Annotated in this window: 50 protein-coding genes and 1 tRNA gene (1 of these 51 only partly in view); 19 read left to right on the plus strand and 32 right to left on the minus strand. The window is 66.2% G+C overall.

From position 1 onward, the window contains the following. Nucleotides 1-148: 148 nt before the first annotated feature. Nucleotides 149-286: a hypothetical protein gene (locus QZY03_RS09605; RefSeq protein WP_295580405.1), complete on the minus strand. Its 138-nt coding sequence runs from the start codon at nucleotides 284-286 to the stop codon at nucleotides 149-151. A gap of 712 nt (nucleotides 287-998) precedes the next feature. Between QZY03_RS09605 and QZY03_RS09610 the strand changes: the two genes are divergently transcribed. From QZY03_RS09610 to QZY03_RS09640, 7 genes are all read left to right on the plus strand, one after another. Then, the gene (locus QZY03_RS09610) at nucleotides 999-1538 is read left to right on the plus strand and encodes a GspH/FimT family pseudopilin (RefSeq protein WP_295580407.1); all 540 of its coding nucleotides are present in this window, start codon (nucleotides 999-1001) and stop codon (nucleotides 1536-1538) included. After that, nucleotides 1529-2074, plus strand: a complete 546-nt coding sequence (gene pilV, locus QZY03_RS09615; protein WP_295580409.1) for a type IV pilus modification protein PilV — start codon at nucleotides 1529-1531, stop codon at nucleotides 2072-2074. Before QZY03_RS09610 ends, pilV begins: the two co-directional genes overlap by 10 nt. Next, nucleotides 2071-2883 carry a PilW family protein gene (locus QZY03_RS09620; protein ID WP_295580411.1) on the plus strand — a complete coding sequence of 271 codons (813 nt, stop codon included), beginning with the start codon at nucleotides 2071-2073 and terminating at the stop codon, nucleotides 2881-2883. Before pilV ends, QZY03_RS09620 begins: the two co-directional genes overlap by 4 nt. A gap of 56 nt (nucleotides 2884-2939) precedes the next feature. Beyond that, nucleotides 2940-3455 carry a PilX N-terminal domain-containing pilus assembly protein gene (locus QZY03_RS09625; protein ID WP_295580413.1) on the plus strand — a complete coding sequence of 172 codons (516 nt, stop codon included), beginning with the start codon at nucleotides 2940-2942 and terminating at the stop codon, nucleotides 3453-3455. A gap of 190 nt (nucleotides 3456-3645) precedes the next feature. Next, complete coding sequence (locus tag QZY03_RS09630) at nucleotides 3646-8445, plus strand: PilC/PilY family type IV pilus protein (protein ID WP_295580415.1); 4800 nt, start codon at nucleotides 3646-3648, stop codon at nucleotides 8443-8445. Between the two features lie 20 nt (nucleotides 8446-8465). Continuing rightward, nucleotides 8466-8981: a type IV pilin protein gene (locus tag QZY03_RS09635; protein WP_295580497.1), complete on the plus strand. Its 516-nt coding sequence runs from the start codon at nucleotides 8466-8468 to the stop codon at nucleotides 8979-8981. A gap of 58 nt (nucleotides 8982-9039) precedes the next feature. Next, nucleotides 9040-9228, plus strand: coding sequence for a hypothetical protein (locus tag QZY03_RS09640; protein WP_295580417.1), 189 nt, complete (start codon nucleotides 9040-9042; stop codon nucleotides 9226-9228). Nucleotides 9229-9446: 218 nt separating this feature from the next. Here QZY03_RS09640 and QZY03_RS09645 read toward each other — a convergent pair whose 3' ends face one another. The 6 genes from QZY03_RS09645 to zwf (QZY03_RS09670) all read right to left on the minus strand — a co-directional run bounded on the left by QZY03_RS09645 (nucleotide 9447) and on the right by zwf (QZY03_RS09670) (nucleotide 18475). Then, entirely contained in the window at nucleotides 9447-10244 is a 798-nt protein-coding gene (locus QZY03_RS09645; protein ID WP_295580418.1) for a Cof-type HAD-IIB family hydrolase, read from the minus strand. A gap of 60 nt (nucleotides 10245-10304) precedes the next feature. Further along, the gene (zwf, locus tag QZY03_RS09650) at nucleotides 10305-11858 is read right to left on the minus strand and encodes a glucose-6-phosphate dehydrogenase (protein ID WP_295580420.1); all 1554 of its coding nucleotides are present in this window, start codon (nucleotides 11856-11858) and stop codon (nucleotides 10305-10307) included. Nucleotides 11859-11888: 30 nt separating this feature from the next. Beyond that, on the minus strand, nucleotides 11889-12908 hold the full coding sequence (gene gnd / locus QZY03_RS09655; RefSeq protein ID WP_295580422.1) for a phosphogluconate dehydrogenase (NAD(+)-dependent, decarboxylating): 1020 nt from the start codon (nucleotides 12906-12908) through the stop codon (nucleotides 11889-11891). Between the two features lie 170 nt (nucleotides 12909-13078). Beyond that, complete coding sequence (gene glgX, locus QZY03_RS09660; protein WP_295580424.1) at nucleotides 13079-15202, minus strand: glycogen debranching protein GlgX; 2124 nt, start codon at nucleotides 15200-15202, stop codon at nucleotides 13079-13081. A gap of 10 nt (nucleotides 15203-15212) precedes the next feature. Beyond that, nucleotides 15213-16859 carry a glucose-6-phosphate isomerase gene (gene pgi, locus QZY03_RS09665; protein ID WP_295580426.1) on the minus strand — a complete coding sequence of 549 codons (1647 nt, stop codon included), beginning with the start codon at nucleotides 16857-16859 and terminating at the stop codon, nucleotides 15213-15215. A 134-nt stretch (nucleotides 16860-16993) separates the two neighbouring features. Next, complete coding sequence (gene zwf, locus QZY03_RS09670; RefSeq protein WP_295580427.1) at nucleotides 16994-18475, minus strand: glucose-6-phosphate dehydrogenase; 1482 nt, start codon at nucleotides 18473-18475, stop codon at nucleotides 16994-16996. Between the two features lie 127 nt (nucleotides 18476-18602). On the opposite strand from zwf (QZY03_RS09670), the gene glgA reads away from it, so the two are divergent. Then, nucleotides 18603-20138, plus strand: coding sequence for a glycogen synthase GlgA (gene glgA / locus QZY03_RS09675; protein WP_295580429.1), 1536 nt, complete (start codon nucleotides 18603-18605; stop codon nucleotides 20136-20138). 146 nt (nucleotides 20139-20284) lie between these two features. Here glgA and panD read toward each other — a convergent pair whose 3' ends face one another. The 5 genes from panD to pcnB all read right to left on the minus strand — a co-directional run bounded on the left by panD (nucleotide 20285) and on the right by pcnB (nucleotide 24798). Continuing rightward, a complete protein-coding gene (gene panD, locus QZY03_RS09680) occupies nucleotides 20285-20665 on the minus strand; it encodes an aspartate 1-decarboxylase (RefSeq protein ID WP_295580431.1) in 381 nt (126 codons plus the stop codon). Nucleotides 20666-20819: 154 nt separating this feature from the next. Beyond that, nucleotides 20820-21671 carry a pantoate--beta-alanine ligase gene (gene panC / locus QZY03_RS09685; RefSeq protein WP_295580433.1) on the minus strand — a complete coding sequence of 284 codons (852 nt, stop codon included), beginning with the start codon at nucleotides 21669-21671 and terminating at the stop codon, nucleotides 20820-20822. A 160-nt stretch (nucleotides 21672-21831) separates the two neighbouring features. Then, the gene (gene panB / locus QZY03_RS09690) at nucleotides 21832-22632 is read right to left on the minus strand and encodes a 3-methyl-2-oxobutanoate hydroxymethyltransferase (RefSeq protein ID WP_295580435.1); all 801 of its coding nucleotides are present in this window, start codon (nucleotides 22630-22632) and stop codon (nucleotides 21832-21834) included. 304 nt (nucleotides 22633-22936) lie between these two features. After that, a complete protein-coding gene (gene folK / locus QZY03_RS09695) occupies nucleotides 22937-23470 on the minus strand; it encodes a 2-amino-4-hydroxy-6-hydroxymethyldihydropteridine diphosphokinase (protein ID WP_363169260.1) in 534 nt (177 codons plus the stop codon). Further along, entirely contained in the window at nucleotides 23470-24798 is a 1329-nt protein-coding gene (gene pcnB / locus QZY03_RS09700; RefSeq protein WP_295580436.1) for a polynucleotide adenylyltransferase PcnB, read from the minus strand. Before pcnB ends, folK begins: the two co-directional genes overlap by 1 nt. Nucleotides 24799-24919: 121 nt before the next feature. Here pcnB and QZY03_RS09705 point away from each other — a divergent pair. The 4 genes from QZY03_RS09705 (at nucleotide 24920) to QZY03_RS09720 (ending at nucleotide 27613) form a co-directional block, all read left to right on the plus strand. Beyond that, nucleotides 24920-24995 (plus strand) — tRNA-Glu (locus QZY03_RS09705). 117 nt (nucleotides 24996-25112) lie between these two features. Beyond that, complete coding sequence (locus QZY03_RS09710; RefSeq protein ID WP_295580439.1) at nucleotides 25113-25487, plus strand: hypothetical protein; 375 nt, start codon at nucleotides 25113-25115, stop codon at nucleotides 25485-25487. A gap of 63 nt (nucleotides 25488-25550) precedes the next feature. Further along, a complete protein-coding gene (locus QZY03_RS09715; RefSeq protein WP_295580441.1) occupies nucleotides 25551-26270 on the plus strand; it encodes a Crp/Fnr family transcriptional regulator in 720 nt (239 codons plus the stop codon). Between the two features lie 23 nt (nucleotides 26271-26293). Further along, nucleotides 26294-27613, plus strand: a complete 1320-nt coding sequence (locus QZY03_RS09720; protein WP_295580443.1) for a hypothetical protein — start codon at nucleotides 26294-26296, stop codon at nucleotides 27611-27613. A 53-nt stretch (nucleotides 27614-27666) separates the two neighbouring features. Here the strand turns inward: QZY03_RS09720 and QZY03_RS09725 are convergent, their stop codons facing one another. The 3 genes from QZY03_RS09725 to QZY03_RS09735 all read right to left on the minus strand — a co-directional run bounded on the left by QZY03_RS09725 (nucleotide 27667) and on the right by QZY03_RS09735 (nucleotide 32964). Next, nucleotides 27667-28335, minus strand: a complete 669-nt coding sequence (locus QZY03_RS09725) for a response regulator transcription factor (RefSeq protein WP_295580445.1) — start codon at nucleotides 28333-28335, stop codon at nucleotides 27667-27669. A 572-nt stretch (nucleotides 28336-28907) separates the two neighbouring features. After that, on the minus strand, nucleotides 28908-30149 hold the full coding sequence (locus QZY03_RS09730) for a PAS domain S-box protein (protein WP_295580447.1): 1242 nt from the start codon (nucleotides 30147-30149) through the stop codon (nucleotides 28908-28910). Further along, on the minus strand, nucleotides 30139-32964 hold the full coding sequence (locus tag QZY03_RS09735) for a glycosyltransferase (protein ID WP_295580449.1): 2826 nt from the start codon (nucleotides 32962-32964) through the stop codon (nucleotides 30139-30141). The genes QZY03_RS09730 and QZY03_RS09735 overlap by 11 nt, the downstream gene beginning before the upstream one ends. 32 nt (nucleotides 32965-32996) lie before the next feature. Between QZY03_RS09735 and QZY03_RS09740 the strand changes: the two genes are divergently transcribed. After that, entirely contained in the window at nucleotides 32997-34685 is a 1689-nt protein-coding gene (locus QZY03_RS09740; protein WP_295580451.1) for a hypothetical protein, read from the plus strand. Here QZY03_RS09740 and QZY03_RS09745 read toward each other — a convergent pair. The 5 genes from QZY03_RS09745 to senB all read right to left on the minus strand — a co-directional run bounded on the left by QZY03_RS09745 (nucleotide 34604) and on the right by senB (nucleotide 40134). Then, the gene (locus tag QZY03_RS09745; RefSeq protein WP_295580453.1) at nucleotides 34604-34888 is read right to left on the minus strand and encodes a hypothetical protein; all 285 of its coding nucleotides are present in this window, start codon (nucleotides 34886-34888) and stop codon (nucleotides 34604-34606) included. The two genes, QZY03_RS09740 and QZY03_RS09745, sit on opposite strands and share 82 nt — an antisense overlap. Nucleotides 34889-34974: 86 nt before the next feature. Further along, nucleotides 34975-36678 carry a sulfatase-like hydrolase/transferase gene (locus QZY03_RS09750; RefSeq protein ID WP_295580455.1) on the minus strand — a complete coding sequence of 568 codons (1704 nt, stop codon included), beginning with the start codon at nucleotides 36676-36678 and terminating at the stop codon, nucleotides 34975-34977. Next, the gene (locus QZY03_RS09755) at nucleotides 36675-37400 is read right to left on the minus strand and encodes a methyltransferase domain-containing protein (protein ID WP_295580457.1); all 726 of its coding nucleotides are present in this window, start codon (nucleotides 37398-37400) and stop codon (nucleotides 36675-36677) included. Before QZY03_RS09755 ends, QZY03_RS09750 begins: the two co-directional genes overlap by 4 nt. Nucleotides 37401-37493: 93 nt before the next feature. Next, nucleotides 37494-38648, minus strand: coding sequence for a response regulator (locus QZY03_RS09760; RefSeq protein ID WP_295580459.1), 1155 nt, complete (start codon nucleotides 38646-38648; stop codon nucleotides 37494-37496). A 538-nt stretch (nucleotides 38649-39186) separates the two neighbouring features. Beyond that, nucleotides 39187-40134: a selenoneine biosynthesis selenosugar synthase SenB gene (gene senB / locus QZY03_RS09765; protein ID WP_295580461.1), complete on the minus strand. Its 948-nt coding sequence runs from the start codon at nucleotides 40132-40134 to the stop codon at nucleotides 39187-39189. Between the two features lie 105 nt (nucleotides 40135-40239). Between senB and senA the strand changes: the two genes are divergently transcribed. The 3 genes from senA to selD all read left to right on the plus strand — a co-directional run bounded on the left by senA (nucleotide 40240) and on the right by selD (nucleotide 45373). Then, nucleotides 40240-41550 carry a selenoneine synthase SenA gene (gene senA, locus QZY03_RS09770; protein ID WP_295580463.1) on the plus strand — a complete coding sequence of 437 codons (1311 nt, stop codon included), beginning with the start codon at nucleotides 40240-40242 and terminating at the stop codon, nucleotides 41548-41550. Continuing rightward, on the plus strand, nucleotides 41547-42539 hold the full coding sequence (gene egtD, locus QZY03_RS09775) for an L-histidine N(alpha)-methyltransferase (RefSeq protein WP_295580465.1): 993 nt from the start codon (nucleotides 41547-41549) through the stop codon (nucleotides 42537-42539). Before senA ends, egtD begins: the two co-directional genes overlap by 4 nt. A gap of 566 nt (nucleotides 42540-43105) precedes the next feature. Beyond that, nucleotides 43106-45373, plus strand: a complete 2268-nt coding sequence (gene selD, locus QZY03_RS09780) for a selenide, water dikinase SelD (RefSeq protein WP_295580467.1) — start codon at nucleotides 43106-43108, stop codon at nucleotides 45371-45373. An 80-nt stretch (nucleotides 45374-45453) separates the two neighbouring features. Here the strand turns inward: selD and bioD are convergent, their stop codons facing one another. Genes bioD through bioB form a run of 5 tightly spaced genes read right to left on the minus strand, consistent with a single transcriptional unit; the run spans nucleotide 45454 to nucleotide 50177 of the window. After that, entirely contained in the window at nucleotides 45454-46146 is a 693-nt protein-coding gene (bioD, locus tag QZY03_RS09785; protein WP_295580469.1) for a dethiobiotin synthase, read from the minus strand. Then, a complete protein-coding gene (bioC, locus tag QZY03_RS09790) occupies nucleotides 46146-47030 on the minus strand; it encodes a malonyl-ACP O-methyltransferase BioC (RefSeq protein WP_295580471.1) in 885 nt (294 codons plus the stop codon). The genes bioD and bioC overlap by 1 nt, the downstream gene beginning before the upstream one ends. A gap of 34 nt (nucleotides 47031-47064) precedes the next feature. Further along, nucleotides 47065-47877, minus strand: coding sequence for a pimeloyl-ACP methyl ester esterase BioH (bioH, locus tag QZY03_RS09795; RefSeq protein ID WP_295580473.1), 813 nt, complete (start codon nucleotides 47875-47877; stop codon nucleotides 47065-47067). Next, a complete protein-coding gene (gene bioF, locus QZY03_RS09800) occupies nucleotides 47874-49118 on the minus strand; it encodes an 8-amino-7-oxononanoate synthase (RefSeq protein ID WP_295580475.1) in 1245 nt (414 codons plus the stop codon). The genes bioH and bioF overlap by 4 nt, the downstream gene beginning before the upstream one ends. A 33-nt stretch (nucleotides 49119-49151) precedes the next feature. Next, complete coding sequence (bioB, locus tag QZY03_RS09805; RefSeq protein WP_295580477.1) at nucleotides 49152-50177, minus strand: biotin synthase BioB; 1026 nt, start codon at nucleotides 50175-50177, stop codon at nucleotides 49152-49154. Nucleotides 50178-50541: 364 nt separating this feature from the next. Here bioB and QZY03_RS09810 point away from each other — a divergent pair, with 364 nt between their 5' ends. After that, nucleotides 50542-51000, plus strand: a complete 459-nt coding sequence (locus tag QZY03_RS09810) for a PAS domain-containing protein (RefSeq protein WP_295580479.1) — start codon at nucleotides 50542-50544, stop codon at nucleotides 50998-51000. 295 nt (nucleotides 51001-51295) lie between these two features. Here QZY03_RS09810 and QZY03_RS09815 read toward each other — a convergent pair whose 3' ends face one another. The 3 genes from QZY03_RS09815 to QZY03_RS09825 all read right to left on the minus strand — a co-directional run bounded on the left by QZY03_RS09815 (nucleotide 51296) and on the right by QZY03_RS09825 (nucleotide 52640). Further along, nucleotides 51296-51736, minus strand: a complete 441-nt coding sequence (locus QZY03_RS09815) for a DUF29 domain-containing protein (protein ID WP_295580481.1) — start codon at nucleotides 51734-51736, stop codon at nucleotides 51296-51298. A gap of 100 nt (nucleotides 51737-51836) precedes the next feature. Next, the gene (locus QZY03_RS09820; RefSeq protein WP_363170034.1) at nucleotides 51837-52187 is read right to left on the minus strand and encodes a cation transporter; all 351 of its coding nucleotides are present in this window, start codon (nucleotides 52185-52187) and stop codon (nucleotides 51837-51839) included. A 30-nt stretch (nucleotides 52188-52217) separates the two neighbouring features. Continuing rightward, nucleotides 52218-52640 (minus strand): hypothetical protein, encoded by a 423-nt coding sequence (locus tag QZY03_RS09825; RefSeq protein ID WP_295580484.1) that lies wholly within the window; start codon nucleotides 52638-52640, stop codon nucleotides 52218-52220. Nucleotides 52641-52721: 81 nt separating this feature from the next. Here QZY03_RS09825 and QZY03_RS09830 point away from each other — a divergent pair, with 81 nt between their 5' ends. Next, nucleotides 52722-53903 carry a glycosyltransferase gene (locus tag QZY03_RS09830; protein ID WP_295580485.1) on the plus strand — a complete coding sequence of 394 codons (1182 nt, stop codon included), beginning with the start codon at nucleotides 52722-52724 and terminating at the stop codon, nucleotides 53901-53903. 218 nt (nucleotides 53904-54121) lie between these two features. Further along, entirely contained in the window at nucleotides 54122-54913 is a 792-nt protein-coding gene (locus tag QZY03_RS09835) for a metallophosphoesterase (RefSeq protein WP_295580487.1), read from the plus strand. 96 nt (nucleotides 54914-55009) lie between these two features. Here the strand turns inward: QZY03_RS09835 and QZY03_RS09840 are convergent, their stop codons facing one another. The 4 genes from QZY03_RS09840 to QZY03_RS09855 all read right to left on the minus strand — a co-directional run. Beyond that, a complete protein-coding gene (locus QZY03_RS09840) occupies nucleotides 55010-55774 on the minus strand; it encodes a queuosine precursor transporter (protein WP_295580489.1) in 765 nt (254 codons plus the stop codon). Nucleotides 55775-55919: 145 nt separating this feature from the next. Beyond that, on the minus strand, nucleotides 55920-56486 hold the full coding sequence (gene dcd / locus QZY03_RS09845) for a dCTP deaminase (RefSeq protein WP_295580491.1): 567 nt from the start codon (nucleotides 56484-56486) through the stop codon (nucleotides 55920-55922). After that, entirely contained in the window at nucleotides 56483-56614 is a 132-nt protein-coding gene (locus QZY03_RS09850; protein ID WP_295580493.1) for a hypothetical protein, read from the minus strand. Before QZY03_RS09850 ends, dcd begins: the two co-directional genes overlap by 4 nt. A 183-nt stretch (nucleotides 56615-56797) precedes the next feature. Next, nucleotides 56798-57060, minus strand: the end of a protein-coding gene (locus QZY03_RS09855) for a Uma2 family endonuclease (protein ID WP_295580495.1). It continues 589 nt past the right edge of the window; only the last 263 of its 852 coding nucleotides appear in the window; its start codon lies off the right edge, out of view; its stop codon occupies nucleotides 56798-56800.

Here is a 57060-nt window from a genome sequence, read left to right on the forward strand (position 1 = left end):
ATCCCAACTCTTCGACGGTTGCCCCAAGGCGCCTCACCGCCCCATCGCGACCGCCATGGGCCGACTGCAACAGGCGTTCACGGACCTCTTCGATCAGGCCAAACTCGCGCCGCTCCAAATTTGACGCATGCGCGCAGAAAATTGTTCGTCAAGGAACCCTAGACAGGCTCTTAACCGACTGGGTGACGGTCAGCGGGGTTGGGGAGATCTCGCTGACGGCCGCGGCGGTCGCCAGGCCGGCGGCGACGAGCAGGCCGATGAGGGAGCTGAGTAATGGGTGCTTCATGTCTGGTCCTCGCTGGAAGAACGTTCCTGACTCCACTGCAATGCCTGTACGTCAAACCCGCCAGCTGGCGGCAATTCCAAATTTTGGCGACATCGCGCGACACTGGGTGCCAAGACGTCGCTGTTCTGCGCTGGAACGTTGCAGCAACCCGCGGGTCGGCCCCGCCGCACCCGGCCCGCGACGCGTCGGCGCCCGCGACATGCCCCAGACCAAGACCAGATCGAGACACCAAGCCTTCATGGAATCCTCCGCAAGAAACAACGGCACAGGCCCGCCGCGACGATCGGTCTTTGGGCTATGCTTATGGGTGACAGCGGAGGCGCCCGCCCAGCGGGTCGTGCGCAAGCTTGCCGCTGACAAACTGCGATCTGGCACCCCGTGGAAGAAACGCAACTCTCATGCCGGCAACGCTGGTGTCTCGGGGCCGCTTTGTGCTTCGACGGACCGTTAAACCTGCACTCTTGGTCGCGCGCTTCGGCCAAGCCGCCAGTGTGCGCCCAAGAGGCTGTCCGCTGCGGACGAGAGCCGTGTCGCGTTCTCCCCGGGTGTCTCCTGCTAGACTTCTGGGTGTTGGCGCCGCTTGCCGGTCGGGGGGATTGGGCGCGGTGCGGCGATCTGGTCCTGGCCGCGAGTGGGGGGAGTTCGCAGGATGGCGATTGAACCGGCCGTGTTTGAGTTAACGGAGCGGGCGTCGGTGCATAGGATTGGAAAAATGAACATGCGAAGGGCCTCGGGTTTTACCCTGGTCGAGATAATGGTCGTCCTGACCATCGCCGTCATCCTGCTGGCGGTGGCCGTACCGAGCTTCCAGAGCCTTGTCCGCAATGGTCGTCGGGCCGCGCTCACCAACGAGTTCGTCCTGGCCCTGACCTTTGCCAAGAGTGAGGCCGTGAAGCGGGGTGTCCCGGTCACCGTCTGCAGCCGGGCGACCAATACCACCTGTACCACCGGTGACGGCGCCACGTGGGACAACGGCTGGCTGATCTTTGTCGATAACGATCACGACGGCATCGTGGACGACGCCGATACGCCTCCGGACTTGGTATTGCGGGCCTTCCCCGCCCTGCCCGACGGGAGTACCTTGCGGGGCGGAGCGAGAAAGCGGGTGACTTTTCACGGCACCGGCTTCAGTAAGGGCTTCACCGATACCTTTCGCCTCTGCGATCCCCGCGGTACGACTGAGGGCAAAGCTATCGTCCTTTCGAATCAGGGGCGCGTGAGAACTACCTCCGGGACCACTTTATGTCCATGATCGTATGCGACCGGTCGGATCGTCCCGCACCGGGTGGCGGACTCGGGCTGCGGCAGGCGAGCGAGCGCGGCTTCAACCTGATTGAAGTGCTGGTCGCCATCGTCGTGCTCGCCATTGGCCTGTTGGGGCTGGCGGGGTTGCAGGCACGCAGCCTGCAAAGCGGCCACGGCAGCTTCTACCGGACCGTCGCCTCGCAACAGGCCTATGACATCGCCGACCGGATCGCGGCCAATCTGGCCGGGGTCGCTGGGGGCCATTATGACAATCTGACGGCGACCATCCCCACCGATCCCAACTGCATGACCGCTGGCTGCACGGCGGCCACCATGGCGTTGACCGATCAATATCAATGGCTGCGGGCCAACGCTGTCGTGCTGCCGGGAGGTTCCGGCACGGTCCGATGCGTCATCGGCCCCACCGCCGCCTGCGTGACCTACACGGCCGGCTCCAATCGCATCTTCGAAGTCACCGTCTTCTGGACTGAACGCTTCTGGACTAAACCAACCCAACACTTCGTCACTCGATTTGCACCATGAATGCCCTCTGTCCACCCCTGACCGCCCCTGTCCGGCACGCCCGGTTTCAGATGTGTCCTCAGCGCGGTCTGACGCTGGTCGAGATCATGATCGCGCTCGGTCTCGGCCTGTTGCTGATCTCCGCGGTCGGTGCGGTCTATCTCGGCAGCAACCAGACCTACCGCGCGGCGCAAGACGGCGCGCGCATTCAGGAGGCCGGCCGCTACGCTCTGGACGTGATCGGTCGCAGCCTGCGTCAGGCCGGCTATGCCTTCGTGACGTCCAACCAATCCGCCGCGATGCCGACATTCGCTGGGATACCGCTTACCGGCACCGATGGTTCTGACGGCGCCCCAGATGTCGTCACCACGCAACGCGACATGACGTCCGGCGATCAGTCCTGTGTCGATTCCAGTGGCTCTGGATTCATTCAAGAGAGTTTCAATCTTGATACGACCAATTTTGAACTGCAGTGCGACGGAACGATCGCCGCCGCTCCCGCCGCGCCAGGGGGCGGGCAGCCACTGCTGGAAGGCGTGGAGGATTTGCAGTTCCTCTACGGCATCGATACGAATACCGACCAGTCCGCCGACCGCTATGTCGCAGCGCCAGGCAACTGGAACCAAGTCGTCAGCGCGCGCGTTTGCGTACTGGTCCGCTCAGAAGACCAAGGCAGCGCGCCGTCCCACCAGACCTATTACAATTGCGCCGGGGCCTTGGGCACTGCCGCCACCGATGCTGAGCGCTTTTCGACGGCGACGGACACGCGTCTGCGGCGTGCCTTTGTGGCCACCTTTACCCTGCGTAACCGCATCACGGTTATCCCCTGATCGCCATGTCAAAATGCAGCCCCTCACCAGTCTCCCCTGGCGCGCGCCAGCGCGGCATGGCCCTGATTACCACCTTGATCTTGCTGGTCATGTTGACGATCATCGCCGTGACCGCCGCGCGCATGGCATCTTTCGAAGAGCGGATGGCCGGCAACATGCGCGACCGGGATGTCGCCCTGCGCGCGGCGGAAATGGGTTTGCGCGATGCGGAGCGGGACATCATGAATGCGGGGCCCCCATCTTCTGCCCGCCACATTTCCGGTTGCACCGGATTCACGGCCGATTGTGGGGCTAGCACCATCACATTGAACGACGACGGACTCTGCTACGGCGGCTTCGGCGGCTATGCCACCCCCATCTGGCAGACGGCTGGCATCTTGACCGCAGCGCCAAGCGCTCCTTATGGCGCGTTCACGGGTGCGGCGGCGATCGCCGGGGTGCCGGCACCGCGCTACCTGATCGAATGTATGCCAAAATCGGATGGTTACTATTATCGCATTACAGTGCTCGCGCAGGGCGCCAAACCCGGTACCGCCCTGATGTTAGAGGAAATGTTCACGCCCGGTGAGTAGCCGCGTGGCGCAATGCATGCCGCAGTCGCGGCGTGCCGCCCGCGCGGGGCCGGTGCGTGGATTCAGCGCGGGGTCGTCCGGCAGCGCAGGGCAGCGCGCCGAGCCGGGCCGGGCCGGGCCGGGCCGGCGAAGGGTTGGCGTGGATCGCCAAGCGTCGATAACTGCTCTGTCGAATACAGAAGGGGCAACCATGAACGTCAAACGCATCCTGCTGGTCTTGCTGTTGGGGCCCTGGTCGATCCCGACCTTCGCGGACCTGGCCCTGTCGCAAACTCCGTTGTTCATCTCATCCGTAGACCCGCGCATTCTGCTCCTGATCTCGCGCGATCATCAGCTCTCGATCAAGGCTTTTACGGACTACACCGACCTCACGGGTGATGCGGTGGTGGACAGCACTTACAACGACCGGGTTGCCTACGACGGCTATTTTGATTTCGGCCGATGCTATAGCTATGTGAACAATCGGTTCGAGCCGGCTGGCGCTGTCACCACGGGCACGCACCAATGCGATGGCAGCACCTGGAGCGGCAATTTTCTTAATTGGTCCAGCATGACACGCATGGACCTGCTGCGGAAGAATCTTTATGGCGGTTTTCGCTCGACCGATACGGTGGGCATCGGTTACGAGACGGTGCTGGAGCGCCATTTTCTGCCCATGGATGTGCATGCCTTCGTCAAGGTGTATGCCCCGCCCAGCACCGCGACCGCCACGCTGCCGTCCATCCAGTCGCTCACCGGTCGGAGCGGGCAGACCGCCATCTCCTTGTGCAACGTGACCGACACCACGAGCACTACCCTGACCGGCCAGATGGCCTTTCCCCTGCCGAGTCCGCTGATCAAGGTGGCGTCAGGCGCTTGGCCGCAATGGGATGCATCGGAGGTGAACGAGTGCGCGGTGAACACCGGCTCCAGCACACAACCCACCGCGCTATTGGACACCTATAATGCTCGGGTCCAGGTCTGCGTTGCCGGTAAGTTGGAACGCAACTGCAAGCCTTATACCCACCCGACCACGGCGATACAGACGCTCAAGCCCACCGGGTTGCTGCAGAAATACGGGGATGTGGATGCCGACCGGCGCTCTCTTTTTGGCCTCATGACCGGCAGTTACGCGGCCAACAAATCTGGCGGAGTGTTACGCAAGAATGTGCTGCATATCACCAACAACGCTAATACCAACGTCGCCACCAACGGTGTCTGCGGCAACAACAATACGAACGACGAAGTCGATGTCTGTACCGGCCGGTTCATCAACCAAGCCGCCACGGATGCAGGGATCATCAATACATTGAATCGGCTGCACATCGCGGGATTTCAGTACAGCGGTTCCGGCACTAACAACAAGCACAAGTATAGTTGCGACAGCCCAGGGCTCTTGAGTTTTACCAATGGTCAGTGCGTAGACTGGGGAAACCCCTTGGGCGAAATGTATCTCGAGGCCCTGCGCTACTTTGCCAACGCTGGCGCTACGTCAGCCTTCGATGCTTGGGCCACGTCGCCCAATACCGACGCCACCATCCTAAACTCGCTACCCAAAGTGACCTGGTCCGATCCGCTGCCCGAGACGGAGTGGTGCGGTCTGTCCAGCATCGTCGTGCTGTCCACGGGGCTCAATTCATTCGATACCGACCAGCTCGCCAGCTTCACACCCAGCGGTGGGACGGCGATTGACGCGGCGGCCCTCACCGTGACCGTGGGCGATGCCAGCCATGAGAACGTCAATGGCGGCAGCTATATGATTGGCAACCTGATCGGTGGATCTGGTACCGATATAAATCACCAGTGTACCGCCAAGACGGTCAGCGACCTGGCCCATGCGCAGGGCATCTGTCCGGAGGTCCCGAGCCTCGAAGGGGGCTATGCCATCGCCGGTCTGGCCTACGCACCCAAGACGATCGATCTGCGTCCTGGTTATGCTACGCAGCGCGCCGCCCGCTGGGGCGGTGCCACGCCGATCAATGCAGACTGGGCGCTGCGCCAGCCGTTCAACACCTATGCGCTGCAACTGGCGGAGACGCTGCCGAGTTTCAGTCCGACCGTCGGCACTCGCCGGGTGACCCTGCTGCCGGCCTGCCAAGCGAACAGCACCGCGAGCCCCGGCGTCTGGACGGCCAGCGCGACCGGCTGGCGCAACTGTTCGATGACCAACCTGGTCGTCGATATCAACGTGGCGCTACCTGACGACGTGGGCACCGACACCTCAGCAAAGACGAAGACCTGCAGCGGCAATGGCACCAGCGCTCAATGCTATACGATTTCTTGGGAAGACTCCACTTGGGGCAACGACTACGATATGGACGGCATCCAGCGACTCGGCTACTGTGTCGGGACGGCTTGCAGCACCTTCAAGATGCTGTGTCCGATCCATCTCGCGGATAACGTCACGAACGAGGCGTACGCCACGATAGGTCCCTGGACCACCGTTGCAGCGAATGAGATCATGATTGCAACCTGCGCGACCCAGGCGCAAGCGGGCCATGCACTCACCTTCGGCTATACAGTCTCGGGGAGCACCAACGACGGCCCCTTTTATCCGATTCTGAGACCGGGCAATGCGAACTTCAACGTCGGGTCTGTATTACCAGTCAACGTGACGAACCCGGTCTATACCATATTCACCCAGGGGATCTCCGTCGCGGGGCTCCTGAAGAATCCACTCTGGTACGCTTCCAAATACGGCGGATTCACCGAGTCCACGCCGGCCGCCGGCACCCCGGCACCCAATGTGACATCGGAATGGGATGCGGACGCCAATGGCACCCCTGACAACTATTACGAAATACGTGACCCGGCGCAGCTTGCTGCGGCGCTGTCGAACATCTTCGATGCGGCATCCCAACCAGACGCCTCGGCGGCCTCGGTCGCGACGAACTCGTCGGACCTGCAGATCGAGAGCCGGGTCTTTCAGGCGAAGTTTTCCAGCGCGGACTGGAGCGGCCAACTGTTGTCTTACCGGATCATCACTGGGGGGGTCCTGGCGACGCTTCCTGAATGGGATGCGGCCGTCAAGATCAACACCCAGGATCCGACCACCGGTCGAACGATCATCACCCGGGGCACGGCGGACGGCATCCCCTTCGTTTATTCAAGCCTGACGGCCGCCCAGCAGGTGTTACTCGACCAGGATGCGGCGGCGGTGACGGACCAGTGCGGCGCAGATCGGGTGGACTTCGTGCGCGGCAGCGCCGCGCGGGAAGGCGCCAACGGGACCTTTACCAACGGATCCTGCACCACGAGCAGGTTTCGCCAGCGCACCGCCACTCAAGCGGGATCACGGGTCCATTTCCGATTGGGCGACATCGTCGACTCCAATCCGTGGTACGTGGGTGCACCGCGCGCGGGATTCTCAGACGTTGACTATCCCGGCTACAACGCATTTCGCATGGCCAAGCTCGACCGCAAACCGGTGGTCTATGTGGGGGCCAATGACGGCATGCTGCACGGGTTCGATGCCTCGTTAACCTTCGATGCAGCGCATCCGGAAGGCGTGCCTACGGCAGCCGCCGGTACGGAGGTGTTGGCCTATGTCCCCACCGCGGTCGTTGGCAACCTCACCAAACTCACCGCGCAGAACTATAACAAGAACCACCGGTACTTTGTCGATGGTTCGCCGATGGTGGCGGATGCCTATTTCCGCGTTGCGGCCGACACCGTCGACTGGCGCACCGTATTGATCGGGGCCTTGGGGGGCGGGGGTAAGGGCTACTATGCACTGGATGTCTCAAATCCTGCCACCTTCAGCGAAGCGCACGCGGCGGACCTGCTGTTGTGGGAATTCGATGAAACGGACATGGGCAACGTCTTTAACTTGCCGCCGGTCAGTGCGCTCACCAAACAGGCGAAGCAGATTGTGCGTGTCTGTACGGCTGGCGCGTCCGGTGCCGCGGCCTGTACGGACAGCAAGTGGGCGGTCATTCTAGGCAATGGCTATAACAGCCTGGCGGGCAAGGCCGTACTCTATGTCCTGTTCATTGAAGCTGGTATCGACGGGGTCTGGACTTCCGGTGACTTCGTCAAGCTGGTCGCGGATGCTCCCGTCTCCCCGGCGACCACCGCCGACAATGGCCTCTCCACGCCAGTCCCCTTCGACAGCAACGGCGACGGTTATGCCGACATCGTCTATGCGGGGGATCTGAAGGGCAACCTCTGGAAGTTTCTGATCGGGCGCAATGCGAGCGATGCAACGGTGACCGGCGTCCCCGCGACCTGGAAGGTCGCATTCTCCGGCGCCCCGTTGTTTGCGGCCAAGGATAGCGAGGCGACTCCCGTGGCCCAGCCCATCGTCGGGCCGCCGGAAGTGACCCTGCATCCCAACGGCGGACAGATGGTCCTGTTCGGTACCGGTAAGTATCTCGAATCGGGCGAGAACACCGCCACCATTGGAGTACAGACTCTGTATGGGATCTGGGACAAGCACGATGGGACGACGACCGTGGGGTTGCGTGCGTCCGATCTGCTCCGACAAACGGTCACCGAGGTGGCGACATTGGCGGGAGGGAAGTACCGTATCCTCAGCCAACACCCGGTCAACTGGCGCGTCTCCGCCGGCGCCGCGGCGAACTGTACGACCCCGTGCGCGCCGACGCATCTGGGCTGGTACCTGGATCTGCCGACGAGCAAAGAGCGCAGCACCGGTATCCCGAAGGTGGTGCGGAAAATGGCCTTCTTCAATACCTTCATCCCTTCAGCCGAGCCCTGCAATGTGGGTGGGACAGGTTGGCTGATGGCCTTGGATTGGCGGACCGGTGGCTTGATCAACTTCCGGGTATTCGACACGGATGCGAGCGGCGCGATCGGCATCGGCGACATGCTGGTCGGGGGATATAAGGTTGGCGCGGCCCTCGGGGGCACCACCCTGATCACCGGCACGACCTCAACCTCGGTCGGGGTGGGCGTGTCATCCCTGACCAGCGGCCGGTTGGTGTCGACGCTGATCAACTTCGGTGAAGTGGTCACCGGCCGCTCCAATTGGCGCGAGATCGTTCAATAGGCAGGATCGAGGTCACGATGATGACGCAGCGTAGCAGGTACGGGAGGCCGGGATCACGTCCAACGGGGCGCGCGGGATTCACGCTTATCGAGTTGATGGTCACGGTCGCCATCGTCGCCATCCTGGCGGCAGTGGCCATTCCGTCCTATGTCGAGCAAGTCCGGCGCGGCAACCGCGCCGAGGCCAAGGGGGCGCTGATGGAGGACGCGCAATTCCTGGAGCGGAACTACACGGTGAACAATTGCTATCACCGTACGGACGCCCGTTTTTGCACGACGACCGCGGCCGACGTGACCTTGGCCCGCGCGCAATCGCCGGCAACGGGCACGGCGAAATACACCCTCAGCGCCGCGTATTCGACACCCTGCACCTTGGTGGGGCAGTGCTTCACCTTATCGGCGGCACCTACCGGGTCCATGACCGGGGATCCCTGTGGTACCTTGACGCTGAATCAAACCGGTGTGCAGGGAGCCGGGGATTACGACAAAGATGGGGACACGGACGCGGATGACGTGGCGGCCTGCTGGCAACGATGATCCCGTCCTTGCGGCAGGGTTCGCAGCGGTGTTGATCCCAACGTGCCAGCGCCGGACGTTGCACGAGCCGCCTCGGCGTGACGTGGGGGAGGTGTTGCGGAGCGTCGCGGCCGAGCATTTCGCCGCCTCGATCGCCGTCGCCCGCCTGGTCGTGGTGGTCCTGGCGGGCGGGATCTGGGGACTGCTCCAGGCCCTGCGCGAGGGGCCAAACCGGGCAGCACCCAGTCCCGCGCGTGCTGGGCGCTGACGGCACTGGCCGGCGGCATTGAACTGTCCATCCTGCGCGGGGGCGTATTCCATCCCCATTACCTGATCCAACTCGCCCCGATTCTTGCGATCTTCGCCGCGCCGCTATGCTATCGCGCGCGGCGCGGGCGGGTTCTGCACGGCGCCTTGGCGATCGCGGTGGCACGTCTGGTTCAGGTCGCGTCGTTCTCGGGGTCGTCGCCTGGCGTTGCCGGATATTCAGCCGGCCAGGAACAGCCGTTCCAGATGGTGCGCGACGGATTCGTCCGTGTTGTTGCCGATGACTTGCAACCCCGGCAGCGCCTGCTTGAGGCGCGGATCCGCGTTCTCCATGACGATCCCGGTGCCGACCTGGGTGAGCATTTCCAGGTCGTTCATCCCATCACCGAAGGCGAGAATCTGCGCCAGGCCGATCCCCAGTCGTTGCGCGACCCCGGCGAGCGCGGCGCCCTTGGAAACGCCAAGGGCCATGATCTCGAGTGTCACGGGGAGCGAAAAGGTGGTGGTGACGCGATCGCCGAAGCGGTCCAGGACCGACTGCTCGATCTCCAGCAGGCGCTCATGATCGCCGAAGAAAAACACCTTCAGCACATTGGTGCCGTCGATGGTCGCCAGATCGACGATGCGATAGCTGAACCCGGAGTCCTGATGGTAGCTCAACAGATAGGGCTCCGGGCGGGCGACCAGCCAGTCAGTCGTGCGATAGATGTTGGTGTGGACATCGGCCCAGGCGGGGTTGGTGATGAGTGCCCGCGCGCATGCCGGGTCCAGTGACCAGCAATCGACCAGACGCGACTCGCGGTCATGCACCGCGGCACCGTTGGATGAGATCAGACAGCCGTGACCACCGAGCTGGTTCGCGTAGGTCCGGATGTCCTGAAAGTGGCGGCCCGAGGCCAGCATCAGATCGACATCGCGTTCGCGCAGCCGGGCGAGGACCGACAGGGTGTAGTCGCCGAGCCGATGCTCCGGATTGAGCAGGGTCCCGTCGAGGTCACAGACCACGAGTTTGTACATGAGTGTGTTCCGGTAGGCCGTTCAGCGCCATCGCAATCAGGAGCAAACAGGTTCTTGAAGTCATTGTCCGCAGCGTGTTGGACTCGGAGTGGCGATCGGCCGCCAGCGGCGCCCGTCGTGGCGCAGCAAGTCCTCGGCGGCCTCCGGTCCCCAAGTGCCGGCGGCATAGTTGGGGAAGTTGCGGGCCGGCAGGGCCTGCCAGACATCCATCACCGACTCCACGATCTCCCAGCCCTTCTCGACCGTATCGGCGTGCTTGAATAGCGTGGCGTCCCCATGCATGCAGTCGTAGATCAGCGTCTCGTAGCCGGTGGCGGGCGCGTTGCCGAAATAGTCCGCGTAACAAAAATCCATGTTGACGGTGCCGATGCGCATGGTCGGCCCCGGAACCTTGGCGCTGAACCCCAATTGGATGCCCTCGTCGGGCTGGATGCGCAGCACCATCATATCCGGATTCATGTCTTCCAGGTCCATGCCCTTGAACATGGTGGTCGGCGCCTTTTTGAACTGGATGGCGACCTCGGTATATTGGGCGGGCAGGCGCTTGCCGGTGCGCAGATAAAAAGGGACGCCGGCCCAACGCCAGTTGTCCATGGTGAGTTTCAGCGCGGCGAAGGTCTCAGTGCGGGAGTTCGGATTGACTCCGGGTGAATTGCGATAAGCCTGGACCTGCTCCCCATTCGGCATCCTGCCTTCGCCATACTGGCCGCGCACCGCATGGGTTAGCACCTGTTCCGGGGTCAGCGGCTCGATGGCGTCCAGCACCTTGTTGATTTCGTCGCGCACCGCGCAGGAGTCGAATGAATTGGGTGGTTCCATCGCCAGGAAACCCAAGAGTACCAGCAGGTGGTTGGGGATCATGTCGCGCAGGGCGCCGGCTTCCTCGTAATAGGCCCCGCGGTGTTCGACGCCGACCGATTCGGCCACTGTGATCTGTACATGGTCGATGTGCTGGCGGTTCCACAGCGGCTCGATGAAGCCGTTGGAGAACCGGAAGACCATGATGTTCTGGACCGTCTCTTTGCCCAGATAGTGGTCGATGCGGTAGATCTGCTCCTCGTCCATGGTCTCATGGAGCATCCCGTTAAGTTCTTTGGCCGACTCCAGGTCGTGGCCGAAAGGTTTTTCGATGATCACCCGGCGCCAGTCGTCCGGGGTTTCAGCGGTGAGTCCGACCTCACCCAGCAGACGGGTGATGCCGCCGAACAGGCTGGGCGGAACGGCGAGATAGAACAGATAGTTGCCCTCGGTGCCGCGTTCGGCGTCGAGGCGCGTGAGATGCTCGCACAAGGCCATGTGACTCTCGACATCGGTGAAATCGGCCTTCATGTAGTGCAGTTGGCCGCACAGCCGATCCCAGGTCTGCGCGTCCCAGGCGCTCCCGACATGTTGGCGCACCTCCGCGGCCAGCAGGTCACGGTAAGCGCCGTCATCCAGCTCCAGCCGGTCGAGCCCGAGGACCGCGAAGGTGTCCGGCAGCAGTCCGCCGTGGCACAGGTGGAACAGTGCCGGGATCAGCTTGCGCTTGGTTAGATCCCCGCCGGCGCCGAAGATGATCATGACGCAGGGCGGAGCCGGCGCGGCTGTCTCGGAACTCATGTGCTGGTGTGACACGGGGCTCTCCTGAGGTCGGCTAAGCAAAAATTATATGGCCTTGGGTTGTTCGTGGTGCCCGCCGAACTGGTAGCGCATGGCCGAGAGCAACTGATTGGCGAAGTCGGCCTCGCCGCGGGAGTTGAAACGTTCATAGAGCGCGGTCGTCAGGAGCGGTGCCGGGGTTCCGGTTTCGATGGCGGCGAGCGCGGTCCAGCGTCCCTCGCCGGAGTCGGAGACGCGTCCGCTGAACTGCTTGAGGTCCGGATCGGCCAGCAGGGCGTTGGCGCTCAGATCCAGCAGCCAGGAGGCGACGACACTGCCGCGCCGCCACACCTCGGCAACCGCGCCCAGGTCGATTGCGTACTGATAGTGCTCCGGGTTGCTCAAAGGGGCGGTCTCGGCATCGGCCGGCCGGTCGGCGCGCCCGACGCCCGCGTGTTTGAGCAGGTTGAAGCCCTCCGCATAGGCCGCCATCAGGGCATACTCGATGCCGTTGTGAACCATCTTCACGAAGTGACCAGCGCCGTTCGGGCCGCAGTGCAGGTACCCCTGTTCGGCCCGGTTCGGCGGGCCGTCGCGCCCGGTCGTGCGCTCAATGGTGCCAAGCCCGGGGGCGAGGGCGGCGAAGATGGGGTCCAGGCGCTCCACCGCCTCGGGGTCGCCGCCGATCATCAGACAGTAACCGCGCTCCAGGCCCCAGACGCCGCCGCTGGTGCCGCAGTCGACGAAGTGAATGCCCAGGGGCCGCAGCCGGTCGGCATGAGCCAGATCGTCGCGATAATTGGAGTTTCCGCCGTCGATCAGGGTGTCGCCCGCGCTCAGATGGGGCACCAGGTCGTCGATGACATGATCGACCACCGCGGCCGGGACCATGATCCAGGCATTACGCGGCTGGGTGAGTCGGGCACAGAAATCGGCTAGGTCGGCGGCGGCGACCGCCCCCTCCGCGACCAGCGCGGCCGCCGCCGCCGCATCCCGATCGTAGACCACACACTGATGCCCGGCGCGCAGCAGACGCAGGACCATATTGGCGCCCATCCGGCCGAGACCGATCATTCCGAGTTGCATGGCGTGATTCCTCTGGTTGTGGTACCGGTGCGGGTTGCTCTTGAAGGCGCATAGCGCCGTTGTCGTAATCGAGGTTTTTTTCTCGTTCCCACGCTCCAGCGTGGGAATGCCGTCCGGCCGCTCCAGCGGCCGGTGGCGCCACGCGAGGGCTTCCGCGTCGCGAGACTTGCTCAGCCCGTAGGTTGGGGTGAGGAACGAACCCCAACCTCCCGGCTACCCTGCGCTTCGAGCACCACCAGGCTGCGCGGCCCCACCCGGATGCAGCCGCTGACGAGCGATGCCGGGTAATCCGGCGGAAAAACTCCCGGCTCCGTGGTGGTGTCGACCGCCAGGAGCCAACGCCGGCCCGGCAGCACCGGCACCGCGAACGCCTGCATCTCCTCCCCCATGTTGAACATCGCGTGCAGCGGCGGTTCCTCCTCCGTGGTCCCCGCCAGGGTGAAGGCCAGGGTGCGGGCCTCCGGATCATCCCAGTCGGGGGCGTCGAGGCTGACCCCATGCCAGGCGATGTCCGGCAGGGTCCGGCCGGATTCGATCTGGCCGGTGAGGAAGCGGTCGCGGGTCAGGCTCGGGTGGCGGCGGCGCAGACAGATCATGCCGCGGACGAAGTTCAGCATGGGCTGGTTCGCCTGCACCTGGTCCCAGGCAAACCAGGACAAGGCGTTGTTCTGGCAGTAGGTGTTGTTGTTACCGCGCTGGGTGTGCAGGACTTCGTCGCCCGCCAACAGCATCGGCACACCCTGGCTCAGCATCAGGATGGCGATGAAGTTGCGGGCCTGGCGGCGGCGCAGCGCGACAATATCGGGGTCGTCGCTCGGCCCTTCGACGCCGCAGTTCCAACTGATGTTGTGATCGCTGCCGTCGCGGTTCTGTTCCCCATTGGATTCGTTGTGTTTGCGGTCATAGCTCACCAGATCCCAGAGGCTGAAGCCGTCATGGCAGGTGATGAAGTTCACCGAGTTGATGGGCAGGCGCCCGCGCGCTTCATACAGGTCGCTCGAACCGGCCAGGCGGGTGGCCACCTCGGAGATCAGGCCAGGGTCGCCGCGCACGAACGCGCGCATCAGGTCCCGATAGCGTCCGTTCCATTCGGCCCAGCGGAAGCCCGGGAAGTCACCCACCTGATAGAGCCCGGCCGCGTCCCAGGCCTCGGCGATGATGTGGGCGCGGTGCAGGTAGGGTGACAACTCGGTTTGCCATAGCAAGGGGGCGTGGTATTGGGGATTGCCGTCCTCGCCGCGGGCCAGCGCGCTGGCCAGGTCGAAGCGGAAGCCGTCCACGTGCATCTGTTGTACCCAGTACAGCAGCGAGTCCACCAGGAAGCGGGTGACGATCGGGTGGTTACAGTTGACGGTGTTCCCGCAGCCGGTATAGTCCCGATACAGTCGCCGGTCGTCGAAGTCCAGGTGATAGAAGACCTCGTTGCCCAGGCCCTTGAGGTTGATGGTCGGCCCGTCCACGCCGCCCTCGGCGGTGTGGTTGAAGACGACATCCAGCAAGACGCCGATCCCGGCCCGGTGCAGGGCTTTGACCAGATCGCGGAACTCATCACGGGCGCGCGCCTGTTCCACCGCGAAGTGGGGGTGGGGAGCGAAGAAGCTGTGAGTGCTGTAACCCCAGTAGTTCGTCAGCCCGCGCCCGGCGGTATCGGGCGGGACGTCCTGGGGGTCGAACGCCATGATCGGCAGCAGTTCCACATGGGTGATGCCGAGTTGCAGGAGATAGGGGATCTTCTCGATGAGCGCCCGGTAGGTGCCCGGGTGGGTCGTACCGGATGCCGGGTGGCGCGTGAAACCGGCCAGATGCATCTCGTAGATGACCGCGCGGTTCATCGGGACGTGGATGGGCGCATCGCCCTCCCAGTCATAGTCGTCACGCACCACCATGGCGCGCATGGCGCTGTCCAGATTGTCGCCGCGAACTCGGGCGCGCTTGCGGTCCCAGAGGCGATCGCTCACGGTGGTCGCCCAGGGGTCCAGGAGCGCCTTGCCGGGGTCGAACCGACAGCCGCTTTCGCGGGTGTCGCAGGGTCCCGCGGCGCGCCAGTTATAGCAGGTGCCGTCGGGGAGTCCCAGAACCAGCACATGCCAGAAATAGAAGGTTCGGTTGACCCTGGGGTCGAGTGAGATGATCTGGAAGGGCGCGGCGGCCTCGACGTGATCGAACAGCAGGAGATCCAGCCGGTCGGCCAGCCGGCTGAAGACGCAAAAGTTCACCCCCGCCGCCGTCACGGTGGCACCGCCCTGCTCCCAGTGGCCGGGAGCGATCTGATAGTGGGACTGGTTCATCCGCATCCCCGCCCGACTAAGCGCGCGCCCCGCGCATGAAGTGTTCGAGCAGCGCCCTGGTGGAGGCGTCATGGTCCGCGGAGACCTGGCCCTCCTGCAGTTCCTTCAGGATAACCCCGGCGAGCTGTTTACCGAGTTCCACCCCCCACTGATCGAATGAGTTGAGGCCCCAGAGAATGCCCTGGGTGAAGATGCGGTGTTCATAGAGTGCGATCAGGGCGCCCAGCGTGTGGGGGGTGAGGCGCTCCATGAGGATGCTGTTGGTCGGCCGGTTGCCGGGGAAGGTGCGGTGACTGGCCAGGAATTGCGCGCGCTCTTCGGGCATCCCGGCCGCCCGCAGTTCGGCCAGGGCTTCCTCGAAGGTGCGCCCGCGCATCAGCGCCTCGGTTTGGGCGAAATAGTTCGCCATGAACTTGGCGTGATGGTCGCCCAGCGGGTTGTGGCTGTGGACGGCGCCGATGAAGTCCGCCGGGATCATCTGGGTGCCCTGGTGGATGAGCTGGTAGAAGGCGTGCTGGCCGTCGGTGCCGGGCTCGCCCCAGACCACGGGTCCGGTGCTGTAGTCCACGGCGACCCCGTCACGGGTGACCCGCTTGCCGTTGCTCTCCATATCGCCCTGTTGCAGATAGGCGGGCAGGAAGCGCAGATACTGATCATAGGGCAGCACGGCGTGCGTGCGGGCGCCGGCGAAGTTGGCATACCAGACGCCGATCAGACCCAGGATGGCGGGGATGTTTTCGCTGAGGTCCGCATCCCGGAAGTGCTCATCCATCGCATGGGCGCCCTCCAGCAGTTCCACGAAGCGGTCGAAGCCGACGGCCAGGGCGATCGGCAGGCCGATGGCGGACCACAGTGAGTAGCGTCCGCCCACCCAGTCCCAGAAGCCGAACATGTTGGCGGTGTCGATACCGAATTCCGCGACCTTGTCGCCATTGGTCGACACGGCCACGAAGTGACGGGCCACCGCCGCCGGGTCTTGCAGCGCCGCCAGGGTCCAGTCCCGCGCGCTGTTGGCGTTGGTCATGGTCTCCTGGGTGGTGAAGGTCTTGGAGGCCACCACGAAGAGGGTGGTGGCGGGGTCCAGATGGCGGACGGTCTCGGCGAGGTGGGTGCCGTCGACGTTGGACACGAAATGGACGCGCAACGTGTCGCTGAGATAAGGACCCAGCGCGGCGCAGACCATTTTCGGTCCGAGGTTGGATCCGCCAATGCCGATGTTGACCACGTCGGTGATGGCGCGGCCCGTGAAACCCTTCCAGTCGCCGGAGCGGACCTGCGTGACGAATACGGCCATGCGCTCCAGCACCGCGTTGATCTGCGGCATCACGTCGGCGCCATCGACATAGATCGGCCGGTTCGACCGGTTGCGCAGGGCCACGTGGAGCACGGCCCGTTGCTCGGTGTTGTTGATCTGGTCGCCCGCGAACATGCGTCGGATCCAGCCCTGCAGATCCACTGCCGCCGCCAGGTCGAACAGGAGCTTGAGCGTCTGGGGCTCGATCAGGTTCTTGGAGAAGTCGACCCGCAGTCCGGCGGCGGACAGGGTCATGGCCGCGGCGCGCTTGGGGTCGGCCGCGAACAGGTCGCGCATCCGCGTGTCTTTCATCTGCTGCCAGTGCCGTTCCAGGGCCTGCCATTGGGGGGTCTGAGTGACGAGCGACATGGGCTTCTCCTTTGGTTGGTAACTCTTATCGGTGGTAGCGCTATTCTGGTTCGGTCGATGTTGTCCGAGCCCCGTGCGGAGCGCGCCAAGCCTAGCACGACCGGTGGTTCCAGGCTGACCGCAATTGGGCTGCTTCAGTCCGCCGCGTCGAGCCCGTTGCGCCAGTCCTGGTCCTCCCGATCGAACAGCCGGTTGGCCTCCGCCGGTCCCCAGGACCCGGCAGCGTAGGTGTGGATATAGTCCCGCTCGGTGGCCCATAACTGCAACACCGGATCCACCACCTGCCAGGCCCAGTTGACCTCGTCGGCACGCAGGAAGTGGGTATGGTCCCCGGCGATCACGTCCAGGATCAAGGCCTCGTAGGCCTCGTTGTGCTCCGGGGACAGTGTGCAGGAGGAGGCGTCCAGGCGTTCGGTACGGGTGCGCATCTCAAGCCCCGGCTGCTTGACCTGGAGTTCCAGACGCATGCACTCGTGGGGCTGCAGGTTGAGCAGGATCCAGTTCGGCTTGAGTCGCGTGATGGGCGTCGGTTGGAACAACTGCTGCGGCGGGTGCTTGAAGCGGATGGCGATCATGGAGTTGGTTCCGGTCAGCCGCTTGCCGGTGCGCAGATAGAAGGGGACGTTGCGCCAGCGCCAGTTGTCGATATAGAGCTTGAGTGCCGCGTAGGTCTCGGTCGTGCTGTTCGCGGCAACCCCCGGTTCTTCCAGGTACCCCGGCACCTTGCCCTGGGAATCCCGTCCCGGCGCGTACTGGGCGCGTAACGCCTGGGCGTGGACCGCCGACCGCGGGATCGGCCGGATCGAGCGCAGGACCTTCACCTTCTCATCGCGCAGCGCCTCGGCGTCCAGGCTGGGCGGCGGCTCCATGGCGACCAGGGTGAGCAACTGCAGCAGGTGGCTTTGAATCATGTCGCGCAGCGCCCCAATGCCGTCATAAAAACCGGCCCGCTCGCCAATGCCCTGGGACTCGGCGTGGGAGATTTGCACATGATCGATATAGTTGCGGTTCCACAGGGGTTCGAGCATGAGGTTGGCGAAGCGGAACACCAGGATGTTTTGCACTGTGCTCTTGCCGAGATAATGATCGATCCGGTAGACCTGGTCTTCGGCGAAGCAGCGGCGCAGGTGCTGGTCCAAGATGCGGGCACTTTCCAGATCGAAGCCGAAGGGTTTTTCCACGACCAGGCGGGACCAGCCCTGGTCCTGCGCGTGCAGCCCCAGAACCGTCAGTTGCTCCGCCACGATGGCGTAGTGGTGCGGGGCGATGGCCAGATAAAATACCCGGTTGTTCGGTAACTGGTCTTCGTCGTGCAAGCGCCGGGCGAGTTCGGCATAGCCCGCGGCGGTCTCCAGGTTGCCCTCGGCGAAATGCAGGCGGGCCAGCAGCGGCTCCAGCACCGCCGCTTGCGGGCCGCCCTTGATCCGCGCGGCCAGGATGCCCTGGACCACGTCGCGCCACTGCGCATCCGACCAGGGCCGACGACCGCAGCCGAGGATGCGGGTCTGCGGATGCAGGTGCCCCGCCGCCTCCAGGTAATAGAGTGCCGGCAGGAGCTTGAGACCCGCCAGGTTGCCGGTGGCCCCGAAGATGACAATCGTGCATGAATCCAACATGGAAGCCCCTTTCGACGAAGGAAAAATGTGCTAACGTGGCCGTCGTCAAAAAACTGCCACAACTGGTGGCAACCCCAATCCACCCCCAAGGACGCCCGCGGCGTCCTGCCAGATGCAGGGACCCGTTATGGACCAATCACCTGATCGGCACCCCAGCCTGGCCGGCCTGCGGGTCCTGGTGGCCAGCAGCGAGGCGCACCCCCTGATCAAGACCGGCGGCCTGGCGGATGTGGCCGGCAGCCTGCCCATCGCCCTGTGCGACCTCGGCCACGACGCCCGGTTGATTATGCCTGGCTATCCGCGCGCTGCACGACAGTTGCGTGCGTCCACCGCACTGTGTGAGGTCGCTATCGCGGGTGCCAAGGGCGCGGTGCGCATCATCGAGGGTCGTCTCCCGGACCATGAGGTGCCGGTCTATCTGGTGGATGCGCCCGAGTATTTTTGTCGTGAGGGCAATCCTTATACCGACCTGTCCGGGCGCGACTGGGGCGATAACGCGGAGCGCTTCTTGTTGTTCAGCCGGGTCGTGGCGCAGCTGGCCGCGGGACTGCCCGCGCTCGGCTGGCGGCCCGATGTGCTGCATGCCAACGACTGGCAGACCGCGCTGGCTCCGGCGCTGTTGCATGGCGTTCCGGAGCGCCCGGCAACCGTCTTTACGATTCACAATCTGGCGTATCAGGGGCTCTTCGACCGCGCAACCTTCGACCGCATCGGTCTGCCCCTGGCCCTGTGGAGTGTGGCCGGGCTCGAGTTTCATCAGCGGATGTCGTTCATCAAGGGCGGGATCGTCTTCGCGGACCGGGTCAACACCGTCAGCCCGACCTATGCGGAGGAGGTGCGCACGGTGCGCGGCGGCTGCGGGTTGGAAGGGCTGCTGCGCCAGATCGGGTCACGCTTTTCCGGCATCCTGAACGGGATCGACTATCGGGACTGGAATCCCGCCACCGATCCGCTGATCCTCCAGAACTATGAGGCGTCGACCTTCAATCTGAAGGCGGAGAACAAGCTGGACCTGCAGCGCGAGTTCGGGCTGACCCGCAACGAAGGCGCCTTCCTGATGGGCTATGTCGGTCGTCTGGTGGAACAGAAAGGGCTGGACCTGATTCTCGGCGTCCTGCCGGGGCTGCTGCAGGATCCGGATGTGCAGTTCGTGGTCCAGGCCTCCGGCGAGCGGCCGCTCGAAGAGGCGCTCCAGGCCCTGGCGACCGAGCGTCCGCGTCAAGTCGGGGTCTCGTTCGGTTACGACGAGAATCGTGCGCACCGCATCGAGGCCGGCTGTGACGCCTTTTTGATGCCGTCGCGGTTCGAGCCCTGCGGGCTCAATCAGCTCTACAGCTTGCGCTATGGTACGCCGCCGATCGTCCATCGCACCGGCGGTCTGGCGGATACGGTGGTCCATGCCGGCGCCGAGACGCTGGCGGCCGGGGCCGCGACCGGTTTCCTGTTCGAGGAGCCGAGCGTGGCCGCACTCGGGAAGGCGCTCGGGCAGGCGTTGGCGCTGTACCGCGGCAATCCGGACGGCTGGCGCGCCCTGGCGATCACCGGGATGGCGCGGGATTTCAGTTGGGAGGCTAGCGCGCGCTCCTACGTCCGACTCTATGAGGAGGCCATCGCCGATCGGCGCATTGCCACGGCTGGTGTGAACGAGGCTTCGCCGGCCTGATATCCGGGCGCGGTTGACATTAGGCTCTTCGGGTGCGTAGTCAGGCCATCCTGGCCTGACACCGTCAGGGCTGGAAGCCCTGACTACGCACGCCGCTGGCCGGGATTACGACCAAGGCCCACCCGATCGCCCAGTCGATCGCTCGCTCAGGCAGCCTGCGCGGGGATCGATTCGCCGGTGCGGGTCACCCGATTGGTCTCATTGAGGTAGACCAGGGCGGGTTTGAAGAGTCGTGCCTCTTGCTCGCTCATCCCGGCGTAGGCGCAGATGATCACCCGATCGCCGGGGGCCGCCTTATGCGCGGCCGCCCCGTTGACCGAGATCACCCGTGAGCCGGCCGCGGCGCGGATCGCGTAGGTGGTAAATCGCTCACCATTGGTAACGTTATAGATTTGGATCTGCTCATACTCCCGGATGCCGGCGAGCCGCAGCAGTTCCTCGTCGATCGCGCAGGAGCCCTCGTAGTCCACTTCGGCGTGGGTCACGCAGGCCCGGTGCAGCTTGCATTTCAGCAAGGTCAGTTGCATGTGCATTGTCCTCCGCTTGGCCGCTTGGGCCGGGGGGTGGTTAGGGCCTGAAATCCCGTAAAAAAACCCGATTTATTTCAGATAAGTGACGATTCTAGCGCAGAGTTTGCTGCGCCGCACCATCGTTTATGTAGTCAATTCAGCCGAGTTGTCATCAGCTCGGCCGAATCAGGCGCAGGTTATCGATCAGCCGCGCCCGCCCCAGATAGGCGGCTGCCAGGATCACCAGATCCCGATCCGCCGCGGTCGGCTGCCCCAGATCCTCGGCCCGTCGCACACTGACATAGTCAGGCCGCAGCCCCGCGTCCGCAATAGTCGTGATCGTCTGGGCCTCCGCCTCGGGCGGTGCTGTACCGGCGCGAAGTCTCTGGGCAGCGTCGGTCAGTGCCCGGTAGATCACCGGCGCGCGCGCGCGCTCGGCGGCGGTAAGATACCCGTTACGCGAGCTCATCGCCAAGCCGTCCGTTTCCCGTACCGTGGGTACGGTGATGATGGTCACCGGCAGCGCCAGGTCCGCAACCATCCGGCGGATGACGAGGCATTGTTGGAAATCCTTCTCTCCGAACAACGCCAGGTCCGGTTGGACCATGTTCAGGAGTTTGCAGACAACGGTTGCCACGCCGATGAAATGGCCCGGCCGACTGGCCCCGCACAGCAGATCACTGACTCCCGGCACTTCGACCCGGGTGTGCGTCTTCTGTCCGTGTGGGTAGACGGTGTCGACGTCTGGGGTGAACAACAGGTCACAGCCGGCGTCGGTCAGCAGCTCCGCGTCGCGTTGCGGGGTCCGCGGGTAGGCCGCCAGATCCTCGGTGGGGCTGAATTGCAGCGGGTTGACGAAGATGCTCGCCACCACCCGCGGCGCCTGTTTGCGCGCCTCGCGGACCAGCGTGATATGGCCCTCGTGGAGGTTGCCCATGGTCGGCACGAAGGCGATCCGTTCGCCCGCGGCCCGCCAGGCGCGGCACTGGCCGCGCAGATCATTCAGTTGTTCAACGATGTGCATGGGGGGGCCTCGGATTCCTCAGGTTCTCGTTCCCACGCTCCAGCGTGGGAATGCCGTCCGGCCGCTCCAGCGGCCAGTGGCGCCACTTGACGGCTTCCGCGTCGCGACTTGCTCCCACGCTGGAGCGTGGGAGCCAGATCGCAACGATAGTATTTGTTGTTTAGTAGGGCGTCTCTTCAGTGCCAGGGAAACTGCCGGCCCGGACGGCCGCCACATAGGCCGCGAGCGCCTCCGACACCGCACCCCGACCCTTCAAAAAGTCCCGGCTGAACCGCGGCGACCGGGGACTCAGGCCCAGCATGTCGTGGAGAACCAGCACCTGGCCGTCGCAACCGGCCCCGGCGCCGATGCCGATGACCGGGATGGTCAGCGAGCGGGTGATGGCCTCGGCCAGGGCGGCCGGTACGCATTCCAGCACCAGCAGACTGGCGCCGGCCTCCTGGAGTGCCAGGGCATCCTGGCGGATGGTCTGCGCCGAGTCCGGGTCGCGCCCCTGAAAACGGTACCCGCCGATGCGGTTGACTGATTGGGGCAGCAGCCCGAGGTGGGCGCACACCGGCACCCCCTGTTCGGTCAGGCGCCGCACCGCTTCGACCATGTTGGCGCCGCCCTCCAGTTTGACGACCTGTGCGCCGCCTTCCTGCATCAGGCGGCCGGCATTGATCAGTGCCAGCTCCGGGGTGGCACAGGCAAGAAAAGGCAGATCGGCGATCAGCAAGGCATGGCTGCGACCGCGCGCCACGCACGCGGTGTGGTAGGCCATCTGATCGACCGTGACCGGGACCGTGGTCGAGTGTCCCTGCAAGACCATCCCGAGTGAGTCACCGACCAACAGGACGTCCAGGCCGGCGGCATCGAGCAGCCGGGCAAAACTCGCGTCATAGCAGGTCAAACAGGTGATGCGCTCGCCGCGGGTCTTCATAGCGGCGAGCGTCGCGACTGAGATCGGCGCGGCGGGCATGGGGGGGCTCCGGGTTGAGTTGCGGGGTGTCCGCGGCGGGTGCGCAGGCGCCCGGTTGGGTGCCTGTGTCCTAGACAGTCACAAGGATAATGCGCGCGGCCTGGGCGCGCTAGTTGGTTTCGGCGATTGACAGGAATGAACATCCCGACCGCGCAGGCCGGCAAGATCCGGAGTGGCTGTCGGGGCGACTTCAGTCGCCTCTAAATATCGGTCGATCCTTTCTCTGACGTGCGACGGTAGGGGCGAATATCGGGGCGACTGAAGTCGCCCCTACATCGCGGTCGATCCTTTTCCGCAAACCGCCTTACGGCGGTCCGGCCTGATCCGGGATCAGTTGAACATCTTGCAGGCCATCGAGGGCGGCCACCAGGTCCACCAGCAGCCCCTGACCGGGGATCAGGAGCCGGGACGGCGCGATCTCAGCGAGCGGCACCAGGACGAAAGCGCGGTGTGCGATCTCGGGATGCGGCAGGACCAGATCGGGCGTATGCAGCGTGAGTTCACCGAAGACCAGGAGGTCCAGGTCGAGACTGCGCGGTCCCCAGCGGACGCCGTCGCGCACCCGACCATGGGCGTGCTCGATTGCTTGCAGGGCCGCGAGCAGTGCCGGCGGGGTCAGCGTGGTCGCGATCGAAGCCGCCGCGTTGACGAATGGGGGCTGTGCCACCGGGCCGACCGGCGCGGTGGCATAGAGCGAGGAGCGAAAACACAGGGTGCAGCCGGGCATCAGGGCGAGTTCGTCCAGGGCGCGCAACACCTGTGCATGCGGGTCCGCCAGATTACTGCCCAGTCCGATATAGGCCATGACCGGCGGATGGCGCTGCGCCCGTACCATCATTACCCAGCGACCGGGCTGGCCGCCGCGGGCTTACGCCGCCGCGGGCGTTTGCGTTTGACGCCGCCCTCGCTCATAGTCGAGCGATCCGTCGGGTCGGCCTCCTGATAGCGCGTCCACCAGTCGGCAAGTTCCGCATCGGCCTCTCCGGCCTGTGCCCGCAGCACCAGAAAGTCATAGGCGGCGCGGAAGCGGGGATGCCCGATCAGGCGTGACGGCCGCTTGCCGTCGCGCTGCAGCAGGCGCGGCTGGAGGGACCAGATCTCGCGCATCGGCAGCGAGTAACGTTTCGGAATGGACACCAGGGGCTGCTGGCGGGCGCAGACCTCGTCGGCCGCTTGCAGCATCGCGTCGGCGTCCACCATGCCCTTGGCCAGGAGTTGTTCGTACCGTTGCCGTACCGGCTCCCACAGCAAGACCGCGTAAAGGAAGAAAGGCGCGACGGGTTTGCCTTGCTGGATCCGCTCGTCCGTCGTGCGCAGGCCGCGGCTGACGAAGGTGATGGGGAAGGCGTGGTCCTCTTGGGCCAAGCAGGTCTCGGTGGCCGGGAACAGATACCCGAAGAGCCCGTAGTGACGCAGTTTCTCGAAGGTTTCGAGCCCGTAGCCGGCGTGGAACAGCTTGATCAACTCGTCGAACAGGCGGGCCGCGGCGATGTCGCCGAGCAGGTGCCCGAGTTCGAACAGGGGGCGCTCGCTGTCCGGTTCCACCGCGAACCCGAGTTTGCAGGCGAAGCGCACCGCGCGCAGCATCCGCACCGGGTCCTCGCGATAGCGGCGGGTGGGGTCGCCGATCAGGCGCAAATGCCCGTTGCGCAGATCGTTGAGGCCCCCGGTGTAGTCGATCAATGAGAAGTCATTGATGTTGTAGTACAGCGCGTTGATCGTGAAGTCCCGCCGCAGGGCGTCCTCCTCGATGGACCCATACACGTTGTCCCGCAGGATCATGCCATTCTCGACATGGCGCTCCGCGTCGACATCGTCCGCCCCGCCGGCGCGGAAGGTGGCGACTTCGATGATCTCGCGGCCGAAGTGCACATGGGCGAGACGGAACCGGCGGCCGATCAGACGGCAGTTGCGAAAGACCTGGCGAACCTGTTCAGGGGTGGCATCGGTGGCCACATCGAAGTCTTTGGGCTCATGGCCCAACAGCAGGTCGCGCACGCCGCCGCCCACCAGATGGGCAGCGAAGCCCTCCTGCTTCAATTTGTAGAGCACCTTCAGGGCCTGCTCGCTGATATTGGCGCGTGAGATGTTGTGCTCGGGGCGCGGCACGATCAGCGGACCCGCCACGGTGGCGGTGCGTGGTGCCTCGGGGTCGTATTCCTGCATCACGTGATCGGAGAGTCCTTCAGGTCGGGAGTGGGGTTCGAGAGTCGCCTGACATCAATGTAACCGCCGCTTGTTGTGTGGCGGGATCTCCGTATAATACGCCCTTCTTCGCATCCGTACCGCTCCCTTCGTCTAGTGGCCTAGGACACCGGCCTCTCACGTCGGTAACAGGGGTTCGAAACCCCTAGGGAGCGCCAATTAGATTAGGTGGTTAGCTCGGATCCGTCCGACTGTCGCCTTAACCGTCCGAAGCTTTTCCGAATATTTGGTCTAGCTCGGGCGGTTTTTTATGCCCACTCGGTTGGGAGGGTGAGATGGCGAGAAAGGCGATCGTACGAGTGTCGGACTGGGCGCGAACCAAGGCCGAGCTGTCGGACCTGGCGCGCCGGGCCGAGGAGGGACAGGTGTTGCCAGAGGCCGATTATCAACTGGGGTTTGCTAGCGCGGCGCACCTCTTCGATGCGTTGCCCCCCGCGCGGCTAGCGCTCTTGGACGCGCTGAAAGGGTTCGGCGCGGTGTCGGTCGAGGCCCTAGCCAAGCATTTGGGGCGGGCTCACGGGCTGGTCCAGTTGGATCTGGCTGCGTTGCAGGAACTGGCGCTGGTGGAGCAGGATGCGGCGGGCCTAGTTTTCGTGCCCTGGGAAGAGATTCAAATCCAGGTGACCCTGGCCGGGGCCAAGGCGGCTTAGGCGATTTCTGTCCTCGCCCAGTCGGTGGGACGTGCCGACCCGGTATTCGCTGCGGAGAGGGCGATGATCGAAAGTTTGCGGAACACTCCCTTGCTGTCCGAACTCAGCGACACCCAGTTGCAGCGGGTCGCCGCTCGTGGGGTCCGCCATTGTCTGGACGAGGGACAGTGGCTGTTCCGTCAGGGCGATCCGGCGCGTTGTTTCTATCTGGTGGAGTCGGGTCAAATCCGGCTCTTTCGACTCGCGCCGGACGGGGCCGAAAAGGTCATCGAGATCGTCTCGCCGGGCCAGACTTTCGCCGAGGCGCTGATGTTCCTCAAGGCTCCGCGCTACCCGGTGTGCGCCGCGACGCTGGCGCCCACCGTCCTGCTCGCGATTGATGCCCAGGACTTCGCCGCCATGCTGCGTGAGTCGATGGACACCTGCTTCGTCATCATGGGGGCGCTGAGCCGGCGCCTGCGGGGGCTGATCGGGGAAATCGATAACCTCACGCTGCACACCGCCAAGAGCCGGGTCGCCCGCTATCTGCTTGCCCACTGTCCGGAAGACCGGCGCGCCTTCGCCCTGGACGTGCGCAAGGGGGTGTTGGCCTCGCGGCTGTCAGTGAAACCCGAGACCTTTTCGCGGGTCATCAAGCAACTGACCGATGACGGCATCATCACGATCCACGGCGCTCACATCACCATTCTGGAGCGGATCGCCCTGGGCGAACTGGCGGAACTGACGGCGACCAGCGAGTTGGGCAGCGTGCCGGGTGAGATTGCCACTGGCGCGATGCCCTAGTGGATGCGCTGCGCTTATCCACCATGAGCCGGGCGCCGCGCGTCGGGCTCTTGTTCGACTTCGATTTCGATGCGGTGGCCCATGCGCGGCTCGCCGGCGCGCCGTTCCGGTTCGATCGGGCCGGGTTCGACCTGTTCTCTTTTCCGAGCAACCTGGGCCTGATCGGCTTCGATCTCGAACGCTTCGTCCAGGGCCTCGCACGGCGGGCGCGCCGCCGCGGCTGGGCGGGAGTGGTGTCGCACCAGGACCAGTACGGTGCCCTGGCGGCGGCCCTGGTCGCGGAGGCCGCGGGATTGCCGGGGACCTCTCCGGAGTCGATCATCGCCTGTCAGCATAAGCTCCACGCGCGCCGGGTGCTGGAACGGGTCTGTCCGCAGGCCAATCTGCCCTTCGCCGGACTGGACTGCGACTACGGTCAGCCGATTCCGCAAGGGCTGCGCTATCCGTGTTTCGCCAAACCGGTCAAGGCTGCCTTTTCGGTGCTGGCGCGCCGCGTGGACAGCCGCGCCGAGTTACAGGCGCACACCCGTTTCGGTCGCCGCGAGCAATGGCTCATCCGCCGTCTGGTCGAGCCATTCGACCGCATCGTCCGGCGGCGTTTGCCCGAGGCCGGCAGCGCTCACCGCCTGTTGCTGGAAGAACCCCGGAGGCTTGCGCAGTACAACCTCGACGGTTTCGTGCACGAGGGCCGCATGCAGGTGCTCGGCGTGGTGGATGCGATCCTGTATCCCGGCACCCAGGCGTTCCAGCGTTGGGAACTGCCGAGCCGGTTGCCGCCGCCGGTCATCGCGCGGGCGGCGGATATCGCACGCCGGTTCCTCAATGCGGTGGACTTCCGCCGCGGTCTGTTCAACATGGAATTCTTCTACGATGCCGCCGCGGACCGGGTGACGGTGATCGAGTTCAACCCGCGTCTGGCCTCCCAGTTCGGCGATTTGTACCGGCGCGTCCTGGGCCTGGACCCCCATGCCATGGCCCTGGCGCTTGCCATCGGCGCGGACCCCCGATGCTTGCCGCGGACCGAGCCGACCGCGGCCGTTGCCGCGAGCCTGGTGTGGCGGGCCTTCCATGCGCACGAGGTGCCGCCCATGCCGAGTCGCGCCCGGCGGGCGGATCTGGCGCTGGCCTTGCCGGACGCGCTGCTGTTCACCCAGCCGAAAACCCGGTCGGCCATCGCACGGGATCTCAAATGGCTCGACAGTTACCGCTACGGTCTCCTTCACCTGGGCGCCCGGGATGCCGACGACCTGCGGCAGCAGTGCGAACAGGCCGCGGCGCTGCTCGGTTGGCCCAATGCACCCTATGCGCGGGGGCCTGGGTCACCGCTGAACGCCGACGGCTGACCGCCCCGATCGGCCCCAATCGTCGGTTAAGAGTCGCCGTTGCTTCAAACGCCTCACAGGAGCCCGTGCTCGCGTGCCCGCGACACCGCCTGCGTTTGGGAATGGACATTGAGTTTGCGATAGAGGTTGCGAATATAGGACTGGACGGTTGACAGCGCCACGCCCATCGTGGCGGCCGCCTGAGCATAGGACTTGCCGCGCGCGAGGTGCTCCAGCAGTTCGGTTTCCTTGCTCGTCAGCCGGGGCAGATCGGCGGCGCCGGCCGCCGGCCCTTGTCCGGCGAGTTTGAATAGATAACGTGCCAGTTTCGGGCTGATCGGATAGTTTCCCGCCATGATCTGCTCAATGGCGCGCGTCATCGAAATACTCGAATCGCCCTTCAGGATATAGCCGAGCGCCCCGGCGCGAATGGCGTTGAGCACCCGCGTTTCAGCGGAGACGACTGAAATGACCATGATCGGCACGGTGGGAAAGCGAAGATGCACGGCGCGGATGACATCAATCCCGTCGAGGTCCGGCAAACCCAGATCGACCAGGGCCAGGTCAAGGCGCGCGTCGGGGGCGTTGCAGCAGGCCAGGGCCGCGGTTCCGGTTCGGCAGCCATGCACCAGCCACGGGATCCCCAATTGGTCTACCGCTTCGCCGATGGCGCGTTGGAAGTAGGGATCATCCTCGACGACCAATACCTGTCGCACCGTGGGAATGGGGGTCGTTGAAGACATGTTTGCTTGGCGGATACCTTTACAATCGTTGTCGTTGTCGTTGTCGTAATCGAGTTCAGTCGATGATCCGCGCGAGGATGCGTTGGTCCCGTGCGTGGCGATCAAAGCTTCTCAAGCGCTTGACGGTGTTATGCGCCCAAGCGAAGGTGTCAGGCCAGGATGGCCTGACTACGCACCCGGCGAGCCCAAGTGGCCGGAATCTTGATCGAGGCCTCCGTGATTCGCCGCCGGGCCTGGCATGGCCTGCGTTACCCATAAATATGGGGTGCCGTCACCCATGGATATGGGGTTTACGCGGAGCGAGCGCCACATCAAAATCAACCACCAATTCTGAGCACTTGAGGATCGGTGCGCCTCACCCAGACCACCCGGGATTGTCGGATGGACCCACAACAATTCAAGGTATATCACTTGGGAGCAGGGACGTTCGGGACGAGGAGCCTGGAGACAGGGACGCTCGGGACAGGAATGTTCGGGACAGGGAGATCGGGTACAGGACGGTTCGACGCGCAAAATCGCCATCACGGCGGTCTTGCGCAGTCCCCTCGTCCGCCTGGTCCGCACCCCTGCAATCATGTCCGGTTTGGCGCTGGGCTCAGCGGCAGGGTCAGGGACACGCTGGTTCCTGGTTCCAGCGGGGTGAAGTCGAGCCGGCCGCCAATGTCGCGCGCCCGTCGCTGCATGTTCGCCAGACCACGACCCATCTTGGGGACGGCGGGCAGCCCGATGCCATCATCGCGCACGGCGATCCGCAACGCGCTATCCCGATGATACCAGGCGGCGATCCGGATCTGGTGCGCCTGAGAATGCTTGACCGCGTTGTTCAGGCCTTCCTGCAGAATCCGCAGTAAATTCAGAACTGTCCGCTGCTCTAACGGCGGGCAGGCCGACAGCTCGATCTCCCAGTCGACCTGCATCCCGAGGCCGGACAAGCGCCTCTCACAGCGATAGCGATAATCGGCGATGGCGTCATTCAGGCTGAGGTCCTCGTGACCCAGCGTTTCGATGACCAGATGGAGGTCATCGAGACACTCATGCAGTAACCCGCCCATCTCGGCGCTGGTGAGCATGTTGTACTCATTGCGCAGGCAAGCACTGGCCAGTTGAGAGGCAAAGCCGTCATGCAGGTCCTGCAGCAGTTGCTCGCGCTCCTGCATCCGCGAACGTTCCGCCAGGCGCTGGCGCTGCACTGCTTCCGCCTGCTTGCGCTCGCTGATATCGCGGGTGATGCCAAGGATTTCCAAAAACGTGCTGTCGGCACTGATCGGCAGGCAGGCAATGACATCAGTCCAGACGGTGGAGCCGTCTTTGCACTTATGCTCAAGCTCCAGCCGCATGGTTCCCGTTGGCAACCCGGCCTGTAACTCGCCCAGAAAGCGACTGAACTGCGCCTGCACCAGGGCCAGCGAAACGGGCGTGAAAATGTCTTCAAACGTTTGCTGCATGACCTCCTCCGGTGTGAAGCCGCGTAATTGTTTCACCGAGGGGCTGACAAAGGTGAATTTGCCTTCCAGATTCATCGTCCAGATGACATCGATGGCCGTCTGCGCCAATAACCGGTAACGCTCCTCGCTGATGCGCAAGCGCGCTTCCATCTGTTTGCGTTCGGTGCTATCGACCAGGTGCGCCCGCAACTCCCGCAGTTGCTCATTCTGGATCTCCAACTCGCGCTGGCGGATTTGCAGTTCGCGGACCCGGCGTTCGAGGTCGCCGACCGACTGCGCGGCGGCGCTGTCCGGCGGCTGCCGATGCAGGCGTTGTTCCGCCTGGCGGCGCAATTCAGCGGCCTCAATTCCGGTTGGATCAGGGGTCATCGGTTCTTGCTCGCTCGATCAATAAAGTTAGGCGCTGACCGTGCCGATAACCCCGTTGCGCCTGCGACAACAGGGCGCACCCGAGCGCCGCCGCATAGGGCAGCGCCTGCATGACCAGCACGATCATCCACATCGCCGACGCGAGATCCCCCGGCTCCCGGTGCAGCGCCAGGGCCGCGATGCAGACCAGGAGCCCGAGTAGCAGCGCGGCCTCCTCGCGAACGCCGGCGAGCGGGCTGTCAGCCTGAACTGAAGTCCTGGCCGAAGCCGGAGCCGGCAGCGCTCCTTTACGGGTCACCGTAAACACGGCGCGCCGCCCGCTCAGGCCCGCGATCACACCCCGCGCGATGCTGTGCGAGAGCCCCATCCCGGCCAGGGCGGCGCCCGCGATGTCGCCCGGCGGGCAGGGCACCCGCCGCCAATACAGCAGCGGTCCCAGCACCAGCCGCGCCAGGAAGAACACCGTCAGCGGGACGATGAAGAGCGCGAAGGGCACCCCGAACCACCGCGGTGCGGCCAGCAGGCCGAGCGTCCAGAGGATGGCGGCGAGGCTGAACACCAGGTGCAGGGCATCGCCCAGCCAGGGCAGCCAGCCGGCCAGGAAGTGATAGCGTTGCCCCAGACGCAGCGCCGATGGCCCGAGCAGCGCCCGCCCGTGCCGCCGCAGAATCTGCATGGCGCCCTGCGCCCAGCGCCGCCGCTGGCGCCGGTAGGCGGCGAAGTCGGTCGGTACCAGACCGGTGCCGAGCACCTGATCCACATACACCGCCCGCAGTCCGCGCTGCAGCAGGCGCAGCCCCAGTTCAGTGTCCTCACAGACACAGTCCGGCGCCCAGCCGCCGACCTGCCGCAGCGCCGCCGCCCGGATCAGCGTCATGGTGCCGTGCTGCACGATCGCGTCCCGCTCATGGCGATGGTGCATGCCGATGCGGAAAAATCCGTCGTACTCCCAGTTCATCATGCGTCCGAGCCGTCGCTCGCCCCAGTCCCGATGCGCCTGGGGCGCCTGGATGATACCGACGTCCGCATCCGCGAAATAGCCGGCCAGGGCGCGCAGCCAATCGGATTGAACCAGATAGTCCGCGTCCACCACCGCCACCCAGGCCGCCGCCGGATCCGTCTGTTCCAGGGCGAAATTCAGTGCGCCCGCCTTATAGCCGGGCCAGTCGGGCAGATGGAAGAAGCGCAGGCGCGGTGCTCGGCGACACGCGGCCGCGGCGGCCCGCATCCGCGCCGCCACATGGGCCTGCACCGGGTGCCACAGGTTCGGATCGCGCGTGTTGTTGTCGACCACCAGCACTTCGTACGCCGGCCAGTCGAGCGCGAGCAGGCTGTCGATGGCGGCGATCACCATGTCCGGCGGCTCGTTGCTGCACGCCAGATGGATGCTGACCAGGGTCGGCGCCGCAGCGGGGGCCGCCGGTTTGACGGGGGCCTGATGCCGCAGGCTGCCGGCCCAGAACAGCTCGGCGAATTCGAATGCCTGGGCCAGCAGAATGGCGGCCATCACCGTCAGTGCCAGCCCCAACAGGACCCACACCGCGGTGTCCGGCGGCGCCAGGTAATGCACCAGCGGCAGGGTCGCGAGCAGCACCCCGAAAGCGGCCACCGCCTGGGCGCTGAGTGCGAAGGCCAGGCGCCCGGCCAGCCGCATGTGCGCAAAGGCCAGCAGAAACGGCAATATCGCGGCCAGTCCGAGCAAGGAGGAAAGCAACGCCTTGTCCGGCCAGTAGGGGTCCGCGTCGATTGGCCCGGTGAATGCGAACTTGGGTCGGCGGGCGGCGTCCAGCAGGCCCCAGTAGGCGCCCACGCTGCCCTCGGTGGCGCGCTTCCAGGGCTGATCGATGGCCTCCATCAGGTAGTAGTCGAGATTCCGCGTCGCGGCCAGCGCCAGGAAACCGCGCACGAAGGCCGCCTGGGCGTCGGGGGCGGCACGTGCCAGCTTGACCGCCGGGCCGCCGCTGGGCCAGCCGATCTCGCCGATGACGATCGGCTGATCCGGAAAGCGGGCGCGGATCGCGTCATAGCGGCGCAGCGCTTCGTCCAATGCCGCTGCCATCGGCACCCCCTCCCAGTACGGCAGCAGATGGACAGTGATAAAGTCCACATGGTCGGCCAGCGCGGGTTCACTCAGCCAGATGTGCCAGGGTTCGGCGGTCGAGACCGGTACCGGCAGGGCGGCGCGCAGCCGGTCCAGGTGGGCATACAACGCGGTCAGGCTCAGCCGGTGGTGGACCTGAGTCTCGTTGCCAGCGATGACGCGCTCCACGCCGGCGTGTTGGCGTACGGCGTCGAGCGCCGCCGCGATCTCCCGTTCATTGTTGTCCAAACGCTCATCGAGCCAGACGCCGAGCGACAACCGCAGGCCGAATTGCTGCGCCAGCGACGGCAGCGTTGGAAACTCGAGAGCGCTGTAGGTGCGCAGTCGCCCCGTCAGGCCCGCGAGCAGGCGCAGGTCGGCTGCCAATTCAGTCTCGGTGGGAAAGCGCGGGGTCAGCGGGCTATCCCAGCGCTGGAAGGCGTTGTAAGCCAACCCGTGGACGCGGGCCGGCGCCTCGGGGGCCGCGTGCGGCGGGTTGAAGGCGCGCCAGGCCGCGACATTGAGCAAGAGGACGAGCGCCGCGATGAGGCCGGCGCCGCCCCACCGGGCGGCGGTGTCCCAGCGGCGCGCGCGGTGCCGCGGTGGGCCGCCCCGGTCGCTCACTACGCCGGCATCGGCCCCCGGTTGTGTGCGGGGCTCAGGATCCGGGGTCGGCCTGATCCGGGCAACCAGGCATTCGGCGGTGCCGGTGCGCACGGTGGTTCCGGACTCCATGTTCAATGTCGCACCCGCGAGGCCACCTGCCGATGCCCGTCACTGAAGTCACTGAGTCGCCCCCATCGCCGCCGCCACCCAGCGGCCGCCCGGCGCGCCGGTTCGGCGTCCTGCTGCTGCTGACCGCGGCCCTGGCCGGCCTGCTGGTTTGGACGCTTGAGCGCGGCCGACCCGTGCCGCTGCCGGATGCGGGCGCCGCGCGACTGCCCTGTGTGTCCTACGCACCGTTCCGCCGGCCGGGGCAGGCGCCTTTCGATCCGCTGCTGCTGGTTCCGCCGGAGCAGATCGCCGCCGATCTGCGCCTGCTCGCCACCCTGACCCGCTGTGTGCGCACCTACGGGCTGGATCACGGGCTGGACGCCGTCCCCGCAATCGCCCGCGGGCTCGGTCTGCATGTCGTCCTGGGTGTTTGGGTCGACCGCGACCCGGCGGCGAACACGGCCCGGCTCGACCGTGCTCTGGAACTGGTTCGCACCCATGCCGACGTGGTGGATCTGCTGGTGGTCGGCAACGAGGTGCTGTTGCGCCGGGAACTGGCGCCGGACGCGTTGGCGGCCTTGCTCGCCCGCGCCAAACGGGAGTCCGCCGTGCCCGTGGCCTATGCCGATGTGTGGGAGTTCTGGCTGCGCCATGGCCAGGTGCTGCGCGGCGAGGTGGATGTGGTCGCGGCGCACATCCTGCCCTATTGGGAAGACCGGCCGGTGGCCGTGGCGGACGCCGTCGACCATGTGGCGGCAATCGCCGCCGCACTGGGTGCCGTCTTCGACCCGCTGCCGGTCTTCATCGCCGAGACCGGCTGGCCGGCGGCGGGCCGTCAACGCGGACCCGCGGTACCGGGTCGCCTGGAGCAGGCGCGCTTCGTGCGCGAATTGCTGGCGCGTCAGGCCACCGACCCCTTGTCCTTCAACCTGATCGAGGGCTTCGACCAGCCCTGGAAGCGCGCCTTGGAAGGCGCCATGGGCGGCGCCTGGGGTCTGTTCGATGCCCAGGGGCAGGCGCGGGTGACATTGAGCGGCCCGCTGGTTCCCGATCCGCACGGCTGGCGATTGGTTGTGGCCGCCGCACTCGGCGGGCTGGCCGGGCTTCTCTGGGCCGTCCGGCGGGGCCGAAGTCAGGGCCGGATCGCGGCAGCGGATCGGCGCTGGCAGGCGCTGATCTTGGTGTTGGGTGGAGCCGGCAGCGCCGCGCTGCTGCCTTTGCAGTGGGACGCCCTGGTGCTGTGGAGCCGCGGTCCGCTGGAGTGGGGGCTCGGTGCGCTGACCGCGCTGTTGGCGCTGCTCTGCGCGCTGGCGGCGGCTGGCCGACTGGCCGACTGGCCGAGTCGCAGCGGGCGCCCCGGCCTGGTTGATGCGGCCAGGCTTGGATTCCTGTTCGTGACGGCGATGGCGGCCCTGGGCCTGGTCTTCGATCCGCGTTATCGGCCGCTCGCCTGGCCGACTCCGGCGGCGCCGGCCCTGCTGTTGTCGGCGTTGGCGCTGTTGGGCGATCGCTGTGCCGCCGGTGCCCGGGAGGAGCGCTTGCTGGCGGCGGTCTGTGCCGGTTGCGCACCCTTGATCGCGGTCCAGGAGGGTCCGGCCAACACCCAGGCCATGGTCTATGTCCTGTTGTTGCTGGCCCTGGCGGTGCCGATCCTGTTGCCTCATCGTGGGGCCCCGGTTGCCGGTCGCACCAGGGCCAGTCCGGCGAGCAGCACCGCGGGCGCCGCAGCCGAGGTTGAATAAAGCATCAGCCCCGCGCCGCCCGCCGCCAGCGCCGCCAACGCCGCGGCCCGCCACCGGGTCAGGAGCGCGATCAGGCCGCAGGCCAGCGCGAATAAACCCAGGCGCTGGGCGGCGAAGGCCTGAATCGTCAGGCTCCGCAGGATGCAGGCCGGACCCTGCCAGGGTGCGGCGTCACAGGCGGCGGTGAGATCCGCCGGTTCCACCAGCCGGTAGCGGGCGAGGCCCGCCAGCAGCAGCGCCGCCGACAGGATCCCCAGCGGCAGCAGCGCGGCCGATCGCCGCCGCCCGCTCAGGGCGAAACTCCCGGGTTCGCCAGGGCGGCGGTCCGCGGCCCGGCCGGATGTCCGGCCCGCGCCAGCGCCGTCAGCAGCATCGCGGTCAGATCGTGCAGCCCACCCAGCGGCGCCCGCGGCGGCTCCAGTCCGGGGTGGAAGCCCAGCGCGGTGAAGCGCGCCAGCAGTTCAGGGTCGCGGGCAATGATGTGAACCGGTACATCCCAGGAGGCGCCTTCGCCGCTGACGTTGGCGGTCGGTTGATGGTCGCCCACCAGCACGAACAGCGTCTCGCGCGGCTCGGGTTCGCGCAGGAAGCCGCCGAGCCAGCGGTAGCTGTATTCGACCATCCGCAGATAGTCGGGGAGCATATGCAGCCAGTTGGGCTGCTCCGCCAGGGTGCGCTCGACCTCGGCCGGGTCGAAGGGCCGGTCGGTCAGCACCCGCTGCCAGTCCGGCTGGTACGGCGGCACCTGACTGAACGGCAGGTGGCAGGTGATGGTGGGGAAGAACAGAAAGCGCGGCGGCACACCGGGGCCGCGGGGGTGCAGTTGCTCGAAGCGGGCCAGGCTGAACTGGTCCGGGATGTTCCAATACCCCAGCGGTGGGCCGCGATAGTCCAGACTGCGTCCCTCCAGGAACACATCGAACCCGTAGAAGGCCCGCTCGGGCCAGTCCCAGGACAGCGCCGGGTAGAGTCCGACCGTCTGATAGCCCTGGCCGCGAAAGAGTGTCATCAGGGTTGGCCGGTCCGTGGTCAGCAGCAAATCGTGGCGGTTCGGGTCGGACAGGTCCAGTCCCGAGAGCAATGACAGGTGTGCCAGATCGGACCCGCCGCCGATGGTGGGCGAGCCGAGGAAAGCCGATACCACCTGCCGCCCGCCGCCGGCGATGGCGTCCGCCAGTTGCGCGCGCGCCGTCGCCAGGCGCGCGGCGGCTTGCGGGTTGTCGTAGGCGACAGCGCCATAGGATTCGAGCAGGATCAGATACAGATCGCGTCCGCCCAGGGCGCCGAGCGACTGGCCCGGCGGGGCCGCGAGCGCCTCATCCAGCGCGGCGGAGGGCGGCAGCGCCTGCGCCAGCCGTTCGGGCGAAACGGCCGTGGCCAGCAACCGGGCCTGCCGCCAGTAGGTCGGAATCACCGGTTTGGAGACCACCGGCCAGGTGGCCCGCCCACCGGCCAGATTGGCGGTCGCGAGCACCACCGCTGCGGCGCTGAGCGCCCACACCCAGGGTGTGCGCAGCGCATAGGGCACGGCCTCGCGGGCCGCCACCGCGATGGCCAGCCGCAGCAGCCGGTACAGGCCCCAGAACAACAGCAGCACCACCGCGACCAGGCCGGCGCTCCGCCACCAGGCCAGGTCCTGGGCCGACACCCACAGGAAGCGTGGGATCTGGGCGCCGTCCCAATACAGATTGATCGCGCGGCCGAACAGGCTGGGCACCGTGACATCGGCATAGCGGCCGATCACCAGCAGCAAGTACACCAGGGTAAAGGCCGCCAGTGCGCCGCGGGACAGGGTACCGCGCAGACCCACCACGGTCAGGAGCCCCAACCACAGCCAGACGAACTCCGGTGCCAGCCGGTGGTCGGGCAGGACGCCCGGCGTCGGCCACCACTCCTTGAAGCTCAACATGCCGTTCAGGACCAGCAGCGCCAAGACCGCCGCCGCGATGCGGCGGTAGGGACGGGCGGAGACGGACAGGGTGTGGGTGGTCATCCTGCGCTCAGTGCCGGTTGGTCGGGTCCACCGCCGCCGGGACGGAGTCGGCTGCCCTGGTCCGTGGTTGCCGCCGCCACCCGGCCTTGGGCGATGTAGCCCATGCCATACTGGGTCGGGGTCAGCCGCCAGTCGGTCAGCCGCGGGGCGATGCGATCCCAGGGCGTCCGCAACTCACCGGGAGCGCCGTTATAACCGTGGTTCTTGAAATAAACCCAGAGGTTCAGCGGCGCCAGCCAGCGGGGGAAGAACTTGATGCCCGCGATGGCCACCGCCGCCCCCGGCCGCGCGCCGGCCAGGAGGCGTTCGAGGGCGGACGCTGAGCGCAGAATGTCGTGGGTGTAATGAAACAACAGGGCATCGACCGGCGTGGGCAGCGCCAGGCCCTGGGCGGGCGTCTCGAACAGCGTGATATTGGTCCAGCCGGCCGCCGCGACCCGCGCGCGGGCCTGGCTGAGCATGTCGGGGCTCTGGTCGAAACCGTAGACCCAGCCGGAATCACCCACCCGCTGGCGCAACAGGGGCAGGCTCAAACCGGTGCCGCAGCCCACATCGAGCACCCGTTGTCCGGGTTGCAGCTGCAGCGCGGCGATGGTGCGCTCGCGGATCGGCCAGGTCGGGCCGCAGGTGGCGTCGTACCCGGCGGCGCGCTTGCGGTACTTCGCCACGGACAGCGAGCGCACCTGGGCGTCGGGCAAAGGCTCTGGTTCATCGATTTTCATGGCTCGGAGAGTGACGGCGGATGCGCCCCGGCACAAGCGGCGCGCGACCGCCGCGACCGGTGGGGATATGACGGAGCCCGTCGCAGCAAGCCGCTAGGGCCACAGACGCCATCCCAGGATGATTCCCAGGATGATCACGAGCGCCAGCGCTCCGGCCAGCGCACCCAGGATCAGGTTGAAGCGCCGCGTGGCAGCGGCGATGCCCCGTTGGATACGTTCGTCCATGATCCGCTCCGACTTCAGTTCGCCGGCGGCGATCCGCTGATTGATGAGCTGACTCCACTCGGTCCGGAATTCGGCTTGCAGGCGGTCACGAAACACCTGGTTCATCTCCAGAAGACGCTTCTCACGCTGGATAAGGGTCTCCAGAATCGCGGCGTTTTGCGCGTCGTGTTCCTCTCGATAGTGCACCAGCCGCGGGCAGTCGGTGAGACTGCAGGGCGCGCTGTCGCTTCCCGACTCGGTTGCCGCGCACGGGTCGGGCGGCGGCGGGGCGACCGCAGGCTGCGGCGGATGCCCGAGATCACCCGCGCGAACCGTGGCGACCCGTGATGGCTCGATCGGCGCCACATCCCCGACCGGGGGGGGCGGCAAGGGTTGGACCGGCACCGTCAGTATCCGGTCCGCGGCCGGTCGCTCGTCGCGTTGCGGGAAGGCATCGGGCGAATCCGCATCGGGCGAATCCGCATCCACCGAGTCCACATCGATCGCATCCACATCGGCCAAATCCTCGACCGCATCGGTAGTCTCCTCCAGGCCAAGCAGCCGCCGGTTCCCAGGGATCGACAACCAGGCCCCCATGTCCATGGATTGCACCTCATAACCCTGGTCTATTTTGTTCGCCGCCCATCCCGGCGAGCGGACACTCAAGTCATCGATCTGATTGACCTGCGCGACCTGTTGGACCAGTGGAACGACGCGCCGCTGCAACTCTTCGTGAGGGATCACCTGCGTGGCGCCGAACGACTTGACGCGTTTGGCGTGCCGCTGCCCGGCGGTGTCGGTGATCACATAGATCGGCAGGGTCGGCAGGCGTTGACGCAGGATGACCAGGGCGTCGATCGTCTCATCGACCGCGGGGGCCAGGCCCAGCACGATCGCTTGCAGGTCGTCACCGCTCTGCAGGATCGCCGCCGCGTCATCACAGATCTGGATGCTCGCCCCCGCGGAACTGAACATGCCGCACACGAGTTGTCGCGCGACGCGATCCTTGATGCTGACGGCGATACGGACTGGTTTCTTACTCATGACGCTCCCGATGAATAGCCCCGGACCGCAAGGCCCGCGATGCCCGGCAGTTCCAAATTTTAGGGCATCGCGCGCCCCCCGGGTGGATGCGGCGCGCACGACCGACGCGCGGGTCCCCGAGCACCGTGCGGCGCGCCTTATCCACCCTACAACAGTGTCGGTTTTGTAGGGTGGATAAGCGCAGCGCATCCACCATCAGCCCTGGTATCGATCAGATTCCGCGCTGATTCTGACATGGATTCCGCGCGGCTGGCTCGGGTATTCCAGCAGTTTATACGCAATCAGCGTGTTATAGCCGTCGGACGTGATAACCCGCCCCTACGTCAAGGCCCTGTCTGGATCTCAGGTGCGCGGGCGCTACCGTGACAGTCCCACCGAGACCTGGTCCTCGTGGGAGCGGCCTCCGGCCGCGATGCGGTGCCGGGGTGGGGGACCATGGTCGAGATCTCGCGCGATCCCATCGCGGCCGGAGGCCGCTCCCACGGGAGACGTATCCTGACCGCCGTGACCGCGCCGAGCCTTGATCTCAATCAACGCGTCACAGTTCGCCCAGCAATGCCGCCCAGGCGGACGTTTCGCCCTCCAGGGTAAAGAGGTGCCGCCGTCCTGCGCAAGCGGACACCAGGCTTTGGTAAAACGCGGGATCGGTCTCCGCCCGCAGCAGCAGGTCGCGCAAGCCTGGCGTGTCTTCGACCGGGTAGTAGCCGGGGTAGTCACAACCCAGCAGGCCGATGGAGCCGCTGATCCGCGAGGCGATGACCGGCAGACCAGCCACCAGGGCCTCGGAGATGACGTTGGCCCCGCCTTCCATCCGCGACGGCAGCACCAGTAGATGGGCGCGTGTATAGGCCTGCCGTACCCGGTGGTGAGGAACCTCGCCGTACCAGCGGTAGCGGGGGTTGGCGGCCATTTCCCGGGTCGCCGCCAGCGCCCAGTCCGGGCTGTGCGCGGCCCCGTAGTGATCGACCCGCAGCCGGCTCGCGGGCGGCAGCTCGCGCATGGCCAAAGCCGGACGCAGGGGATCTTTCTCCTCGCGCAGGTGCCCGGCGACGCAGACCAGGAAATGCCGCCTCGAGGGGCGCCGGGGACCCGTGGGTCGGGCCGATTGGTGAATGATCCGGATTTTCGACCGGTGTTCCGGCGGCACCCGGTCGCCGATCAGGTCGTGCAGGCCCACCAGGCGGTGGGCGAGTGCGATGGAGCGCAGCGTGGGCTCCGGGTGGCTGTCGATGAAGCGGTAGGCGTCGGTGCCGGTCAGTGCGACCACTAGCGGGCGGTCCGGATAGTCCGCGGCGAACCGGGCGATGGCGTCCGCACTACGCCAGGCGTGCAGTGCAACCATCAGGTCGGCGGATTCGCCCCCATAGTCGACAGAGACCTGGACCTGATGCCCCAGGGCGCGCAGGATCGCGGCCCAACGGGTGGCCGTCGCCCGGTTTCCGGACCGGGAGCGCGGTGGAGCCGGGGTGATCAAGCGGATGTGCATGGAGTATTCTTCACGGCCTGTGAGCGGCCGAGCCTGTGACCGATGGCGTTGCGTCGGGGGCTGTCGAAGACCCCTATGTGACGCTGCACCGCGCATTTGAAAGCCATGACCACCATGACCACCATGACCAGCATGACGACCCTGAGTGCCCAAATCCAAGACGCCCGCGCCCGCACCTTGGCCCTGATCGCGGGTCTGGATGAGGTCCAGCTCATGGGGCCGCGGCTGCCCATCGTCAATCCGCTGCGTTGGGAGATCGGCCACGCGGCCTATTTTTACGAATTATGGGTCCTGCGCCACCACGGCGGCGAGGCGCCGGTCCGGCCGGACGTGGACCAGCTCTACGACTCCATGACCATTGCCCACGACACCCGCTGGGACCTGCCCCTGCCGTCGCTGGCGGACACCCTGGCCTATATGCGCAGGGTGCAGGAGCGGGTGTGCGCGCGGCTCGCCGATGGCACGGATGACCCGCGGCGGGACTATCTCGCGCAATACGCTCTCTATCACGAGGACATGCATACCGAGGCCTTCACCTATACCCGCCAGACCCTGGGTTATCCGGCGCCCGCCATCGGGACCGCGGTGCCTGGGGTCGCACCAGCCGACCGGCCGTCGGGCGATGCGGCGATTCCGGGCGGCACGTTCCTGCTGGGTGCCGCGCCCGCGGACGGCTTCTGTTTCGATAACGAACAATGGGCGCATCCGGTCGAGGTGAGTCCCTTCCGGATCGCCCGTACCGCGGTCAGCAACACCGAGTATGCCGCCTTTGTGGACGACGGCGGATACCGGCGGCCCGCGTTATGGGACCCGGAGGGCTGGCAGTGGCGGACCGCCGCCGCCCTGGATCAGCCGGTCTATTGGCGCCGGGCGGGGAGTGGCTGGGAGCAGCGGCGCTTCGCTCAGTGGGAGGCGCTGCCCTCGTTTGCCGCGGTCATTCATGTGAGCTGGTACGAGGCCCGCGCCTACTGCCGCTGGGCGGGGCGCCGTCTGCCCACTGAACTGGAATGGGAAGTAGCCGCGGCCGGTGCGCCGGCGCAGGGCGGTCGGGGCCTGGCCAGGTCCAAACGCCGCTACCCCTGGGGCGATGCCGCTCCCGATCCGACCCGCGCCAATCTCGACGGCGCGGCCTTGGGCACAGGTGACGTGGCGGCCCTGCCGGCCGGCGACAGCGCCTTCGGTTGCCGCCAACTGATCGGCAACTGCTGGGAGTGGACCGACACCCTGTTCGGCCCCTATCCCGGCTTCCGTCCGGATATGTATCAGGACTACTCACAGCCGCTGTTCGGCAACACGCGGATCCTGCGCGGCGGCGGGTGGGCAACCCGCGGCCGTCTCATCCGCAACACCTGGCGCAATTACTACGGCCCCGAGCGCAACGATGTCTTCGCGGGCTTCCGGACCTGCGCCCCATGAGCCTGCAATCAAACGGCAGCCGACCCGCGCTGCAACTGACTGACCTGCACCCGACCCCGGCCGATCTGGCGGCCGAGGTTCTGGCTGGTCTCCAGCGCCGGCCCCGCGCGATTCCGCCCAAGTTCTTCTACGACGCTCGCGGATCCCAGCTCTTCGACGCCATCACCCGGACGCCGGAGTATTACCCGACCCGCACCGAGATCGCCATCCTCCAGACCCGGGCCGCCGAGATCGCCGCCTGCGTGGGTGCCGGCAGCGTGCTGGTGGAGCCGGGCAGCGGCAGTTGCATGAAAGTCCGGTTGCTGCTGGAGGGGCTGAAACCCTGCGCCTATGTGCCCATGGACATTTCCCGCGATCACTTGCGGGTGGCCGCGGAGCAGGTCGCGGCCGAGTTTCCCTGGCTGGAAGTCCATGCCGCCTGCACCGATTTCACCCGCCGGATGGAAGTGCCCGACAGCGCGCCCGAGGGGCCGCGGGTGGCCTTCTTTCCCGGCTCCAGCATCGGCAACTTCGACCCGGACGGGGCGGTCGACTTCCTGGCGGTGGTGGCTGCCCTGGTCGGCCCCGGCGGCTTCCTGCTGATCGGGGTCGATCTCAAGAAGGATCCGGCGGTGCTGAACGCGGCCTATGACGACGCCGCCGGGGTCACCGCCGCCTTCAACCTGAACCTGCTGGCGCGCATCAATGCGGAGCTTGGAGCGGACTTCGACCTAGGTGCCTGGCGCCATCGCGCCTTTTACAATGCCCAGTTGGGTCGGATCGAGATGCATCTGCTGAGCACCGCCGATCAGCGGGTCCACTGCGGCGGTATCTGCTTCGATTTCGCGATGGGGGAAACCATCCACACCGAGAATTCCTACAAATATTCCATCGCCGAGTTCCAGTCCATTGCCTCGTGTTCGGGCTTCACCCCCGAGGCGGCGTGGACCGACACAGGCAACCTGTTCAGCGTCCATCTATTGCGGGTTCCCGATGCGTCCGCGGACTGATCAAGCGTCGGAAATGTTGTCGTTGTCGTAATCGGAGAAGCGATCGATTCGCGACATGGCCTTGATCAAGATTCCGGCCACTTGGGCTCGCCGGGTGCGTAGTCAGGCCATCCTGGCCTGACACCGTCAGGGCTGGAAGCCCTGACTACGCACGCCACTGGCCGGGATTACGATCAAGGACGTTCCGGCGGCGCACTGGAGGTCGAGGCTTTACGGACCAGGGCCGCGCGAACGCGATTTCGACGGGCTAACGGTTATGGAGGGCGCATCGGCCACCCCGGACGATGAATGGCCCCCGTGGGAGCGGCGTCCCGCCGCGATGCGGTGCCGCGGTGATCTCGAACGCTGCGGGGACACGCCCGACCCCATCGCGGCGGGACGCCGCTCCCACAGGGTCGCTGCGCGACTTTCACGGTTAAGCCTCGACCTCCGGTTTTTTGCGGCCGGAACGATGATCAAGACCAACCGCGACACCAACGGCGTTCCCTGAGAACGGAGCGGTTCCTGAGGCGGGGTGCGGCGGTTTTTTCTTATCACGATTCATTCAGTCCTGACAGCCGGTTCCTATGCAGTCATCCACTACGCCCGTCATCAAGGATCTGGTACTCGTCGGGGGCGGTCATGCCCATGTGGCCGTGCTGCGCCGTTTCGGCATGAAGCCGGTGCCGGGGCTGCGTCTCACCCTGATCACCCGTGATGTGCATACCCCCTACTCAGGCATGTTGCCCGGCTACCTGGCCGGTCATTACGACTACGATGCCTGCCATATCGATCTGGGGCCGCTGGCCCGGTTCGCCGGGGCGCGCCTCTATCATGCCGAAGTCGAGGGCCTGGATGCAGCGAACCGAAGACTCGAGGTCGCGGGCCGCCCGCCGGTGACCTTCGATCTGCTGTCTATCAACATCGGTTCCCGACCGCGGACCCTGGATGTGCCGGGGGCCGCGGAATTCGCCATCCCGGTCAAGCCCATCGACGCCTTTCTGGTGCGCTGGGAGGCGCTGATCGCGCGCGTGCTGACCAGTCGCGGCCCCTTTCGCATCGGGGTCGTCGGGGGCGGGGCCGGCGGAGTGGAAGTGGTGCTCGCCACCCGGCACCGTCTGCGCCAATGTCTGCGCGAGCGCGGGGATGATCCGGCCCGCCTGAGCTTCAGCCTGCTCACCGCCGGGCCGGTCATCCTGCCGACGCACAACCCCGGCGTGCAGGCCCGCTTTCAGCGTGTGCTCACGGCGCGGGGCATCGCCGTGCTCACCGGGCATCGGGTGCGGGAGGTGACCGCGACGGCGCTGCTGGCGGAGGGTCAGGCGGCTGTTGCGGTCGACGCGACCCTGTGGGTCACCAGCGCGGCGGCGCCGGCCTGGCCCGGCGCGGCGGGGCTCGCGGTGACGGATGAGGGCTTCATCCGGGTCGACACGCACCTGCAATCGGTCTCCCACCCCGGTGTCTTCGCCGCCGGGGATGTGGCCGCGTTGTCCGACCCGCGGCCCAAGTCCGGCGTCTTCGCGGTGCACCAGGGGCCGGTGCTCGCGGAGAATCTGCGGCGCGCCGCGACCGGCCGGCGTCTGGTCGGCTACCGGCCGCAACGGCGCTTCCTGGGCCTCATCAGCACCGGCGACCGCTATGCGGTGGCCTCGCGCGGCGGCTGGTCGCTGGAGGGAGCCTGGCTGTGGCGGGCCAAGGACTGGATCGACCGCCGCTTCATGGCGCGCTTCAATGACCTGCCGCGGATGCCGGCGGACCAGACCGCCCCGGCGCTGGCCGCCGGGCTCGCCGACCAGGCGGCCATCCGCGAGCTGTCCACACTCGCCATGCGCTGCGGCGGCTGTGGCGCCAAGGTCGGCAGCAGCGTGCTGACCAGGGTGATGCAGCGGCTGACGGCCGGGACCCGTGCCGATGTGCTGGTGGGTCTGGACGCGCCGGACGACGCGGCGGTGCTGCTGGTGCCGCCCGGCAAGCTGCTGGTGCAGAGCGTGGACTATTTTCGCGCCTTTCTGGATGACGCCTATCTCTTCGGGCAGATCGCCGCCAATCACGCCCTGGGCGATCTGTTCGCCATGGGCGCCGAGCCCCAGTCGGTGCTCGCCATTGCCACCGTTCCCTATGGCCTGGAGCGGGTGGTGGAAGAGACCCTGCACGACCTCATGCGCGGCGCCCTGGCCAGTGTCGGTCCGACCGGCGCCGTGCTGGCCGGCGGGCACTCCAGCGAGGGCGCCGAACTGGCCTTCGGACTCACGGTCAACGGTCTGGTCGATCCCGACACCATCTGGCGCAAGGGCGGTCTCCAACCCGGCGACTGTCTGATTCTCACCAAACCGCTCGGCACCGGCACCCTGTTCGCTGCGGACATGCGTCGGCAGGCCAAGGGACGCTGGATCGACGCCGCGCTCGCGTCCATGATCCTCTCCAGCCAAGCCGCCGCGGCCTGCCTGGGGCGCCACGGCGTCACCGCCTGTACCGACGTAACCGGCTTTGGGCTCCTGGGCCATCTGGTGGAGATGACCCGCGCCTCCGGCGTGGATGCCGTGCTGGACCTCGCGGCCATCCCCCTGCTGGACGGCGCCGCCCAGACCGTCGCCGCCGGCATCCTCTCGTCACTCCAGCCCCAGAACCTGCGGCTGCGCCGCGCCGTGCGGGATCTGGAGCAAACCGCCCGGCATCCACTGTTCCCGCTGCTGTTCGACCCCCAGACCGCCGGCGGACTCCTGGCCGGAGTCCCGGCGCACCAGGCCACCGCCTGCGTCGCCGAACTGCACGCCCGCGGCTATCCGGCCGCCCGGATCATCGGGCGCATCGAAGCTGCCGGCGCGGCCGAGGAGCCCATCACTGTCAATCACTGAACCAGGGCACCGATCCAACCGAACTCGCAACGCCATTCCGGCGTCTTCCCGGAATAACGGGGGGTGCTTTTCCAGCCATTTCAGGTGAAACGGGTGACGAGTTCCAGCCATTCGGGATGAAGGAGTCCGGCCAGTGCGTCCGGCACGGGCGCCTCCCGCCAGGGGATGACGCCGAGGCAGGGGGCGTCGAGCCGTGCGGCGAGTGTCGCCAGGTTTTCGGCGCCGGCTTGCAGTTCGGGGTCGATGCGGTTGCCGACCCAGCCGGCCAATGGGCTGCCTTTGGCGCGGATGCTCTCGGCGGTAAGCAGGGCGTGGTTGAGGCAGCCGAGTTTGAGTCCGACGACCAGGATGACCGGCAGCGCCAGGGCCTTGGGGAGGTCACTGACCGAGAGTGTGGGGCTCAGGGGGACGCGCCAGCCGCCGACGCCCTCGACGATGACCAGGTCACACGCGGCGCTCAGGGCACGGTAGGCGTCGGCGATGGTGTCGAGCCTGATCTCGACTCCGGCCCGGCGCGCGGCGATGTGGGGGGCGATGGGGGGGATGAAGGCGTAGGGGTTGATCAGGTCATAGGGTGCGGCAATGCTGCCTTGCGTCTGGAGGCGCAGGGCGTCGGCATTGCGTGGTCCCTGGGGGCTCGGGTCACAGCCGGAGGCGACGGGTTTCATGCCGAGCACCCGCACACCGCGTGCCTGCCGGGCGGCCATGAGGGCCAGGCTGATCTCGGTCTTGCCGCAGTGGGTGTCGGTGCCGGTGACGAAGACGCCGCGCATCAGGCGCCCTGCCGGCTGCCAACCCGGCCGCCAACCCGACCAATGGCGCTGACGGGGACGGCAATGCCCCCGGCCATGGGTTTCTGCTGGGGTGCCCAGGCGTGTCCGTAGACGACTTCGTAGCTGGCGGGCAGCCGGCCCTCGCGGCGGCGGTGTTCGTAGGCGGATTCGAGTGCCGCCAGACGGCGGGGGCCGGTCAGCCCGCGGGGGCGTTCGGCGGTGGCGTTGTGGGCGCCGATGCCTTTCAGGTCTCGCATCAGATCGCGTAGCCGGGTGTAGGTGACCGTCAGCCGCTCGGTGTCCATCACCGGGTCGGCGAAGCGCGCCCGCACCAGCGCATCGCCCACATCGTGCATGTCCGCGAAGGGGCTGACGTGCGAATAGCCGTCGACGCTGGACCAGTCGGCGCGCAATTCCTTGAGCGTATCCGGACCGAAGGTGGTGAACATCAGCAGGCCGCCGGGCGCCAGCACGCGCAGGCACTCGGTGAAGGCGGCGTCGAGGTCGTTGCACCATTGGAAGGTGGTGTTGGACACAATCAGATCGAAGGCCCCGTCGGCGAGCGGCAGGCGTTCGGCGTCGCCGCACACACACAGCGGGCGGCGCAGCCAACTGCCGCGGCGGCGGGCATGCAGCAGCATGGGTTGTGCGAAGTCGAGCGCGATCAGCCGTGCCCGGCGGTAGCGGCGGCGCAGCGCGTCGAGCGCGTAGCCGGTGCCGGCGCCCAGATCCAGCACCCGCCGGGGCTCCAGGCGCACATAGTCGAGCCGTTCCAGGAGGCGGTCGGCGATCTCCCGTTGCAGCACGGCCGCGGCGTCATAGCCGGGTGCGGCGCGCTCGAATGCGCGGCGGGCGCGATGTTTGTCGATGGGTGGCGGGGTCATGATGGATTTGTTTCACTCACGAGTGAACGGTTCCTCAGACGTCGAGTCCGGCCAGGAATGACTCGATGGCGTCCGCGGTTTCGCGCGGATGGGAGAGGAAAGGGGCATGGGCCGCGCCCTGGATGACCTGGGTCCGCGCCTTGTCGTTCAGCAATTCCACCCGCGCGGCGACGCCCGACGGGACCAGGGTGTCGCGGTCACCGAAGATCCACAGGGACGGACAGCGCAGGTCCGGCAGGGGGCCGCGCAGGTCTTCGTCGCGCAGCAGGTCGAGTCCGAGCGCCAGGGCGTCCGGGTGGGGCGCCGGGCGCCGGGTCAGTTCATGGCGCAGGGTGCGCAGCACCTCGCGCGCATGGTCGCTCCCGCGGACCTGGGTGACCAGGAAGCGGCTCAGGGTTCCGGCGGGGTCCGCGAGCAGGCCGTCATGGAACTGGGCGAGGGTGGACTCGGGCATGGCCGGGGTCCAGTCCGCGGCGCGGATGAAGCGTGGGGAGGTGGTCATGAGGATGAGCGCGCGCACCCGTTTGGGTGCCCGCAAGGCGGCGGCCAGGGCCACCAGGCCCCCAAGTGACCAGCCGAGCCAGACGGCCCGCGGCGGCGCGGCGGCCAGGCAGGCGTCGGCCCAGCGCCACAGGCATCCGTAGCCCGCCGCCCAGGCGGGCTCAAAGGGGCTTTCGCCGTGGCCGGGGAGCTCGATGCGGTGCTGCACCCGATGGGCGGTGAGGCCCGCGGGCAAGGCGTCCCAAACCGCGGCGTTCATGCCCCAGCCGTGGAGCAGGACCAGTTCGTTGTCCGCGCTGTTGTCCGGGGTATCGAGGGCGCCGATGACGTCGGCCAAGGTGTTCATGCGGACTCCGCGGGGTCGTTCGATGGGCGTCGCGTGGCGTTCATAGGCGGCTCGTTCTTATGCTCGGTGGTGGCTGAATCCAGACCGGGCAACACGGCCAGTGCCGTGAGCAGCCGGTCCAGGTCCGCATCGGTATGGGCGGCACTGAGGGTGACGCGCAGCCGCGCCGTGCCTTCGGGGACCGTGGGCGGGCGGATCGCGGTCACCAGGATGCCGGCCGTTTCCAGGGCCCGACTCCAGTGCAGGGCGCGGGCGCTGCTGCCGGCCAGGATCGGCTGGATCGGCGTCGCCGAGTCCGCCAGCGGCAGGCCGAGTTGGACCGCGCCCTGCCGGAAGCGCGCGATCAGCGTGCGCAGCCGTTCACGCCGCCAGTCGTCCCGGCGCGCCAGGGCCAGGCTGACCAGGGTCGCCTCGGCCAGGGCCGGCGGGGTGGCGGTGGTGTAGATATAGGGGCGGGCACGCTGAATCAGGGTTTCGATCAGGTCGTGCGACCCGGCGACAAAGGCCCCGAAGGTGCCCAGGGCCTTGCCCAGGGTGCCCATCAGGATCGGCACCTGCCCGGCGCCGAGCCCGCAATGGTCCAGGCTGCCTCGTCCCTCGCGGCCCAGCACACCAAGCCCGTGGGCGTCGTCGACCAGGAGCCAGGCGCCGGTCCGTGCGGCGATGGCGGCCAGATCGGGCAGGGGCGCCAGGTCGCCGTCCATGCTGAAGACCCCGTCGGTGGCGATCAGCCGCATCCGCGCGGTCTGCGCGAGCCGCGTGAGTGCCGCGGCATCGGCGTGGGGGTAACGGCGCAGGGTGGCGCGGGCGAGCAGGGCGCCGTCGAGCAGTGAGGCGTGGTTGCGGCGGTCTTCGAAGACCGTGTCGCCGCGTCCGGCCAGTGCGCTGATGACCCCCAGATTGGCCATATAGCCGGTGGAGAACAGCAGCGCGCGCGGATACCCGGTGAATTCGGCCAGGGCCTCTTCCAGGGCCTGGTGCGCGGCGCTATGGCCGTTCACCAGATGGGCGGCGCCGCTGCCGACGCCCCAGCGCGCCGCGCCCCGCTGCAGGGCGGCGATGACCTCCGGGTGATTGGCCAGGCCCAGGTAGTCGTTGCTGCAGAAGGCGAGCATGGGCCGGCCGTCGGTGCTCCCCTGGGGTTGCTGGGGGCCGCCCTGGATGCGCCGCTGCCGATAGAGCCCGGCCGTACGCCGGTGTTCGAGGTCGGCCCTGAGGTCCAATGAATCTAAATCAGGCAATTGTTGACACCAAGGCGGTGGGACCTCACTTGGTCAGGCCGACGCGTGGCCGTGTGGCCGATGACAGCCGCCCGGCTCCTGGCGTTCCGGTTCCAAGGCTTCGAAGCGCAGGCCCAGGCGCTCGAAGAGCGCGTGATCGCGGTCGGACGCCGCGTTTGGCGTGGTGAGCAGGCGCTCGCCGTAGAAGACCGAGTTGGCGCCGGCGAAATAGCACAGGGCCTGGAGTTCATCGCTCATGGTCGAGCGTCCGGCGGATAGCCGCACATAGGAACCCGGCATCAGACACCGGGCGGCGGCCACGGTGCGGACGAACTCCAGCGGGTCCAGCGGGGCCGTGCCGAAGAGCGGGGTGCCCTCGACCTGAACCAGCAGATTGATCGGGACGGACTCGGGGTGCGCCGGCAGGTTGGCGAGTTGGCGCAGCAGTGACGCGCGGTCGCGCCGCGATTCGCCCATCCCGAGGATGCCGCCGCTGCAGGTCTTCAGGCCCGCGGCGCGCACGTGCTCCAGGGTTTCCAGCCGGTCCTGGTAGGTGCGGGTGCTGATGACCTGACCATAGAACTCGGGGGAGGTGTCCAGATTGTGGTTGTAGTAATCCAGTCCCGCCGCTTTGAGCCGCAGGGCTTGACCGGCGGTCAGCATGCCGAGGGTGACGCAGGTCTCCAGACCCAGGTCATGGACGGCGGCCACCATGGCGGCCACCTGGTCCAGGTGTCGGTCGCTCGGGTTGCGCCAGGCCGCGCCCATGCAGAAGCGGGTGGCGCCCTGGGTTTTGGCGTCCCGAGCCGCGGTCAGCACCGCGTCCAATGGCAGCAGGGGTTCGCGCGGCAGGCCGGTTTCATGGTGCGCGCTCTGGGAGCAGTAACCGCAATCCTCGGGACAGGCGCCGGTCTTGATGCTCAGGAGGGTGCTGACCTGGACCTGGTTGGGCGCGAAACAGGCGCGATGGACGTGTTGCGCCTGGAGCAGCAGGTCGTTGAAGGGGAGGTCGAGCAGCGCCTGGACTTCGTCGAGGGTCCAGTCATGACGGAGTTGGGGATGGTCATCGCGAGCGGGCATCTGAATATGGGTCTCTGGTTGGCCGGGTGTCAGGGCCGGGGTCGGCGCGGGGTTCGCGGTCGTGACGGTTGCCGAAGGCCCGAGACACCGCCGACGCGCGGGCAGGCGCAGGGCGAAAGCCGGGGATCCTAGCTGACCGGGGGTCGTTGTCAACCTGCGCGGGAGTTTTTGGTTGACGGTGTGGTCGCCGCCGGTCCTGGGGGTACGATCAGCAGCGATAGGGTTTGCCGGGGCCGGGCCTTTCGGTAGGATGGGCAGAGCGGGAGCGATGCCCATCCTACGCGGGTCTGCGACCACATTATTTTTGACCGCATCCGTCGTCGGGCTGCTCATCTCAAGCTGGGTCGTCAATCATAGGCACACCATGGAATTCATCATCGACAAAGACGCGGGGCTGATCCCTCATGTGCTCGGGCAGATACTGGATACCTGTGTCAATGGCATCACGCTGTCCGACCCGAACCAACCCGACAATCCGCTGGTCTATGCCAACGCCGCCTTCGAGCTGATCACCGGCTATGATCGCGCGGAGATGCTGGGGCGCAACTGCCGCTTTCTCCAGGGCGACGATCGGAGTCAGCCGCAGGTGCGGCGGATCAGTGAGGCCATTCGCGAGCGCAAGCGGGTGACCGTCACCCTGCGCAACTACCGCAAGGATGGCACCATGTTTTATAACCGCTTCACCCTGCGGCCGCTGTTCGACAAAGCGGGCCGCCTGATCTATTTCCTGGGCATCCAATACGACGTCTCGGAGTCGGTCCGCGCGCGCGATGAACTTGATCGGCTCAATGCCATGCTGGAGCGGCTGGGTGAGGTCTCTTGAGGGGGCTTCATCATCTCCTCAACCGGAGGCCGAGGCTTTACCGGACCAAGCCGCGTGGAAGCGATGACGGCCGGCTAACGGCCATGGAAGGAGCATCAAGCCACCCCGGAAGAGGAAAGTCCCCCGTGGGAGCGGCGTCCCGCCGCGATGCGGTGCCACGGTGACCGCGAACGCTGCGATGACGCGCCCGGCCCCATCGCGGCCGGAGGCCGCTCCCACGGGGTCGCTGCGCGACGTTCACGGTAGAGCATCGGCCTCCGGCCTTCTGCGGCCGGAACGGCGATCATGGTTTACTTCAAACGGCGCTCGGCAGCCAGTCCTGCGCGAGAATATCCGCAAGAGCCCAGGGACACTCGTCAGGGAATCCACCCATTCCGGTCTCATTGATAGCAAGCGTGACGGCATCCGCCCAGATCGCTCCTTGCCATTCCGGATCGGCGAGTCTGGATTTCAGGCTGGGGACTTGTTTGAGATGGAAGGCGAGCGCCCGGCGCTGCTCCTTGATGGTGCGCTTCCAACTGGCGCTTTGGCGTTCCGGTTGATATTGCCATTTGAGCAGGTGAGCGATCAACACGGCCATGCGGCTGGCGAGTTCCCGTTGTTCGCTCTTGCCCACGTCTTCGATTTCCTCGGCAATATGTTCGAGGTCGAGCTGATCGAACTGTCCGGCACGGATCAGCCGCGCCTGCTCGCTCGACCAGGCAACGACGTCTGTTTCGTAGCTCGTGGCAGTCATAGTTGTTACCCGATGGTCGAGATCCCGCGCGACCCCATCGCGGCCGGAGGCCGCTCCCACGGGGTCGCCGTGGGGCGTTCACGGTCGCATGCTGAGCATATCATGCTGGTCGCGAATTGCTCTTTTCAGGTTGTATCAGTCCGACGGCCACCCGCATGGTGCTGCGCGTCGGCGGCATGGGTGGTACGCGCAATGCCCGTACGGATTGTTTTAAAACGCCGAGGGCAGAACCGAGAAATAAGCTGGCGATGAGAACGCCGACGAGGATGTCAGGCCAGCGGGAGAGCAGCAGGACGCCGGCCACGGCCGCCGCCAGGACCGCGACATTGGCAATCAGATCGTTGCGCGAGCACAGCCAGGTTGAACTCATGTTGAGGTTGTCCGCGCGATGGCGGTAGAGCAGCCTTTGTTTTCGCAGCAGTTGGCCACTTTGGTGTTGCTCCCGATGGATCGTTCGGCCTTCGGTCGTCGCGGCCTTTGGTCAGTCGGCCGCGCTCTTGCTCCCCTTGCCGGTGGGGCCTTTGTCGCGGCCGAGCGTGCGAATCAAGGTCATGCTAGCATTGAAAAAATCATCATTCGGATGCGCCTTGCAGTGGGTGCGGATGCGCCCCAGGGCGGCCTCCAGTTCGGCCCCGCGCAGCACGTCGGAGGCGGTCGCCAGGTTGATTCCGGTGACGAATCCGGCCAGCCATTCCCGATAGCGCAGGGCGTCCTCGCTGCCGAGCGCCGCCGGCGTGTCAACGCCTGGTGCCGCCGCCAGGAAGTCGCCGCACGATTTGACCCCATAGCCCCATAAGGTCGGGGCCGGCGCCGCGTGCGCGGGCCGGCCGACCCAGGGCGTGGCGATGATGGTGGCGAGCAGGGCGGCGACGGCGGGTCTGCTAACCCTGGTGATTCTGGTCATGTCATGATTCCTTAACAAGGCGGGCGGCTGTGAGCCGTACCATTTCAAGATTTGCCGATGACCAGGAGCACTCAAGCTTCCATGCGCGTACTCATGATCTCCGATGTCTACTTTCCGCGGGTCAATGGGGTCTCGACCTCGATCCAGACCTTCGCCCGCGCGTTCGTGGGCAAGGGCCATCAGGTGACCTTGATCGCCCCGGACTACGGCCAGCAGGCGCCCGAGCCCTTCGAGGTCATCCGCATTCCCTCCCGGTATCTGCCGCTGGACCCGGAAGATCGCGTGTTGCGTGTGCGTGCGCTGCGGCGGGAGGGCGAGGGCCTGGCGCGTCGGGGTTTCGATCTGGTGCACATTCATACCCCGTTCATCGCTCACTACAGCGGGGTCGCATTGGCGCGCCGACTCGGTGTCCCGACGGTGGAAAGTTACCATACCTTCTTCGAGCAGTACCTGGACAAGTATGTCCCGCTGATCCCGTCGGCCTGGTTGCGGCTGGCCGCCCGGTATTTCTCCGCCGCCCAGTGCAACGACGTCGATGCCCTGGCGGTGCCCTCGCACGCCATGCTCGCGGTCCTCAAGCGCTATGGCGTCAAGACCCCGGCCGCCGTGATCCCGACGGGGATCGAACTCGATCAGTTCAGCCGCGGCGATGGGGCCGCCTTTCGCGCGCGCCAGGGGATCGCGCCGGGCCGTCCGGTGATGGTGCATGTGGGGCGCCTCGCGTATGAGAAGAATATCGACTTTCTGTTGCGGGTGCTGGTCGAGGTGAAGCGACAGATCCCGGACGTGCTGCTGGTGATCGCCGGCGAGGGTCCCGCGCGGCGCTCCCTGGAGCGCCAGGCGCGCGCACTGGGGCTGGCCGACCACACCTGTTTCGTCGGCTATCTGAATCGCGATGGGGCACTGGAGGACTGTTACCGCGCCGGTGACGTCTTCGTGTTCGCCTCCAACACCGAGACCCAGGGCTTGGTGCTGCTGGAGGCGCTGGCCCTGGGTGTGCCGGTGGTGTCCACCGCGGTCATGGGCACCGCGGAGGTGCTGGAGGAGGGCCGCGGCTGTCTGATCGCCCGCGAGGACGAGCGGGAGTTCGCCGACAAGGTGGTGCGGGTGCTCGTCGACCCGGACTTGCGGGATGCGTTGAGGCGGGAGGCGAGCCGCTATGCCAAGGCCTGGTCCGCGCCGGTGATGGCGGACCGGATGTTGGCGTTCTACGGGGAGATCATCGGTCGGGGTCAGGGGGCGGACATCCTTCGTCACGATTGAACCTAAATCCGGTAATTGCTTGTCCGACCCGTTTGCATCCGGGGTATTCGGGGCATACATTAATCGTTCAAGCGTGGTTCGTGCGCTCCCACGGCGGGATCAGCCGAGCCTGTCCTGCCCGGCCAGCCAGCCGACGCGCAGCGCCCAGGGGTGCCGCGGGAGCGGTCACCGTGCCTCACTGACCGAGTTGTTAGGCGATTGCCTTTTTCCCAAAATCCGTGTCGATCGTCGAACATGTCGATTTGTCCGCTCACCCGGGCCGCGTTTTCGTGGTCGGCGATCTGCACGGCATGGTGCATGCGCTGGAGCGGCTGCTGGACAGCGCCGGGTTCGACCCGCAACAGGATCTGGTCTGGTCATTGGGCGATCTGATCGATCGTGGTCCGTTTTCATCGCAGTGTCTGGATCTCCTGCAGCAGCCCTGGTTTCGCGCCATCCGCGGGAACCATGAGCAACTGATGCTCGACGCCATCGTTGACGATGAGACCTGGCTGCAATGGATCGTCAACGGCGGCGATTGGGCACTGGATTACCCCTGGAATGATCCCGCGGTGCGCGGTCGGGTCGAGGCCTTGCCCTGGGCGGCGGACCTGGTGACGGGGGTGGGGCGGATCGGTTTGATCCATGCGGACGTGGATCGGATGAGTGACTGGCCGCAACTCCTGGAGGCGCTGGAGCAGGGGCGCGGTGTGGTCCGCCAGACCGCGCTCTGGTCGCGCGGCAGCGCCAACCAGGCATGGCGCGGTCTGCCCGGCAGGCAGATTGCCGGGGTCGAGTTGGTGCTGGTCGGTCACACCATCATGGATCATGCCTTCCAATGGGGCAATATGTGGTTCCTGGACTCGGGTGCTGTGATCAGCGATGACCCCAGCGCGGCGCTCTCCATGCTGGAGATCCACCCTGCCGTCAAGCTGTGGTCCGTGCCCACGACCCAGGATCCGGCCGCCGCGTACTGGTGGTCCCAGCAACTCGATCGGCTCGCCGCCGTGATGGCGCGGCGGTGTGCGTAGTCAGGGCTTCCAGCCCTGATGGTGTCAGGCCAGGATGGCCTGACTACGCACCCGGCGCGAGGCCCGCGGTCGGGATGCTAACTCCTGGGAATCGCTTTAGGCTCCCGCCGCCGCCCGCGCCTTGAGCGCCTGTGACTGCTCCGGACCCAGATAGGCGTCGATCAGCGCCCGCCCCAGGTAGATCAACGGCGTGAGTGCGATGGCAACCACGAACTTATAGACATAGTTGACCGTCCCCACCGCCAGGAACAGCTCCGTGGACCACTGCTGCGGGCCGAGCACGAAGGCGATATAGAGCACCACAAAGCTGTCCACCAGTTGGGAAATCAGGGTCGATCCGGTCGCCCTGGCCCACACCATCCGGTCCCCGGTGACCCGCCGCACCCGGTGGAAGACGGACACGTCGATGATCTGGCCGATCAGAAACGCGGTGACCGACCCCACGATGATCCATTGTCCCTGGCCGAAGATCACGGCAAAGGCCGCCTGCATATCCGGTACGCCCTGATCGGCCTGGATGCCGACCCACCAACTCGCGGGTGTCAGGCCGATCGCCAGATAGGCGAAGAGAAAGGCATAGATGATCAACCCGACCACGAGATACGACAGCAAGCGCACCCCGCGCTTGCCGAAATACTCGTTGATGATGTCGGTCATCATGAAGACCACCGGCCACAACAGCACGCCGGCGGTGAAGTTGAGTGACCCGGATTGGCCGAACAGGTTCCAGTCGAAGGGGGCGAGCCCCAGGGTTTCTTCCAGCGCGAAGATCTTAACGCCGATGAACTCGGCGATGATGGCGTTGGCGATGAAAAAACCCGCCAGCAAGAGGAACAGGATGGTGGGGCGATCGAACTTCATGGGGTTGGCTTCCGTGGCTTGAACGATTGCCTCAGTAACGAGTCAGAAATCAGTGAAACAACGATAGCGAGAGACGCCGAAGGCGTTTCCTCATGGACTTGTTTCGCTTGTTAATGAACGGTTCCTTAGCCAGCCGCCGGCCGCGTCACGACTTGGGCAGGGTCACCCCACGTTGTCCCTGATATTTGCCGCAGCGGTCCTTGTACGAGGTCTCACAGATTTCGTCGGCTCCGAAAAACAGGATCTGGGCCACCCCTTCGTTGGCGTAAATCTTGGCGGGCAGGGTGGTGGTATTGGAAAACTCCAGGGTCACATGACCCTCCCATTCCGGTTCCAGCGGGGTCACGTTCACGATGATACCGCACCGGGCATAGGTGGATTTCCCGAGACAAATCACCAATACATCCCGTGGTATCCGGAAATACTCCACCGTGCGGGCCAGCGCGAACGAGTTCGGCGGGATGATGCAGACATCGGACTTCAGATCCACAAAGCTGTTGGAGTCGAAGTTCTTGGGGTCGACGATAGCGGAGTTGATGTTCGTGAAGATCTTGAATTCGTTGGCGCAGCGGATGTCGTAGCCGTAACTCGAGGTGCCGTAGGAGATCACCCGTCCGGCCTCACCCTCGCGCACCTGTCCGGATTCAAAGGGCTCGATCATGCCGTTTTCGGCGGCCATACGGCGGATCCAACGGTCGGACTTGATGGTCATCGCATGCGCGGGTCTTGGTTGCTGTTGTCACCCGACAGGTTACACCGGGCGGGGGCGTCAGGGCAAAATTCCGCCGTCGGCAGCGTGCCGACGGCGAGGTCGATGGTGGATGCGCTGCGCTTATCCACCCTACGAATCCAGCTCCGTCGTAGGGTGGATAAGGCGCGCCGCTCGGCGTCAGGGATTTGTTACAGCGGTCGGGCGTGCCGCATCCACCAGGGGTCGCGCGATGCCGCCCAAATTTGGAACTGCTGTCCGCCACGCAATCTGGCAGCGGTCCGATTCGCGGTCGCGCGGTGATCCTTAAGCGATTACCGGACCTGATGGAAATCGCCCATAGCGAAGAGCGCGGCGGGATCGGTTACCCGCGTTGCCGCGCGCAGCCAGCGCTTGAGCTGATCGTGGTCGCGGCAGGCGTGGATCCGTGCCGCGAGGTCCGGTGCCACCGTCAGGCCGCGCTCCGCGAGCAGTGTCAGGATCGCATCGGCGATGCCCTCGCCGCGCCCTTCCTCCCGCCCTTCCTCTCGTCCTTCCTCTCGTCCTTCCTCCCGTCCTTCCTCCCGTCCTTCCTCCC

The sequence above is a fragment of the uncultured Lamprocystis sp. genome, from assembly GCF_903933125.1.
Taxonomy (GTDB): Bacteria; Pseudomonadota; Gammaproteobacteria; order Chromatiales; family Chromatiaceae; genus Thiodictyon.

Excerpts from the sequence above, each read along its gene's own strand:
- panB (WP_295580435.1), bottom strand. The coding sequence starts at position 22,632 with ATGCCCGCCGCGCCGATCTCAGTCGCGACGCTCGCCGCTATGAAGACC.
- dcd (WP_295580491.1), bottom strand. The coding sequence starts at position 56,486 with ATGACCATCAAGTCCGACCGTTGGATCCGCCGTATGGCCGCCGAAAAC.
- QZY03_RS09810 (WP_295580479.1), top strand. The coding sequence starts at position 50,542 with ATGGAATTCATCATCGACAAAGACGCGGGGCTGATCCCTCATGTGCTC.
- bioH (WP_295580473.1), bottom strand. The coding sequence starts at position 47,877 with ATGAACACCTTGGCCGACGTCATCGGCGCCCTCGATACCCCGGACAAC.
- QZY03_RS09625 (WP_295580413.1), top strand. The coding sequence starts at position 2,940 with ATGGCCCTGATTACCACCTTGATCTTGCTGGTCATGTTGACGATCATC.
- QZY03_RS09645 (WP_295580418.1), bottom strand. The coding sequence starts at position 10,244 with ATGTACAAACTCGTGGTCTGTGACCTCGACGGGACCCTGCTCAATCCG.
- QZY03_RS09830 (WP_295580485.1), top strand. The coding sequence starts at position 52,722 with ATGCGCGTACTCATGATCTCCGATGTCTACTTTCCGCGGGTCAATGGG.
- senB (WP_295580461.1), bottom strand. The coding sequence starts at position 40,134 with ATGCACATCCGCTTGATCACCCCGGCTCCACCGCGCTCCCGGTCCGGA.
- panD (WP_295580431.1), bottom strand. The coding sequence starts at position 20,665 with ATGCAACTGACCTTGCTGAAATGCAAGCTGCACCGGGCCTGCGTGACC.
- glgA (WP_295580429.1), top strand. The coding sequence starts at position 18,603 with ATGGACCAATCACCTGATCGGCACCCCAGCCTGGCCGGCCTGCGGGTC.
- panC (WP_295580433.1), bottom strand. The coding sequence starts at position 21,671 with ATGCACATCGTTGAACAACTGAATGATCTGCGCGGCCAGTGCCGCGCC.
- QZY03_RS09605 (WP_295580405.1), bottom strand. The coding sequence starts at position 286 with ATGAAGCACCCATTACTCAGCTCCCTCATCGGCCTGCTCGTCGCCGCC.
- bioB (WP_295580477.1), bottom strand. The coding sequence starts at position 50,177 with ATGCCCGCTCGCGATGACCATCCCCAACTCCGTCATGACTGGACCCTC.
- QZY03_RS09715 (WP_295580441.1), top strand. The coding sequence starts at position 25,551 with ATGATCGAAAGTTTGCGGAACACTCCCTTGCTGTCCGAACTCAGCGAC.
- bioD (WP_295580469.1), bottom strand. The coding sequence starts at position 46,146 with ATGCGCGGCGTCTTCGTCACCGGCACCGACACCCACTGCGGCAAGACC.
- QZY03_RS09755 (WP_295580457.1), bottom strand. The coding sequence starts at position 37,400 with ATGAAAATCGATGAACCAGAGCCTTTGCCCGACGCCCAGGTGCGCTCG.
- egtD (WP_295580465.1), top strand. The coding sequence starts at position 41,547 with ATGAGCCTGCAATCAAACGGCAGCCGACCCGCGCTGCAACTGACTGAC.
- zwf (WP_295580427.1), bottom strand. The coding sequence starts at position 18,475 with ATGTTGGATTCATGCACGATTGTCATCTTCGGGGCCACCGGCAACCTG.
- selD (WP_295580467.1), top strand. The coding sequence starts at position 43,106 with ATGCAGTCATCCACTACGCCCGTCATCAAGGATCTGGTACTCGTCGGG.
- QZY03_RS09710 (WP_295580439.1), top strand. The coding sequence starts at position 25,113 with ATGGCGAGAAAGGCGATCGTACGAGTGTCGGACTGGGCGCGAACCAAG.
- QZY03_RS09750 (WP_295580455.1), bottom strand. The coding sequence starts at position 36,678 with ATGACCACCCACACCCTGTCCGTCTCCGCCCGTCCCTACCGCCGCATC.
- QZY03_RS09840 (WP_295580489.1), bottom strand. The coding sequence starts at position 55,774 with ATGAAGTTCGATCGCCCCACCATCCTGTTCCTCTTGCTGGCGGGTTTT.
- QZY03_RS09620 (WP_295580411.1), top strand. The coding sequence starts at position 2,071 with ATGAATGCCCTCTGTCCACCCCTGACCGCCCCTGTCCGGCACGCCCGG.
- pgi (WP_295580426.1), bottom strand. The coding sequence starts at position 16,859 with ATGTCGCTCGTCACTCAGACCCCCCAATGGCAGGCCCTGGAACGGCAC.
- QZY03_RS09730 (WP_295580447.1), bottom strand. The coding sequence starts at position 30,149 with ATGACCCCTGATCCAACCGGAATTGAGGCCGCTGAATTGCGCCGCCAG.
- pcnB (WP_295580436.1), bottom strand. The coding sequence starts at position 24,798 with ATGCAGGAATACGACCCCGAGGCACCACGCACCGCCACCGTGGCGGGT.
- QZY03_RS09740 (WP_295580451.1), top strand. The coding sequence starts at position 32,997 with ATGCCCGTCACTGAAGTCACTGAGTCGCCCCCATCGCCGCCGCCACCC.
- QZY03_RS09815 (WP_295580481.1), bottom strand. The coding sequence starts at position 51,736 with ATGACTGCCACGAGCTACGAAACAGACGTCGTTGCCTGGTCGAGCGAG.
- gnd (WP_295580422.1), bottom strand. The coding sequence starts at position 12,908 with ATGCAACTCGGAATGATCGGTCTCGGCCGGATGGGCGCCAATATGGTC.
- QZY03_RS09720 (WP_295580443.1), top strand. The coding sequence starts at position 26,294 with ATGAGCCGGGCGCCGCGCGTCGGGCTCTTGTTCGACTTCGATTTCGAT.
- QZY03_RS09725 (WP_295580445.1), bottom strand. The coding sequence starts at position 28,335 with ATGTCTTCAACGACCCCCATTCCCACGGTGCGACAGGTATTGGTCGTC.
- folK (WP_363169260.1), bottom strand. The coding sequence starts at position 23,470 with ATGATGGTACGGGCGCAGCGCCATCCGCCGGTCATGGCCTATATCGGA.
- QZY03_RS09825 (WP_295580484.1), bottom strand. The coding sequence starts at position 52,640 with ATGACCAGAATCACCAGGGTTAGCAGACCCGCCGTCGCCGCCCTGCTC.
- senA (WP_295580463.1), top strand. The coding sequence starts at position 40,240 with ATGACCACCATGACCACCATGACCAGCATGACGACCCTGAGTGCCCAA.
- pilV (WP_295580409.1), top strand. The coding sequence starts at position 1,529 with ATGTCCATGATCGTATGCGACCGGTCGGATCGTCCCGCACCGGGTGGC.
- QZY03_RS09610 (WP_295580407.1), top strand. The coding sequence starts at position 999 with ATGAACATGCGAAGGGCCTCGGGTTTTACCCTGGTCGAGATAATGGTC.
- QZY03_RS09760 (WP_295580459.1), bottom strand. The coding sequence starts at position 38,648 with ATGAGTAAGAAACCAGTCCGTATCGCCGTCAGCATCAAGGATCGCGTC.
- glgX (WP_295580424.1), bottom strand. The coding sequence starts at position 15,202 with ATGCGGATGAACCAGTCCCACTATCAGATCGCTCCCGGCCACTGGGAG.
- QZY03_RS09735 (WP_295580449.1), bottom strand. The coding sequence starts at position 32,964 with ATGGAGTCCGGAACCACCGTGCGCACCGGCACCGCCGAATGCCTGGTT.
- bioC (WP_295580471.1), bottom strand. The coding sequence starts at position 47,030 with ATGACCCCGCCACCCATCGACAAACATCGCGCCCGCCGCGCATTCGAG.
- QZY03_RS09630 (WP_295580415.1), top strand. The coding sequence starts at position 3,646 with ATGAACGTCAAACGCATCCTGCTGGTCTTGCTGTTGGGGCCCTGGTCG.
- QZY03_RS09635 (WP_295580497.1), top strand. The coding sequence starts at position 8,466 with ATGACGCAGCGTAGCAGGTACGGGAGGCCGGGATCACGTCCAACGGGG.